The sequence below is a fragment of the Gardnerella rara genome (genome assembly GCF_055452355.1).
In genome coordinates this window covers 57,672-115,342 of sequence record NZ_JBVBJP010000004.1, presented here as the reverse complement: position 1 = coordinate 115,342, position 57,671 = coordinate 57,672, and the positions used below count along the sequence as shown (strand labels likewise).

The following is a 57,671-nucleotide window of genomic DNA, read 5'->3' as shown; positions in this document are numbered from 1 at the left end:
GTTGCTTTTACTTGGCACAATATTGAATCCGAAGACGGAGCTGCTCAAAAGGCTGTTGAAATTAGCGGCCAGAAGCATATTCCAGTTGTAACTTTTAGCGACGGCAGCTTTATGGTGGAGCCATCCGCAAGTCAAATAAAAAATAAGCTTATTCAATTAGGTCAGCTTGCAGATTAACACGCCAATATTCAACGTGTTGGATTAGTCTCCAAAATGTAGTACACTAGGCATTTGTTGCCCCTTTAGCTCAATTGGCAGAGCAGAGTCCTTTTAAGTCTTGGGTTGTGGGTTCGAGTCCCACAGGGGGCACAAAATAAGCACTGCACGTAGCAGATGGTTCTTAAATTCCAAATCATCTTGTTACATGCAGTGCTTTTATGCTATAACACTTAAATTTCTATATCTCTACAAACAGATAACAAGCAAATAACAGATAAATAGCATATAAATATAAACTTATTTACCTATTTACGCTACTCTCCAGCAAACACCACGCCCTTACGCAGCATAATGTTAGCGTATTGAGCACGTTCGCCCGTGGCAACAACACAATACGCCTTCTTTGCCTCATCGTAGAACGCAAATCTTTCAAGAGTGCCTAAAGTGCTGGCTCCACGCTTATCGTATTTAGCAATAATATCTTCATATTCTTTCCAGATTGGAGTTTCGCAAGGGTCTCCTGGAACAACTTCCATAAGTGTAGCTGGCTTATCGGTGTATTGATCGAGTGGCATCAACTTTAAGATTGCAGTTAGCAATTCCGAAGTTCCATGACCATCGCAGCGTACAACTATAGCGTCTTTTCCTACAGATTCAGTTGGAAAATTTCCATCGGCCAATACTAAAACATCTCCATGGCCCATTTCGCAAAGAACCTTCAGCAATGCTGGAGGAATTATAGAATCTACACCTTTTAACATAATAATCTCCCTTGATTAATTGATAAATAACTATGATTAGTTGGCAATCATTGACAACTAACAAGAAAATTCTATCACCATTCACAAAAGAAATTAACAAAATTCCTAAAATAAATACGAATTATTCCACATTTCAAAGAGAATAATTCCACACTTCACTAAACAAAAGTAAAGCAGATGCAAAAATACTCAGCTTGCCCAAACGCTTGCGTCTTGATCGTACTCGTCGTCGCTTGCGGCAAAAGCAGGAGCAGGAGTCGAATATGTGTATTCGTCGTCTACAACGCCAGAATCCGCATCTGCATTAATCGCAGCCAAAACGCGCTTATCCATCTTGTATTGTGGCAAAACGTTTTTAATGTAGCTTGTTACTGCATCTTGCATAGAAACATCATGACCAACGCGCTCTGCCATAAACCAACGATGATCCAAAACTTCGTGGAAGAACTGTGCTGGCTGAATCTGCGACCTAAACTCGGTTGGAATCATGCGAACAGTAGGTTCAAACACTTCTCGCATCCAGTCTGTAGCAACAATCTCCAGCTCCTCGCCTTGGCGCCATGTAGATGTACGATAAGCGTCTAAATCATTAAGCAACCTACGAGCCTGATTTTCTTGCACATCTAAACCAGTTAGTCGAAGAAGCTTGCGCGAAGCATATCCAGCATCCACCACGCGTGGGCGAACCAAAACTCTTCGCCCATCTTCGGAAGTCTTCATCTCAAGCTCATCTACATCAAAGCCAAGCTCATTAAGGCGATTCACGCGGCGCTCAATACGCCACATTTCGTCTGGACTAAACTTATCTACGTCTGTAAGCGTGCTCCAAAGAGAATGATATCTGTCTACAAGCCTGTTTCCAATGCTAATTTCGTCAACTTCTCCAGGCAAAAGCTGACCAGAACTTAAGTCCATTAGCTCGCCGATTATATTTGTGCGCGCTAAATCAATATCATATTCGCGCTGGCCTTCGGTAAGGCTTCCGTGCAAATCACCAGTTTCCGCATCTACCAAAAACGCCGTAAATGCGTCGGCATCTCGCAAGAACAAAACGTTGGAAAGCGAAACATCTCCCCAATAGAATCCCGAAAGATGCAAGCGAACCATAAGAACTGCAAGAGCATCAATTAAACGCTCAGCTGTGTCTGGACGCAGAGTTCTAGCAAATAGCGCACGGTACGGCAGTGAGAATTTAAGATGGCGAGTAACAAGCATTGCTTCAAGCGGCTCACCATTTTTATCTTTTCTACCAGCCACAACCGCTATAGGCTTAACTGTTGGAAGTTCCAACTTGCGCAAACGCCTTAAAAGCTCATATTCGCGCTCTGCTACTTGACGAGTGATTTCCTTCATTGCGTACACTTCGTCGCCTACGTGTACAAATCGCACAACGTGCCTAGATATGCCTCGTGGAAGATTAACAAAAAGATTTGTAGGCCATTGAGAAAGTGGCAGCTCCCAAGGAAGCATAAACATTTGAGGATTAGAGCTTGCAGCAGTAATCTTCAACGCTTGCGGCTCTGCAGAAGATATGGTCTCGTCTTGTGCAGATACCGATGTTGCTTTTACAGCACGCGGATCCATTGAAGGAGTATCGTTCCATTCCATAAAATCTAGTCTACCCGTAAAGCTGAACGCAAATAATCAAATATAAATATAAATTAAATATAAATATAAATATAAATTAAAAATGGCTAAATCATGCAAAAACGGGGCTCGCCTAGCGAACCCCGCCATACCCTTATACAGAAATCTTGAGCGCTTAAAGCAATAATCAAGCGCTCAAGAAAACGCATTAGTTCAAACGCAGCTCTGTAGAAGGTGCAAACAGGTGCATCTTGGATGGATCAATCTTAATCTTTACGGTATCTCCAACCTTTGGAAGCGCACGAGGATTCACACGAATCGTTGTGAGCTTGTTCTGGTCGCTCATCATTGTAGATGCCTCTTCTGGAGAGCCATCAGTAATAATGTTGCCATAGATGTAGCCGTCGGAGCCAAGATCTTCCACATTTACAACCTTTAAGGAGAAGGCGTTTGGATCGTCGGAAGTTGCCAAGCTTGCATCTTCTGGACGGAAGCCAACAATAATCTGACCCTTATCTTCCTCGGTAAGCTTATCAACAGCTTCTGCTGGAAGAGTGATAGAATCCTCGCCAATCTGAGCCTTGCCGTCAACCACTGGATGCTGGTTAATGTTCATAGATGGGGAGCCAATAAAGCCTGCCACAAACACGTTTGCTGGGCGGTCATAAAGCTCGGTTGGAGCACCAACCTGCTGCAAAACGCCAAGCTTAATAACGGCAATGCGATCGCCCATGGTCAAAGCCTCGGTCTGATCGTGGGTAACGTACAGAGTAGTTACACCAAGCTGACGCTGCAATGCTGCAATCTGCGTACGAGTCTGTACGCGGAGCTTTGCGTCGAGGTTGGAAAGAGGCTCATCCATAAGGAAGACCTTTGGTTCACGAACAATTGCGCGACCCATTGCAACACGCTGACGCTGACCACCAGACAAAGCCTTTGGCTTACGATCCAAGTACTCGGTCAAATCCAAAACCTCAGCAGCTTTTTCAACGCGCTTGCGGATTTCTTCCTTGTTTACGCCTGCAATCTTAAGAGCAAAGCCCATGTTGTCTGCAACAGTCATATGTGGATACAGTGCGTAGTTCTGGAACACCATTGCAATATCGCGATCTTTTGGCTGCATTGTAGTAACATCTTGACCACCAATAAGAATGCGACCTTTGTTAACCTCTTCCAAACCAGCCAACATTCGTAGAGTTGTGGACTTACCGCAACCAGATGGACCAACGAGTACAAGGAACTCGCCATCCTTAATAGTCATGTTCAAATCATCAACCGATGGCTTATCGTTGCCTGGGTAGATTCGAGTAACATGATCAAATACAACTTCTGCCATGATATTTTCCTTTCATCGGCAGGTACGTGCCGAACGATCCGTTGTGAAGGGTGTGCACTCAAGACCCCAAGTCCTACATCGGCGGCGTCAATCGTCCACATTTACTTACATGGTTCATTGAAGGTTCTCTTCGTTGAGCCATGATTCAATATATCATGTTTATCCTGTAAAAACAGCAAAATCACAGTATTTTCTAACATCTCGGCGTGTCGGGTATAAAAATCGCGCATAAACAAAGGTCAATAAATGCGATTGATTTAATCCAAATATCTAAACATTTGTTTATAAAATCGCGTGTTTACTGTCAAAAGATAAATTGGCATAGCCGCCCACTAACATAATGCATTATGGAAGATGTGAGCATGTTTGACTTGCGCTCTGGCCAAAACATTGGCGGATACACGCTAATAGAACGATTAGGCGGCGGCGCTATGGGCTCAGTTTGGCGCGTTCGCGACGACGGAGGCCATTTTTATGCAATGAAGATTTTGCGCGCATCGATGCTAGAAAACGAAGACAATAATTTAGATTCCACACAAATTAGCAATCCGCAAGAACAGGCAAGACTTAGGCTTAAGCGAGAAGCGCTTGCTTTAAAAAAGATTCACCACGAAGGCGTGTGCTCGATAGTAGACATGGAGCTTGATGCTTCAATCGCATTTATAGTTACCGAACTTATTGATGGGCACAATCTTAAAGAAGATGTTGAGCTTAACGGCCCATACGTTGCAGGTGATTTAGAGCGGCTTGCACACAAGCTAATCGACGCTGTTAAGGCAGTTCATAGCGCAGGCATAATTCATCGAGATATTAAGCCAACAAATATTATGGTTTCCACTACTGGCCCCGTTTTGGTTGATTTTGGAATATCTATGGGCCAGGGGGAGTCGCATGTTACGCGAACTGGCCTTGTAATGGGAACTCCTGGTTTTATTGCTCCAGAAATTATTGAAGGCGGCGAGTCTAGTGAAGCTACTGATTGGTGGAGCGTTGCAGCCGTTCTTGCTTTTGCAGCCACAGGAAAGCCCGTTTTTGGAACTAAACCAATAATGGCAGTTCTAGAAAGAGCCGCTTCGGGAAACGCAAATCTTAATGGACTTCCTATAAAAACAATGCAAGCGTTTAAATCCGCATTAAATCCTAAAAAAAGCGAGCGCTGCACTCCAGAACAACTAGAGCAAGCTATTTACCAAGATGCTTTGAATCCTCTGGCTTTACAGGAATCTGACTACCCTTTTGATTATAAAGACGATGGCACAACTGTACCCAATCAGCTTTTACACACTAGGATTATGCCAGAAAATCCTAGAAAAATGTGGCTTCCTAGCGATTCTAGTATTAACACAACTCAGTTTGAACCAGATTCTGTTAGCTCAACAAAGGTTATTAATCAACTTAATCAGCAAGATGTAGATTTGCAGAATCAAGATGATTTACAGAATCAAAATGATTTGCAAAATCAGGATTATCAAGAAGAATCAGTCCAAGAGAATAATCCGCATCCAACAACAAAAAAATATCTGTTCCGCGGAACAATCGCATTTGTAATATTTGCAGTGCTTTCTTCTCTAGTTGCAGCACTCTCCGTTGTAGACGCAATTGCTATAAACCTTGTTTTTATGCTTTTAACTGCAACGATTGGGTATAACGTTTGCGCAAATCTGCGGCGAAAATCCGCAAACGATTCAATCGGCGGAAAAGACTTGTTAATAAGAATCGCAAGCATTCCATGGCATTTTATACGCGCAATTTTATACTCAATACCAAGATTGCTTACAATTTTAATAACAGGCGTTATTGGGGCATACGTATATCCAATTTTGATTAACGCTTCAAACCAATTAATTGCATTTAAAATATTAAACTTTAAACTATTTTTGCCAACTTATGCTCCAGACGTTTGTTCTCCAACTTCGATTGGATACATTATTGGAATTATTCTTGGGTGGATTATTTCTTTTGCATTAGGACGAACGAAAATCTTTAGAGTAGGTTTAGGGGCCATTTGCGGCGCGGGAAAATCGCAAGTTTCTAGCATCGATTAATCCCGTTGATACCGTAAACTAGACTATTCTTTTAGAAATTTACTTATATCTGTTATTTATAAAAGCAGGGGAAAGGATTAGCATGCCTAACACCAGCGCAAGCGGGCACAATCAACAAAATCAGGAGCTGCGCGCAAGCAAAGCCAAGGAGCTAAGGCAGCAGGCCATTGTTGGAATAGTTGTTGTTGCTATTTTGATTGGCATGATTGCAGCAATCGGAATTACGGCTCTTAACGCCACTAATGCGGAAAATCAAAAGAAGGCCGAACAAGCTCAGCAGTCAAGAAGAGCTGTTCAAAGGCTTACGGCTAATCAAAAACCTAAGTACGCAAACGAGATGGGCGGAATTTTAATCAGCAAAAATGGCTACAACACAACGGCTCCAAATGCCCCAACAATAGCTGTTTATGCGGATCCACTGTGCCCTGGTTGCGGCAATTTTAATCGCGACGCCGATCAAATGCTTATTGCAATGATGAAGGCAGGTCAGATTAACCTTGAGCTTCACCCAATGTCGTTCTTAGATGAGGTTTCTAGCGACCACTACTCAACTCGCGTAACTGGCGCAATCGCGTACATTTCGTCTAACGACGACAATCCTTTGCACTTGCTTCAGTTTATTAACAACATTTTTGCCGAAACCTTCCAGCCAGAAGAAGGCCAGGATTACAAGCCAGTTAGTAACGAAAAGCTTATTGAGCAAGCTGTAAACGCTGGTGTAAGCACGGAAGTGGCAAGCAAGGCGTTCGATAGGAATTATCTTGCTTGGCAAAAGGCGATTAACGCCGATACTCCAAATCGCGAAGCTTTGTGGAATGTTAGCGGCAAAAACAAGGGTGCTATGACAACTCCTACAACAACGATTAATGGCAAGTTGCTAGACATGAACGCTGTAAGCGATAGGAATCTTAGCACTCCAGACGCAATCCTTAAATCTATTGGATTAGACAAATCTAAGGTTGGCGTTGAAGGTGTTATGCCAACGGTAACCGATAAAGATCAGCCAAATCCTATTAACTAGGTATTTTGACTAGAAATTTTGACTAGAAATTTTATTGGTTGAACATCAATTAAAACTATGATTAGTGTGTTGGCGCCAAAAAGTTGCACTTGGCAGCGGGTGCTGATACACTAATCAATGTTTTGCGCGCAAGTTATTTAATTACGCACAAGAACTCGCCTCCTTAGCTCAGATGGCCAGAGCGGCCGCCTTGTAAGCGGCAGGTCGCCGGTTCGATCCCGGCAGGAGGCTCCATTTATGTTTATGGCCTAGAAACGGTCTGGATTATAAAAATCCGCTTGTATGAATATTATGAGTTATAGGCATGTAAAGAAGTTTTTAGTAAATTTACAATAACAACAATAAGATAGTAGTTTATAAGTAGATTTATTGTATGATGAACCGTAAAGCTTACAAAAACACTTTATGCTGATTACTTTGCTTGAGTAAGTTCTCGGGAGCCTTCCCCCAACTCAGGGTTCCCGAGTGAGAGGATGGAGCGTCCCCCAACCAGCTCCTCCTCAATGGGGGCAGGAAAAATCCCCTTCTTCCCTGCCCCCACTTTTTAACTTATATTTTGACTTATCGCTTAGAGTTGCTGTAAAACTTGCACAAGTCTTAACTTAATTAGCAAAATTTGGCAAAATACAGTCTTCTTTTGGCTAATTACAATCATTGCTATAATTAAAACTTGGTTTTGCATTGAAAGTGAGGGTGAATGACTCGCAGATGGACGCCTCAGCGATTTGTAGTAATGAGACGAATACGTATCTTTATATGCGTTTTAGCTCTTGTTATTTCTAGCGTTGGGATTTTTGCATTTTCTGCGCGCAAATCTGTAGCCCTAATTGTAAATGGTAAAACAAGAATTGTTACAACTTATGCATCTACCACTCAAAAACTTCTACAAGAGCAAAAAATACCAGTTAAAACTCACGACCAAGTAATTAGTACTTCTGGTGAAATTCTTGCAAATCACTCAACAATTACAGTTAGAAGCGCATATCAAACTTCTATTACAGTAGACGGTGTAACAATACCATTTTGGACTGTTGCAACAAGCGTTGACCAATTAATCGGATTCTTCCAAGCAAACGCGGATCACGCTGCAAAAATCACCGTTAATCTACAAAACATTTACAACAAGCTTACGGGTGGATTGTCTATAAATAAAAAAGGGCCAGTCACCGTTATTTGCGATAACAAATCTAGAGTAGTTCCAGACGGAACTCTGCCAGCAAGCTCTATTCTTGATTCTCTAGGAATAGTTTTAGGCAAAGAAGACAAGGTTACGGTTAGCGAAGAAGATGGAAAAACCTTGCTTCGCATTCTTAGAGTAACGCACGGAAAAGAATCTAGAAACGTTGTTATTCCATTTAGCACTAGAACCATAAACGACCCAAATCTTGCAGCGGGAGCAAGTGCCATTAGGCAAGAGGGCGTAAATGGCGAGCGCGTAGATTTATATAACGTAACTTATGTAGATGGCAAAGCTACAAGCGCAACTATAATAAAGCAGTCAATTGTTAAGCCGTCGATTGATAAAATCGTTGCAATTGGGGCAAAATCTGCACCTAAAACGCAAAATGCGCCTAAAGCAAACAAGAGCATAAAAAAGGCAGAAGAAAACAAAAAACCAAATAATCAAAATCAATCGCAGAAAAACAATCCTCAACAAAATGGCTCAAATCAGCCAAACCAGCAGCCAAACGCGCAAAATAAAAACACACAACAAGATAAAAACGCTAATCAGCAAAATTCTTCGAAAGATGCAAAACCTGCGCAAGGTGCAGATAAAGCACAAGCTCCAGCACCTGCTCCTGCTCCAGCCCCTCCAGCCCCAGCTCCAGCTCCAGCAGATAACGCAAACAGCATGGTTCACGCAACTCCAGAACAAGCAAAACTCTATGCTCAAGCAGCATGCGCTCAACTTAAATGGACAGGTGAAATGTGGGAAGATCTTGTTAAATTGTGGAACAGAGAATCAAATTGGCGTTGGAATGCGGAAAATAAAAGCTCTGGCGCATACGGAATACCACAATCACTTCCAGCAAATAAAATGGCAAGCGCAGGAGCAAATTGGCACGAAGACGCATCAATACAAATAACTTGGGGTCTTAGTTACATTAAAAGCAAATATGGCAACCCTAGCGAAGCTTGGAAGCATTCAGAAAAGTTTAGATGGTATTAAAGTTTGGATGGTATTAAATTGACTAAAGAAAATATTGCCAATCAAGAAGGATGCCTTCTTGGAGCGGCCGATATTCGCGCGATTGCAGCACAAGAGGGGATTAAGCCTACCAAAAAATTTGGTCAAAATTTTGTTATTGACCCAGGAACAGTTAAAAAAATCGTTGCTGCATCAAAGATTAATTCAGGCGATTTTGTTATGGAAGTAGGCCCTGGCCTTGGCTCGCTTACACTTGCGATTTTGCAAACTGGCGCAAATCTTACATCTGTAGAAATAGATCCTCCGCTTGCTAAGCGTTTACCAATTACCATTAAAGAATTTATGCCTAATGCCTTAGAGCGCTTTAATGTGATTCTTAAAGACGCACTAGAAGTAAACGCTCAAGACGTCCCAGATTTAGCAAAATCTCCACATTTTACTCTTGTTGCAAATCTTCCATACAATGTTGCAACTCCGATTATTCTTACTCTTTTAGAAAAATTCAGCAATCTTACAAGTTTTCTTGTAATGGTTCAAAAAGAGGTAGCCGATCGCCTATGCGCACAGCCTGGCAGTAAAACATACGGCACTCCAAGCGTAAAGTTGGCTTGGTACGGTACTGCTCAAAAAGCTGGATTGATTGGGCGTAATGTATTTTGGCCTGCTCCAAACGTTGATTCTGCACTCGTGTATTTTAAAAGAAACGATAATCCAAAAGGTAGTGAGCAAGAAAAAGAAAAAGTGTTTAAGATTATTGACGCAGCATTTCAGCAGCGAAGAAAAACTCTAAATGCAGCGCTAAAGGGCATTGTTCCTAAAGAAGCTTACGAACTTTCTAAGATTGATTCAACTAGGCGAGGCGAAACTCTAACATGCAACGAGTTTTTAGCTCTTTCTAAAGCTTTTGAAAATTAAAGCGCACTGCTGCAAACCGTCATGCATAGTAAGTAAAATGGCTAACACTTATGCATACGCATATATGCGCACAAGGCGCACAATACAAGCACACGGAACAGATCGGAAGTTAGCATGACGCAGTTTTACGACGAGCGACTAGCTCGAAGAGAGTTCATGTATCAAAGAAAACGATTTGTACTTTCGTCTGTTGCTATAGGCGTTGGAATCGCATTTGTTCTTGCTCTTATTGTGCAATGTCATCTTTTTGGTATTGCTGCACCAAAAACTCCAGAGGTAGATCCAAATTACGGCATACAAGCACCGTGCCCTGTAAAAAATAAAGATGAAAATAAGGCGCCATATATAGACAATCGCGCTGTTTCAATACGCGTTCTAAACGGAACAAAATTCCGTGGATTTGCGCGCGCTGTTGGAGAAGGCCTTAGAAATCGCGGTTTTAACTTAATCGAAGTTGGAAACAGCGAAACAAGCGTTAAAAGAACAACAATCTATTTTGGCAAAAAGTCAATTAATGAAGCCTATACGCTAGTAACCAATTTTAAAGACGCTATTTTGCGAATGGACGATCGTCAAGACAAGCTTATTGACGTTGTTTTAGGAGCCACATTTAGCAATCTTCGCCCTAAAACCGATGTTCCAGCCGCAGGCGCTGCAATTACGGAAATAAACGGCTGCCTAGCTAGTAAAGATATGAAAGATCTTCCAAAAGCTGCAAATCACAAGCCTATTAATTAAAATTTTAGCGTTTTAGCTTTTAACTAAGCTGATTAGCGTACCAGTTTTTAAGCTCTTCAACAGCAACACTGTGCTCTACAGGGCCATTATCCAGGCGGTATTCCAGCATATGCTTATACGCTTTACCAACAATAGGACCAGGCTCTAATCCAAGCAATTGCATTATTTCATTGCCATCCAAGTCTGGGCGAATTGCGTTAAAATCTTCCTGCTTTTTTAATTCGCGTACGCGATCTTCCATCTCGTCCATAGCATGCTCAAACATAAGCGACTTGCGTTTGTTTTGAGTAGTGGCATCTGCGCGAGTAAGGCGATTTAGCCGCTCGTATAAATGGCCAGAATCCTTAACGTATCTTCTAACTGCAGAATCCGTCCAAGGCTCGTCAACGTAACCGTGGAATCGCAAATGCAAATTCACAAGCTCGCTAACATCATCAATAATGTGATGATCAAAATGCAAAGCCTTCATGCGTTTGCGAGTCATCTTAGCTCCAACAACATCGTGATGGTGGAAGCTAACTTTTCCACCTTCTTCAAACTTTCTAGTACGCGGCTTGCCAATATCATGCAAAAGAGCTGCAAGTCGCAAAGTTAGATCAGGCCCAGGAACCGCTCCAAGCTCATCCGTCTCCAAGGCTATAGCTCGCTCAAGAACCATCATTGTATGTTCAAAAACGTCCTTATGCCTGTGATGCTCGTCAATCTCTAAGCGCAAAGCGGGGATTTCTGGCAAAACCCTATCCGCAATACCAGACTCAACCATAGCCTCAATTCCAGCACGCGGATTCGCCGAAAGAAGCATCTTTGTTATTTCGTCTCGAACGCGCTCCGCCGAAACAATATCTAGCCTAGAAACCATGTTCAAAATAGCCTCGGCCGTGTTTGCTTCAATGCTAAATCCAAGTTGAGCTACAAAGCGAACAGCACGCATCATTCTTAAAGGATCGTCGTCAAAAGATTGACGTGGATCTACTGGAGTTCGCAAAATACCTTTAGATAAGTCGCCTGCGCCGCCAAAAGGATCCACAAATTCTAGACTTGGCACGCGCAAAGCCATTGCATTTACGGTAAAATCGCGCCTAGATAAGTCACCTTCCAAAGTATCGCCATATTTTACTTCTGGCTTTCTAGAATCTGGATTGTAAGCATCGCACCTGTATGTTGTTATTTCAACTTTTACTTCGGTTCCGTCTTTTCTGCGCTTCAACGCGCCAAGAGTGCCAAATTTTCGGCCCATATCCCAAAATCCGTCATGACTCCAAGATCTAAGAATTGGCTCAAACTCTTCTGGCTTAGCAGATGTGCAAAAGTCAAGATCGTGCGAAACTCTATGCAAAAGCATGTCTCGCACAGGCCCGCCAACAAGAGCCAGCTCGTAATTGTGTTCAGCAAATAATTTACCCAGCTCTATGGCTTCTGGCCAAACTTCAAAATTCACAGACACGCTTAGAAACACCCTTTCAGCAAAAATCAAACTATATTCCAGCATACCGTTACCCCAATGCACAGCGGATTGAGTAAGGTGGAGTGTATGGTTACTCCAGAAGACTTAAGACGCATGCTCGCCAGAGCCTCGGATAGCCATACCCAAAACGCTCCAAGCATTCAAGTTACTCCACTTGATGTTGCTAGAATGAAAAGCAAAATACAGCCTCAACAAACTGAAGAAGACGAGTCTATTTTTGTTGATATTTCGGGGTTTTCTGGCGACTACACTGTTGAAAATATTCATGTTGACATAACTGAATCCAGGCAGCAAATATCTTCAATCGACACCCCATCTCCAGCCTTAATGCCTCAGCGAAGAGCTAACGATGGACCTAAAACTTTTGCTTCTTTAGACGCTCAGGATTTGCCTATTGTTCGAGAATATTCTGCTGGCGGATTAGTTTTTGACTCCCTTGGGCGTGTCGCGGTTATAGCTCGACATTCACGAAGTGGCCACATGGAATGGTGCTTGCCTAAAGGCCATATTGAAAAAGGCGAAACTCCGCAGCAAACAGCCGTTAGGGAAATTCACGAAGAAACGGGCATTCTTGGCGAAGTTGTTGACTCAATTGCAACCATCGACTACTGGTTTACTGGAACAAGCCAGCGAGTTCATAAACTTGTTCACCATTTTGCACTTAGATATGTTAGCGGCGAATTGTCTGTTCTTGGAGACCCAGACCACGAGGCAGAAGACGCAATTTGGGTTGATTTTAAAGAACTTAACGACATTTTGAGTTACCCAAACGAGCGAAAAATAGCATGGATGTATGCTAAAAAGGCGAATAGGCGGCAAAACCGTGAATAATGTGATTAATGTGATTGATTTTTCAAAAAACCAGTTGCGTAAGTCGCAAAAAAATGCTTGTTTTAGGCTCTGCGTAACAATCGTTTTAATGTCACTTTTACTTGCGACTTTTCCGTTTTTATTTGCCCCAAAAATGGCGGCCGCTAACCAAAGCGATTCAAATACGCTCAACAATCCTATTGAGGCTAAATATTCATTTAACACATACAATTCTTATAATTCAAAATCCAAAGGAATTTCGCTAAAAATCGTAAAGTCAACTTCGATTCTTACCGATAAAAGCGGATACCACATTAGTCTTCTGCTTAAAAACAGCGGTTCTAAAGATTTTCCCGAAGGCAAAATTCAGGTTACTTTTAACCCTTGGTACACCTTTATGTCTAGAACCGACCTGCAAAAATGGAGCCAAGCTGAATCTAGAATTCCAACCCCTCAACTAATCGGCGAAGTTAGCGTTCCAGCTCTTGCACGCGGCAAATCTTATAACGCACAAATCGATGTTGATGCCAATAATCCAAATCTTTCCAACATTCTTTATTGGGGCCCAAAGCCCGTTTCAATAACGTATTCTTCTTTAGATTTTAAACACTATTATTCTGTTAAATCGTTTGTAACTAGAGCCAATATTGGCGTTAAAAACGTTCAAACTCCGCCAATTAATGTGACTTTGCTAATGCCAATAATCGCTAAATCTTCCGATTGGCGTTACACAATTAACAAGCAGAATATTTCACCTTCTGTTAACGCCATTAATGCCCCTTTGGAAGATTTATACAATACTGCAACAAACGCTGCAAGCGGCACATCAAACTTAGCAAACAGCACATCAAATAAAAAAATTAGACTTAGCAAAGATAGCATAAAGCGCTTTAATGCTTTAACAAGTCTTGTTCAAAAACATCCAAGTTTGCAAACAATAGCAGACTCAAACACTCTTAAGTTTGCTAATCCAACTTTTGCACCTTCTGTTTTTATGCAGAATAATGGTTTTGATATAAGTCATTATGCAGAATCCAATAATCATGTTTACTACAAATTGGCTGGAATTGGCTTGGATTCTTGGAGTAAAAAATCGTCCATATTAGAAAATTCCACAACCAAACCGCTAAATCTAGATACCTATGCTCTACAAACGGGCGGAAAATGGACTCTACGCGCCCTAGAACAGGCTGCAACAAACGGATACAAAACAGTAGTGGCCACTAGCGGATTTGACGCTCTAGCCAACCGTTTTGCAATAAAAAACGGCGTTTACGAAGTTCAAACGTCTTTGGGAAGCGTAAAAGTTCTTTCTTGCCAAGAAATACTTAGCGATTTGGCAAATGGACGTTCTACAAGCAGTCAATCTGTTGCAGAGTACACAAGTGCAGGTCTTCTTAACAGACTTGCAGCTCAAAGCGCTTTCTATCAAATGGAGCAACCGTACACTCCAAGGCATTTGCTAATAATGTTTAACCAAGATTCTCCAATTTCATTAATTGAATCCGTTGTAAGCATGCTAGAAAAATCGCCTTGGATTTCTCTTTTAGACTTAAAGTCTTTAACGCAATCAAAGCCAATTTCTAAGGAATACCTTGGGTACAATCCTGTTCCTAAAGAAAGCGGAATCGAAGGAAAAGCCGCAATCGCCAGCAAAGAAAAGATTGGCAAACTTGTGGCCGATAGAATGCTTGTAAATCAATTTATAAATAGCATTCTTGATCAAAATGAACTTAATAACCATAAAACTAACGAATCAGACGCTCAATCTCTTGCTAAGCAAAATGCAAAATTAAAGATTAATCAAAATAGCAAAATTTGGAGCGAAAATCTTCTTAAACTCTTTGATGCTATGGCCCAAAGAGAGCTAAGCAATGCTACAAGCGCTGCAGGCACAACAAACACTACAAGCGCAACAAACACAAGCACTTTGCGCGAATCGAGCAGCGAAGTTAAAGATCAGTCGCAATATAAAGACGGCACTCACGTTTTGGCTAAAATGCTTATTTCTGGAATCCACATTATTCCTCCAAAAAACGTTACTCTTGTAAGCGAAACGGCAACCATGCCTATTACAATTAGCAACACTAACCCATACCCAGTGAGTGTATATTTAACCGCATATACCAACTCAATGGAAATAGTAGCTCGCAGAAAAACACCTGTTAAAATCGCAGCAAATAGCGAATCTCAGGTGATTTTACCGCTTAGATCTACAACATCTAGCAAAGTTAAAGCTACCTTTGCTTTAGAAGATAGAAACCGTAATGTTTTTGGCAGCACTAAAGAAACAACAATTACAAGCACACTGCAAATCAGCGATAAAAGCGGTACGATTATTATAATATTTGCTTTTGCACTTGGAGCCTTGGGGCTTTTTAGGCAGTTTAATCGTAAAAAGGATCCAGACGAATGAATTCAGTAGGCCGCAACTCAATCATAATGGCAAGCGGCACGGCTGCTTCTAGAATAACTGGCCAAATTAGAACCATTCTGCTAGCCGCAGCCCTTGGTACAACTGGTCTGGCAGCAAATGCCTACCAGGCTGGATCCATGATTCCACAGCTTATTTACACTCTTGTTTCTGGCGGCATTTTTAACGCTGTTCTGGTTCCACAAATTGTTAAAACATTAGAAAAACAAGATGCAAAAAATAGACTAAATAAGCTAATAACATTTGCCATTATTCTGCTTTTAGGCGTAACTGTTTTAATGGCAATTGCCACACCTGTTTTAACATGGCTCTATGTTGGAACAAATCCAGCCATGATTGCCCTTACAAACGCTTTTACGCTGTGGTGTATGCCTCAAATATTCTTCTATGGACTTTATACAGTACTTGGGCAGGTTCTAGCCGCTAAAGGCAAATTTGCAATGTATGCTTGGAGTTCGGTTGCTGCAAACATTGTTAGCTGCACTGGATTTGGTGTTTTTATTGCGATTTTTGGAAGAGCAAGCAGGCAGCCAGCACATTTTTGGAACAACACTACAATGCTTTTAACTGCGGGCTTTTGGACTTTAGGCGTTGCAGCTCAAGCGCTTGTTTTGTTTATTCCTCTTAAAAAAATCGGATTAAAATACAGGCCAAGCTTTGGCATTAGCGGTATTGGCCTGCGCTCAATGGGCCCTGTTGCGGGCTGGAGTTTTGCAATAGTGGCTGTTAGCCAGCTTTCTACAATGGCAACCACTCACATAACTACAAGCGCACCTTCTATAGCCGAAGAAACGTTGGGATTGAGTCAGTTTGACGTTGCTGGAAACGCCACTTTTCAAAACGCGTACACAATGTTTATTCTTCCCTACTCACTTATAGCTGTATCAGTTGCAACCGCCGTTTTCCCTAAGATTTCTAGAGCCATAACAAATCACGATTTAGCAACAGTGCGTGCCGACCTAAGCTCTTGTCTTAGAAGCGTTAGCATTTTAATGTGCTTTTTTAGCGTTGCTTTTATTGTTATTCCAATGCCTATCTCTTTGGCTCTGCTGCCTTCAATCAGCATAAAAGAGGCATATCTTATGGCAGATCCACTTATGATGCTTTCGCTTGGACTGCCATTATCTAGCGCATACTTGATTATTCAACGCACTTTCTACGCTTTTGAAGACGGAAAGCATCCGTTTATGTTTTGTGCAGCGCAACTACTTGTGGAACTTTTTATTGTATTCTCTTGCATACAGTTCCTCCCTGCAAATTATTGGGTTGGCGCTCTTGCTGCAGCTGCGTCGGTTAGCTATATTCTTACCTTCCCTGCACTTGTTAAAATGATTCGATCTCGATTTAACAACAATTTAGACGATAAGCAACTTGTTGTTACACACTTAAAAGTGCTTGTAGCTTCCGTTGTTTCGATTGTTGTTGGAATTTTGGCTAGAGAATTTATTTACAAATGGATTTCTTTAGATTCACCAAGCCTTCGTGGTGTTAACAGATGGCTGCTTGCGATTTTTGTCTGCGCAGTTATAACCATTGTTTTGGCGGTTGTTTACATATCTACTTTGTTGCTTTTAAAAACAGGCGAATTGGCAAGCATTATTAATCCAGTTCTTAAAAAAATCGGTATAAAATGGCCATTTTTGCTAAATATTGAACGCGCGAATAGTGCCAACAACAGCAGCAATATCGGCAGCAACAATAGCAGCAGCAAAACTGCCAACAAAAACAAATCATCTCGAATTGTTCGCTCAAAATAATTTTAAAACGATTTTAAATAAGCAAAATACGCATCAAAATTAAATCAAAATAAATCAATACAGTGAGTGATAATTAAATCGAAATAACTAAACAACAATAAATGCAAAATGCAGAGCGTTTACTAAATTCTGCGATTACAATAATTGGTGGAATTTATTATTTACGCATATTCATTGCTCATTAGGAAGATGGGGAGTAGATGAAACCTCAGTTGGGAGACATTATACTTGATCGCTACGCTCTAGTATCGCCTTTACGAGAAGAAGCGGGAATTCAAGCTTGGAAAGCTAGCGACCGCATACTTGCTAGAGATTGTCAGCTTTTTATTGTGCGCGATCGCAGATTCCTTCCCGAAGTAAACACTATATCTTCCACTCTTGCACTATCTAGAATCCGCAAATTTACGCCAGTTTTAAAGATTCACAATGTAGACGACATTGCAGTTATTATAACCGAATTGGATTCTGGAGTAACGCTAAACGACTACATAAAATCACATAGCTCTACATTGAGTTACGAAGCTATACGCTCTATTGTTGCCGAATCCGCAAATGCGCTTAACAAGCTGCTTTCTTCTGGCGTAACACATTACGCTATTTCCACCAACACGGTAAGAATCGCCAAAAATGGCGTAGAACTAGCTTGCGCACCAATAAGTCCTCTGCTAAAAGACGTTACAGCTAAAAACACTTCGCAAAATCAAGCTAAAGAACAAGCTCAAAATTTGCCTAAAAGCATAGAAAATATTGCAACTCATCAGCTTTCTGCACTTCTATATGCTCTTCTTACACGCACCAGCTACACGCAAAATAATGCCGTTTTTAACATTTCAAGACTTACAGATGGCGTTCCTAGTGAATTCGTTATGATTTGCAAAAGAGGGCTTTCTTGCGCAAACAATTCAGATAATTCAGATATTATTCCAATGGCATCTATTGGAGAACTTTTAGCGCTTTTAGGAACATATACTCCTGTTAAAAATCTTGGCGAAAAAGATATTATTTTCGATGCAAAATCAAGCGAAGCTTCTATTCAAAAAGCATTACTTTTACCTTGCAAAGACGAGGATCTTGTTGATTTTCCAGAAGGATTATCTAAAAACGAAGATTTGCTTGAGAATCAATTATCTAGTCAAGAAGTTAGTGGAGTTTTAGATTCGATTGACTTAACTGCTAAAGATGAAGAAGTAAACTCCAAAAAGTCAGGTAAAAACGGTAAAAATACTGGACTTAAAAATGCCAGTAAAACCATTGGTGCTTTAAGTGCTTTACTAAAAAGAAATGGCAATAATTCTGCAAAAAATCTTGATTCCACGCCAGAATCTGACTCAACTGGAACAGACTACGACTTCCACGATATTGCGGCAGCAGAAATGGCAAATATCTTAGCTCCAACCGAGTTAGACGCCGATGATTCTATTTTCCACAATTTGTCTTCAACGTATACAAGTTTCCCTAGCTACACAACTGGTAAATCTTCTGGTGGGGAAGCTTACCAAACCAAGGAATCAGACAAGTCTGATGAGTCTAAAAAATCAGGCAAATCGAGTGAGGCGGATGAATCTAGTAAGAATGGTGAGTCTAAAGAGGCTGGCGAATCTTCTGCTAACACTCACACAAACGAAAACAGTAGCAAAAATGCTCTAAATTCGTTAGATTCATTAAAGTCAAGCGACGATTATTCACAAAAAAACGACTTATCTTCTCCATTAATGCCTAGAAGATTTGACTTTGAAGACCTTCTAAGCGACAACACAAAGCATACCGAACTGCTTTCTAGACCACAAAACTTTCCGTTGGAAGCAGAGTCAACAGGAAGAGTTCCAGTTGTAGACAGCAATGGGCGTTTTGTTGCTCCTGGCGAAGAATCCGCTAGAGCGTTGCGCCAAGAAGAGCTTGAAAATGAGGCATATGGCGAATATGGCAGCGAAACTTCTGTATTATCGTCTTATTCATCCATGCCTCCTAGCTTCCAACCGCATGAGCATAAAGAAGAATTGAAAGCAAATAAGGGTTCTGGGCAAAACGTTACAGACATTGCAGACGCTAAGATTTTTGGCGGAATTTCAACAAAAGTTCTGGCAATCGGCGTTGTTGCAATATTGATGATTGTTGTTTTTGCTATATCTTTGCACAGTCTTTTTAACTCTCACGAAGCACCATCTAACTTTGCAAAATCTAATACTTGGGATTCGCAAAGCGTTGAAAACGTACCATTTGGAAGTCAAGGTGTTCTTCCAGAAGATAAAAGCGATTCTGCTAAAAAGAAGCAGTCCGCCAAAACGGATGCAAATAAAACAGGCGAAAACAACAAAAACAATAAAAGTAACAAAAACCTTAAAAACAAGCATCAAAAGCTTAATAAACACAAAAAGGTAAAGCAGGTTCCAAAGCCTAAAATGCCTACTAACAACACGCCTTACCCTATAGATATTCAGCAATTCTTGGAAAATACAGGCAATCAGCGCGGGTACGGTTACTACATGCACTTAACACAACCGCAAGAAGTGTACCGATTTGTTGTTTCAATTCGATCTTCGGGCGGCCATGGATATGTGATTGCAAACTCCAAGAATGACCCAAGCGCTGGAGATAAGGTTGCGGACTTTACTTTTGATGCAAGCGGCGTAACTGACGTAAAGTTTAAGAAGCCTATAACCGCACAAGATTTTATCTTGTGGGTGCCAGAAGGGTCTATACCTCAAAACGGGCTATACATAAACTATGTTAAAATTTATTAACTTTTATTGAGATTATTGAAATTACTAGGAATATTTATTAAAGATATTAGGATTATTAGGAATATTTTATGGAAGCAATGCAAAAGAACGTAATTATTATTGGTTCGGGACCTGCTGGATATACTTCTGCTTTATATTTGGCACGAGCAGGCTATAATCCTCTGGTTATTGCTGGCGCCTTAACTCCAGGCGGCCAACTTATGAACACTACAGAAGTGGAAAATTATCCAGGATTTGTGGACGGCATTTTAGGCCCAGACTTAATGGAAGCAATGCAAAAGCAAGCTGAAAAATTTGGCGCTCAAATTTTGCTTAACGATGTTGTTTCCGTAGACTTTAATGGCGATTTAAAAGCGGTTACAACAGACGACGGCGTAACTTACACATCTAAAGCTGTAATCGTTTCTACGGGCTCACAAGTGCGTAAATTGGGTGTTCCAGGTGAGCAGGAGTACTCGGGCCGTGGAGTTTCTTATTGTGCAACTTGCGATGGATTCTTCTTTAGAGAAAAACCTATTGTTGTTGTAGGTGGAGGAGATTCTGCTTTCGAAGAGGCACTTTTCTTAACACGTTTTGGTTCTTCTGTAACACTTATTCATAGGCGTGATTCATTCCGCGCATCCAAAATTATGGTTGACCGTGCGCGCGAAAACAGCAAAATCAATTTTGTTTTAGATTCTGTTGTGTGCTCTGTAAACGGATCAGAAGAAGATGCGCAATCCGTAACTGTTAAAAATGTTAAAACGGGCGAAGTTAAAACTATTGACGCATCGGGCATTTTTGTTGCAATTGGCCACTCCCCATCTACTGGCTTCTTAAATGGCGCTTTAAAGCTTAACGAAGATGGCACTATTGCTGTTCAAGGTGCGTCTACCAAAACGTCGGTTCCTGGAGTGTTTGCAGCTGGAGACGTTGTAGATAGCGTGTATCGCCAGGCAATATCTGCCGCTGGAATGGGCTGCCGAGCCGCTCTTGATGCACAGGCATATCTAAATGATTTGAACGAATAATAGTTTTGTTCCACGTGAAACAAACCCCAATGGTTGATTTAACAACTCATTGGGGTTTTATTTTAGATATATTTCCGTATCAGATGTATCAGATGTATCAGCTGTTTTTATTTACTAAAATGCCGATTATTCTCTGCATTTCTTCTGGCGACGAAAACACAATCTCAATTCTTCCGTGATTTTCCGTACCCTTAATGGCAACTTTTGTGGCAAATCGCTCTTCTAGCTGCTTTCTAACAAGAGAAGATGCCCACTTGTTGTTTCTTTTAACCCTATTTCTCTTAGAAGAATTATCGCCATTATCTACTTTAATAGAAACAATCTCTTCCGTGCTGCGAACCGATAATCCTTCTGCAATAATACGCTTTGCAAGAGCTTCCATTTCTTCTGGGGAAGCTAATGCAAGAAGAGCGCGAGCATGACCTGCAGAAAGAACTCCAGAAGCAATATGCTTTTGAACGCTGGCTGGCAAGTTCAAAAGTCGCAAGGTGTTTGCGATTTGAGGGCGAGACTTAGAAACAGATTTAGAAAGCTGGATTTGCGTTAGTCCAAAATCATCAATCATTTGGGCATATGCTGCAGCTTCTTCAAGCGGATTTAATGCAACTCTGTGCAAATTCTCCAAAAGCGCATCTCGAAGCATATTTTCGTCGGAAGTGGTTCTAACAATCGCTGGAATCTTCTTAAGACCCGCTAGCTGAGTTGCTCTCCACCTTCGCTCACCCATTATTAATTCATAATGAGCCTTTTGTAGATCACCTTGACTGGCATCCTTGATTTTTCGCACAACAATAGGCTGCAAAACGCCAACTTCCTTGATTGAAGCAGACAATTCTTGAAGCTCTTCTTCATCAAAAATGGTACGTGGCTGATGAGCATTTGGAACAATATCACTTGGATCCAAGTATTCTAAATAACCGCCTTCAATAGGCTTAAGCTCTTGCGTTTGACCTGATTTTTTATCTTTTACATCATTTTCTACAGCGCTGTTTTTGCTGTTCTCTTCGTCTATTTGCTTTGAAGAGACAAATGACTTAGATGCAGAATCACCAAAGAAAAAGTCAATTGGCCTTGTAACGTCATCAATTGATGGCATAGAAGTTCGCTTTGATGAATGCTTGTTTTTGCTTGCGATTGATGGCACTGTTTCACGTGAAACACCAGCATTTTTGCCCTGTTTTTGGCTTAAATGCGGGGAAATTGCATTATCTATGCTAGGCACTTTAGCTGGTGATTTAGTTTCACGTGGAACACTTTCTTTGATATCTTTCTTTACATTTTCACCATTAGTTTCACGTGAAACAGCGTTTAAAGGTTCATTTTTCTTTTCATTTGTTTCATGTGAAACACTTTCAATCTTTTTTGTTGCCGAACCATTAAAATCATCTTCCCCAGGAAGAGTAGGGAATAAAGCTCCTAATCCTTTTCCCAAACGAGATTTACTTGCGCTCATTATGCGTTACCCTCTCTTTTTGAATCAATAACAGACAAAATTGCATCAGACCTATTAGCTATTTCAAGCGCAGCTTCTCTATAAGATACCGCACCAGTTCCATGAGGATCATATGTTATAACACTTTGATTAAAGCTTGGCGCTTCAGGAATCTTAACAGTTCGCGGAATAGTGGTATTAAGAACAATATTTGGATAATGTTTTTTAACTTCTTGAAAAACTTCTCTTCCCAAAAGAGTTCGCTTATCAAACATTGTTACAAGCATTGTAGAAACAAAAAGCGAAGGATTATAGTGTTTTTGAACTAAGCCAATAGTTCTAATTAGCTGACCTAATCCTTCTAGCGCATAGTATTCTGCTTGAATTGGTATAAGCATTTCGTGCACTGCACACATTGCATTAATTACTAAAAGACCAAGCGAAGGTGGGCAGTCAATAAACACATAATCGTAATGTTCTTCGCTAGAACGCAAGAAATCATCAATAGCATTTTTAAGAAGATTATTTCTGTCGTCCATTTGAGCAACTTCAAGTTCTGCGCCGCTTAACTCAATTGAGGCAGGAACAACATCTAATCCTGCAATATCTGGACAGCTTTGTTTAACTTCTGCAATAGTTTTTCTTCCTTCTATAACATCATAAATAGAAAGATCTGCAGAAGAATGGGGAATATTCATTGCTGTAGAAGCATTGCCTTGCGGATCCATATCAATAAGTAAAACTTTCGATCCGCCAACAGCCATTGCAGCTGATAAATTTACGGCAGAACTTGTTTTTCCAACTCCACCTTTTTGATTTGCAACCGCAATAAAACGCGTTTCTTTTGGCTTAGGGAAAATCACGCCATCAATGGCATGAAAGCGACTGGTTATATTTGCCAACTCGCTTCCTAACGAAGATCCAGAGTCACCAAAAATACGCCTAATCGTATCTTCTGCTGATTCCACCATTACATACCACCCCTGCCCACCTATGGGAAATTACCATAACTTTAACCAATTTAACCGTAGTATTTTCAAGTTTCCTTTCTTCTATGGACATAAAACACCATAATAAGGCCCGCAAAAACACTACAAAAACAACTCGCCATTTCACGTGAAACACTATATTTTACGACGTTTATGACGCTTTTTACTGCATATTTTATGACACTTTTTATAACGTTTTACGATGTTTCACATGAAACACTTTTCAAGATTCACGACCAATAATAAATAATTGATTTTAAAAAAGACATAGTCAAGTAGTCAAATAGTCAAAATCAACCTTTATCAACTATAACAACGCTTGTTGATTGAAGTCCTTTTGCAACAGGAGCATCAACAACTCGGGGATTTAATCCTTTTACTTTTTTAATCATCTTTGCGGCTTTATCAATCTCCGCTTGTGCAGACTTTCCCTTTAAAGCAATTAACTTGCCATTCTTGTTTAGTAGTGGAATAGTCCATCCAGCTAATTTTGTCATAGGGGCAACAGCTCTACAAGTAACTACATCAAAAGCTGGAATTTCGTGAGACTTAACTTTAGCAATAACTTCGTCTGATCTTCCGTGAAAAACTGTAACATTTTTTAAGCCCATAAGCTCTACACATTCGTTTAACCAAAGAACTCGTCTTTCCATTGGCTCAATTAATGTTACTTTACAATCTGGCAAACAAGCAGCCACAACAATACCAGGGAAGCCACCGCCGCTTCCAACATCTGCAATCGACTTTTTATTTGACTTTTCAACGGCTTCTTTAACAAATGGAACAACAGCAGCAGAATTTAGAATATGTCTTTCCCAAAGAATACTCATATCTCTAGGGCCAACAAGACCTCGAATAAGCCCTTCTTGCTCAAGTTTCACGTGAAACATCTTGCATTTATCAAGAGCTTCGCCCAAAACTTCACCAAGCAAAGGGGATTCATCTAATTCATCCACTATATTTTGTGAATTATCAGCCTGTTCCATACCTAAAATCTCTTCCATACAACTAAGATCATCAAATAAAAAGTAACACAACAAAACATTTTTGTTCCGTTGTGTTACTTTTGTTCAAGCTAATTACTATTCAGCGTATTCTTCGTCTACGTCTACGTCAACGTCATCATCAAGATCTTCATCTTCTACAGCGCTTGCTGGCATATAAACGCTAACATAGCGATGTGGTTCTTCTCCGTGAGATCTAGACCTTAAGCCTTCTTCTCTAACAGTATCGTGAACAACCTTGCGCTCAAACGAATTCATTGGCTTCAAATCAACAGGATCGCCAGTTTCACGAACCTCATCAACCGCGTCCAACGCAAGATCACGCAAATATTGGCGCTTACGCTTAAGGAATCCATCAACATCTACAATTAAGTGAGATCTTTCGCCAGTTTTTTGCTGAACCGCAAGACGGCTCAACTGTTGCAAAGCATCAACAACCTCTCCATCTCGGCCAATCAAATGCTTAATATCGGAATCATCATCCGCAACAATCTGAATCATTGGCCTATTGTTGCGAACACCCATCTCAATATCACCTTCGTAATCGGCAATATCTAGAAGTCCTTCTAAATAGTCGGCAGCTATATCAGCTTCCTCATTGAGCTGGTCAATGCTTCTGGTCTCGTCTTGTGCCATTTACATACTCCTTAATTTCAATAAATGTCAAGAATCACAATCTGTGTACAGTTTAACTGAAGATAAATCCAAATTTATAAATTATTTTAATAAATCTAATAAATAAATTCATATTTACTTCGTATTAACGTTATTTACTTGTTTTTCGCTTACGATTAGGCTGCTTACGCTGGAATCCTTCGGATTCTCTACGCTTAGCAACTTCTCGAGCCTGCTGAAGCTTTTCTTCTTCAATAGAAGGCAAACCTTCACGCTGGCGACGCTCAGATTCTTTCTTATAATCTCGCTTTTCTTTTTCTTCCGCAGCTGGAGAACCAGGAGTTGGGAAGGCATAAACCTGCCAAATAGAGCGAAGCATATTAATAATGTTGTTTACAAGCCAGTAAACAAGCATTGCAAATGGAAGAGCAAATGCAGAGAAAACGTAAATAAGCGGGAACCCCCACATCATAAGCTTCTGCATAGTGTACTGGCTGCCTTGCTTAGATTCTGGTGGAAGATTCTTACGAATATTGTTAAATTGCATGTACCACATTGCAGCACACATCAAAATAACAAAGATTACAATAACAACTTTTCCGCCTGCTTGAACCGTCATAAATGTGTCGGAAACACCAACGCCAAATACGTGCGTTTTAACGAATTGCTGCGCTGTAGCAATATCAAAAGCACCCAAAGAAGCATGCTTTCCTCTAGCAATAAATGGAATAACGGAAAGCGTATACCAAATACTCATAAATGCTGGGCCTTGAATCATCATTGGCAAGCAGCTTCCAGCAGGATTTGCGTTATTCTCCTGATACAGCTTCATCATTTCTCGCTGCATGGCTTCTTTGCTAGCAGAATCGTTTTTGCCCTTGTACTTTTGCTGAATTTTCTTCATTTTAGGAGCGATTGCTTGCATATTGCGCATGCCCTTAATGCTTTTAAGGAAGGCAGGGAATATGCACGCGTGCACAACAAGCACAAGAAAGACAATTGAAAGAACCCAGGAGAACCCAATTTCATTCATTCCAATAAGAACAAATAGCTTGTGGAAAAACGCCATTACTTGAGTCATAAGCCACTCAACTGGCGTGAGGATCTTATAGAACCATCCCCAGAATCCGCTATCAAGTAAGAAATGATCTTGATTAAACATTAGTTTTCCTTGTCTTGTTCAGCCAAGGGAGTTAACCGAGGCTCTTCATGCGCTTTAGACCAAGCGCAACGATAAAAAATTGAATATTTGCGTGGTACATCGTCAATACTGCAGCTAGTCCATGGTCTACAGCGCAACAGCCGTAAAACGGCCAGAATACCACCTTTAAACGCCCCATAGCGGCTAACGGCTTCTATAGCGTATCTTGAGCACGTTGGATAGTATCTGCAGCAGGCTGGTCTATTGGCAGAAATTGCGCGCTGATACCAACGAATGGATTTTATAATCCAATTCGCTACAACACTTTTTCTACCACTCATAGCCGTATCACTATTCCTTAAATCAACTTATTAAATCAACTTATTGTTGTTTTCGCTGATTAAAAGCGGTTCTGCTGCTTGATTTAATTTGTGATTTATTTCTGCGGATTCTTGATTTTTATCTTGATTTCTTGCTATTTTTCCAAAAATCTTTTTAATCTGCTCATTCAACGATTCAAACGAAGCACTAGCTGCAGTAGGTTTGGCTCTTAGAACTACGTCACAACCATTTGGAAGTAACGATTGATGTTCTTTTGCTATTGCTCTAAAGCGTCTTTTTACTTTATTTCTAACAACAGCTTTACCTACATTTTTAGATACAGCAAGCCCGAGCCTTAAAGCAACGCCATTTTTTTGATGCTGCTTTAAGGTATCACAAAATGCCGCGAGTGTATCATCTTTACAACCCGTGGCAATCTTATTCAGACTTGTTTCTTCGCCTTCGTTAAGCGCGTTTAACACGGCTATATCGCCACGCATACTGTAATGCGCGACGATATCCCGTGAACACACTTTGCGTCGTTTTTTGAGTACCGCAACAAAATCACGATGGCTTTTCAGCCTATCCATGCTTTACGACGCGCCCCATCTCAGGCAGATAGTGTCTTACGGCCCTTGGCACGACGACGATTAATCACGGCGCGGCCAGCACGCGTACGCATGCGAACGCGGAAGCCGTGCTTCATGTGACGACGACGGTTGTTAGGCTGGAATGTCCTCTTCATAACTAACGCTCCTGTATTTGGCCATGCAAAAGCACGGCTCCGTATGAGTCAAGCTATACTAAATTACTATTACCCCTCACCAATAGTCAAAAAATCTTTTTACAAACGTGTTTAAAAGCATGTTTTAAAAAGTCAAAATTTATTGTACTTTAAAATTTTCTGTGTTGTTTTTGCCATATAAGCCTCTTATAAAAGCCTTGGAAAATGTGGATTAACAGCTTTTATCTTATCCACAAATTACACACATGTTATTCACAATTGAGTATTTTCAACACGCGAGGCTGTGGATAACTTCTTAGGGTCGGAGTAAACATATTCTACTAGCACTCTTTACGCGCGCGTGTGAATATATATTTTTCACTCAGCAAGATGTAAAGAAGCTCATAAAATGTTTCTGCCAGATTTTAGGGGGTGTAACATGACAGATTCCTTTAGTGACCCAAATGCACAGGCCACTATTGTATGGTCAAATACTCTTGCCGTGTTACGTCATAATGCTCTTCTAAGCAACCGTGATAAAAGCTGGTTTGAAAGCGTAAAACCTGAATCTATTTTTGGAACAACAATCGTTCTTTGCGTTTCTAACATAGAAACACAGCAGGCTTTGCAAAATGAGCTTAGTTCTGCTTTGCTTACATCATTAAAAATTTGCACTGGAAAAGACATGTTTCCAGCCTTCAAGATTGTTCCTACAACAGAAACTAGCAGTGAAAGCTCTTCTAGCGAATCTAATTTAAGTAATTTTAATAAAAATACACAAGATTCATCTAATACTTTTTCATCTTCTCTAGAAGAATCTAATCAATCTTCTGATTCTTCATCTGATTTTTCAAATAATATAAAATCTGATTTTGATGAGGAAAATAGCATTTCTAACATTTCTAACAATGTTGAAAACTTATCATCTTCTAGCTCATCTCCTATTCAAAAAGATTTTGACTACGCAACTGGCCTAAATACCATGCAAAACACTGGTTTGGCGGCTTCGGATATTAATGGGCAACAAGCAAAAATCCCTTCTTCAATAAAAAGGGACCCTGTTACTCACTTAAACACTTGCGCAACTTTTGACACTTTTGTTCCTGGAGATTCTAATCGTTTTGCACGCACAGTTGCTTTAGCTGTTGCAGAAGGATCTGGAAAAGACTTTAATCCTTTATGTATTTACGGCGGATCTGGCTTAGGCAAAACACATTTGCTTAATGCTATTGGCAACTATGCTCTTGTTAAAGATTCATCTCTTAAGGTTCGTTATATTACCAGTGAGGAATTTACTAACGAATTTATTGAAGCTTTACAAAATACGAGTCAAAATCAGGGTCAAATCGCTAACTTTAACAGAAAATTCCGCGAAGTTGATGTTCTTTTAATTGACGACATTCAGTTTTTGGGTGGAAAAGAAGCAACACTGGAACAGTTCTTCCACACATTTAATGCTCTTTACCAAGCAAGTAAAAGAATTGTTATTGCTTCGGATGTTGCTCCTAAAAATCTTAGAGGATTTGAAGCAAGACTTATTTCTAGATTTGAATCTGGTTTAACTGTTGATATTAAGCCACCTGATTTAGAAACGCGAATCGCAATTCTAAGAATGATGGCATCGATGAACAATTCTAACGTTCCTAGCGATGTTTTAGATCTTATTGCGGAGCGTTTTACAGAAAATATTCGCGAACTCGAAGGTGCTTTAACTAGAGTTACTGCTGTTGCATCTTTAAGTAATCAACCTGTTAGCAAAGCATTGGCTGAGCAGGCTTTACAAGATTTCTTTGCTTCCGATATTGAAATTCGCCCAACGGATATTATTGGCCAAGTTGCTAAATATTTCCATATGACATTTGACGAGATTGTTGGCAGATCTAGAACTAAGAATGTTGCTTTGGCCCGTCAAATTGCAATGTATTTAGCTCGAGAAATGACGAGTATGAGTCTTGTTGATATTGGTGAAGTTTTTGGAGGCCGTGATCACACAACGGTTATGCATGCTTATACGCGAATCAGCGGCGAGATGCAAGAAAAGCAGGAAATCTATAACTACGTTATGGAGTTGACTGTTAGATTAAAGCAAAATCCATCAAATAAAAAGTAGTTTTACACAAATCTATACAACTCTGTGAATTAATTTAAAAAAAGTTATCCACACAGTTAGTCACAAATGTGGTCAAATCCTGCGAATAAGCGGTGGAAAACGCCGAAAAAATCGTGAATAAGTTGTTTATAAAAGCTTTAAAAATGTGGATATTCAAAAAAATAGCTTTTATTGTGGATAACTTACTTAGTTTTGCACATAAATATGCATATTTTATCCACATTTTTCTTATGTTAATAGTGGCTCTAATTAAACGCTTCTAAGCACATATCAACATTTACACAAGCTTTATTATTACTATTACTTTTATTTTTTAAATAACAATAATAATTTCTCTTAAAATACGCCTTTTAAACAAATTAGATTTTCATTAGACCATGAGATAGAATAAACACAGTTTTACAAGAAATGAGGAAATATGAAAGTTGAAGTTAATTCCGCTTCTTTTGCAGACGCACTATCTTGGACTACTCGAGTTATAGATAATCGTCCGTCTAATCCTATTCTTGCAGGATTAAAACTAGAAGCAAAAGATGGAACTCTACAACTTTGTGCTTTTAACTATCATCTTTCTAGTCGTCATCATATTGAAGCTGGTGTAGATGAAGCAGGTAGTGTACTTGTTTTAGGTAGATTACTTGCAGATATAACAAAATCTTTGCCAGCAGAAAAAACTTATTTATCTTCTAACGAAACAACTCTTACAATTACTTCTGGAAAATCAACCTTTACCTTGCAATTAATGCCAGAGGGCGAATATCCAGATTTACCAGAAATTCCTTCAAAACTAGGTCAAGTTGATGCACCTACTTTTGTTCAAGCAGTAAATCAAGCTTCTGTAGCAGTTTCTAGAGAAGAAGATAGACCTGTTTTAACGGGGATTCATGCACACTTTGAAGATGATACTGTTACTTTCACAGCTACAGATAGATATCGCCTTGCTCGATCAACTTTTAAGTGGACTCCAGATCACAGTGATATAAACGTTTCTACCCTTATTAAGGGAAACATTCTTAAAGATATTTCTCGCTCAGTTGATGAACATCAAAATATTATTATTAATTTAAACAGTGATGAACCTTCTATTCTAGGATTTGAAAATTCTGGAAGAGTTAGTACTTCTCAACTTATTGATGGAGAATTTCCTTCTGTAGACCGCTTATTTGTTGATGAATATCCTATTCATGCAATTATTAATCGACAAATGCTAATTAATGCAATAAAGCGTGTATCTATTGTTGCAGAAAAAGATGCTCCAATTTACATGTCTTTTACTTCAGATGAACTTACTTTAAGTGCTGGAAACGATTCTGAATCTAAAGCAAAAGAAACTATTGATATAGACATGGATGGGCAAGATATTATTGTTGCATTTAATCCTAATTATCTGATTGAAGGATTAAGTGCTATTAGTGAGCCTTTTATTCATGCAAAAATCACTTCTGCTATTAAGCCTGTTGAATTTAATGGTCAACAAGAAGCAGATGGTGATGAATCTATGAATTATAGGTATCTTGTTGTTCCAATGCATCCTTAAGCTGAATAAATGTATGTTTCAAAACTTGCATTAGATAATTTTCGCTCTTGGAATAGTTGTGTACTCAACTTTTCCCCAAAAATTAATATTCTAATTGGTTCAAATGGCTTAGGTAAAACTAATATTGTTGAATCTTTAGAAGTTATTTCAACGGGAACAAGTCACAGAGTATCTTCTTTAATACCACTAATAGAGCGTAGCTATAATTGTGCTACTATACGAGCAAATGTTAAGGATTTTAATAATAATTCAATAAATAATAGTGAAAATAATTTAGATGAAACAACTTTTGAATTAAGTCTTAATTTAAAAGGTGCTAATAGAGCAAGAATTAACAGTAAAAAATCTTTATATATGAAAGATATAGTCGGTTTAATTCCTTGTGTTTCTTTTACTCCAAGAGATCAAAATTTGATTGTTTCAGATCCTACTGTTAGAAGAACATTTTTAGATCAAGCTGGAGCATTATTAATACCAAACTATTTGCCTGTTTTACAAGAATATAATCACATTGCAAAGCAAAGATCTGCACTTTTAAAAAATTTATCTAATAATTATTCATTAAATTCAATGGATAATTACAATGAAGGTAATTACAATAAAATTTCTGATTTAGAAGTATGGACTGCTAAGTTTATAGAAGCTGGAATAATACTTACAAAATTACGCAAGCAAATAATAGAATTAATTAACGAAGTTTTTTCAAATATTGTTGAACAACTCTCTAACTCATCTAATTTTGCGTTAATAGAATACAATCCTTCCTTTAAAGAGGTTGATTCTAACGAAAATAATGATGATTCTATTCGACTTTCAATTAGTGAACATTTTCAAAGAATCTACACTGGAGAAGTTGCAAGAGGATATAACCTAATAGGACCTCACAGAGATGATTTTAATATATTAATTAATAATTATCCTGCAAAAGAGTTTGCTTCCAATGGTGAATCTTGGACTCTTGCATTAGCTTTAAAAATGGCTTTATTTAAGTCATTAGAAAAAAAGAATGGTAAAAAACCTATTGTTATTTTAGATGATGTTTTTGCACAACTAGATGAGTTTAGAAGAAAGCAAATTTTAGAGTTTGCAAAAAATCAGGATCAAGTTTTTATTACTGCTGCTTCTTTAAGTGATATACCACAAGATAAAAGTGTGCTAGAAAACTCTATTATTGATGTTTCTAAAATAGCAAAAGATCAAAAGTTAAATGAAAATAAATCGTTAGAAAATAATATTGATATTAATCATAAAAATTTGTTGGAAAATATTATTAATAGTCGTAAAGATAGCGTTGATTATGTTGATGATTCTAAAAATGAATCCAATAATTTGGGGGATATTAAATGAAAATTCCCGTAAATAAAATATTAAAATTAGACACAAGAAAGCTTCCAGAACTTATTTTTATACCTATTAAAAAGAAGGCAATAAAAAAAGTAGTTAATGAACAAAATGCTTATAAAGCTTGGGAAAGTTTTGGAAAACCAGGTAGAGATCCTCAAAATATTTATTCTTTATTGGGTAATTATGCCAATCAAAATAACTGGAATGAACCACTTGCTATAGCAAAAATGAGAGAAGATTGGTGGAAAATAGTTGGAAAAAGTGCATCTTTAAATTGTTATATTGACACAATAAAAGATGGCATTTTAATAGTTAGAACAAAATCAAATGTTTGGTATACGCAACTTACTTATTGCAAACCTATGCTTGAGAAAAAAATATTTGAATATTCAAAAGATATAAAAATTAAAGAAGTTAAAATAGTTGGACCTTCTTTGCAAAAAATGGGCAAAAAATCAATTAATAGAAGGTTTAATATTAAGAATTACTAATAAAGGCTCTTAATAAAGAGCGGTCATTATGTGTGTGTAGAATGTCATGTAATGTAGTTAAATCGCTAGAAACCCCGTTTTTGTGCTTTCTAGCGTGTATCGACCTCGTAAATGCCTCTCGGCATGAGGTAATACGGGAAGGGATCTAAAGTGTTAAACACTGAAGATAATTCAATGGAAAATTCTGTTGAAGAACATAAGCTCGATGATGCTCAGCTCGACGATTCACTTTCTCCTGAACATTATGATGCTAGCGATCTTCGAGTTCTTGAAGGTTTGGAAGCAGTTCGAATTAGACCAGGTATGTATATTGGTTCAACTGGACCTAGAGGCTTGCATCACCTTGTATATGAGATTGTAGATAATTCGGTTGATGAGGCTTTGGCTGGTTATGCTTCTCACATTGAAGTGACGATTTTGCCAGACAATGCTATAAAAGTTGTTGATGATGGTAGAGGTATTCCAGTTGATGAAGTGCCAGGCGAAGGTGTTTCTGGTGTTGAAACAGTTATGACAAAGCTTCACGCTGGTGGAAAGTTTGGCGGCGGTGGATACGCTGTTTCTGGTGGTTTGCACGGCGTTGGTATATCTGTTGTAAATGCACTTTCTACGCGTGTAGAAATTGAGGTTCGTCGCCAGGGATTCCACTGGACTCAAACGTATGTAAATCAGCATCCAACGGCTCCATTGGCAAAAGGTAAGCCAATGGAAGATGGTGAATCTACTGGTACTTCTGTAACATTCTGGCCAGATGGTGCAATTTTTGAAACAACTGTTTATGATTTTGAAACTTTGCGCTCTAGATTCCAGCAGATGGCTTTTCTAAATAAGGGATTAAAGATTTCTCTAACAGATTTGCGTAAGCCTGATGAGGCAGGAGATGAAGTTACTGGAGAATCTGAATTAGCTAGCGAAGAAAAGCATCAGAGTGTTAGCTACAAATATGATCACGGAATTAAAGATTACGTTGATTATTTGGTTAAATCACGTAAATCTGTTCCAGTAGAGCCAGATGTTATTGATTTTGAAGCAGAAGATCTTGAAATTGGTATATCTGCAGAAATTGCTATGCAGTGGACTGTTGCTTATTCGGAAGCTGTTCACACTTTTGCAAACACGATTTCTACAACCGAAGGCGGTACTCACGAAGAAGGATTCCGTGCTGCATTAACATCTTTGGTAAATCGTTATGCTCGAGAAAAGAACATATTAAAAGAAAAAGATACTAATCTTTCTGGTGATGATGTTCGCGAAGGTTTAACTGCAGTTGTTTCCGTAAAGCTTACAACTCCTCAGTTTGAAGGTCAGACTAAAACAAAGCTTGGAAATTCCGAAGCTAAGACCTTCGTTCAGCGAGTTATGACCGAAAAGCTTGGAGATTGGTTTGATGCTCATCCAAGTGAAGCAAAGAATATTATTCAAAAAGCTATTGAAGCATCGCGTGCGCGTCTTGCAGCTAAGAAAGCTCGCGAAAACACGCGTAGAAAGTCAATATTTGAAACAGCTGGAATGCCAGATAAATTGAAGGATTGCCAGTCTAATAATCCAGAAGAGTGCGAGCTGTTTATAGTGGAGGGTGATTCTGCAGGCGGCTCCGCAATTCAAGGACGAGATCCTATTACGCAGGCAATTTTGCCATTGCGCGGTAAGATTTTGAATACTGAGCGTGCTTCAATCGATAGAATGATGAAGTCGGAAACTATTGAATCCTTAATTACTGCTGTTGGCGGCGGTTATGGCGAAGACTTCGATTTAAGCAAAGTTCGTTATCACAAAGTCATTATTATGGCAGATGCTGATGTTGATGGTGCTCATATTGCAACATTGAACTTAACACTGTTCTTCCGCTATATGCGTCCTATGATTACCGCTGGATATGTTTACGTTGCTATGCCACCTTTGTACCGTTTAAAGTGGAGCAAGGGTGCGCATGACTTTGTGTATACAGATGCTGAGCGAGATAGAGTTTTGGCAGAAGGTAAAGCCGCAGGTAGGCAACTTCCTAAGGGCGAAGGCATTCAGCGATACAAGGGCTTGGGTGAGATGAGCTATCAGGAGTTGTGGGAAACAACAATGGATCCTGAGCATAGAATCTTAAAGCAAATTCATATTGAAGATGCTGCTCGAGCAGATGAAACATTCTCAATGCTTATGGGAGACGAAGTGGAACCTCGTAGGCTATTTATTCAGCGTAATGCTCACGATGCAAGATTTATTGACGCTTAAAAATATTAATCGTTAGTAGATTAAACAGATTAAGGTAATAAACTTTAAAAGCTAAATAAGAAGGAATTGCAGTGGTAGACGAAATAAATGCCGCTAATAATAGCGAAGAGCCAGATCAGCTGCCTGACGGTTCAATGGAACCACAAAGTCCGCAAGAATCAGATAGCACCGATTATGGATTAATGAAGGGTGCGCGCGTAAAGCACATGGATTTGCAGCAAGAAATGCGTGAATCTTACCTTGCTTATGCACTTTCTGTTATTGTTGAGCGCGCTTTGCCAGATGTTAGAGATGGTTTAAAGCCAGTACATCGCCGCGTTATTTATGCAATGTACGATGGCGGTTATAGGCCTGATCGTGGTTATAACAAGTGCTCTCGCGTTGTTGGCGATGTTATGGGTAAATATCACCCACACGGTGATTCTGCTATTTACGACACTTTGGTTCGTATGGCTCAATCTTGGTCAATGAGATATTTGCTTGTAGATGGTCAAGGAAACTTTGGTTCCCCAGGTGATGATCCTGCAGCAGCAATGCGTTATACAGAATGCCGTATGGCACCTCTTGCTATGGAAATGGTTCGAGATATTGACAAAGATACTGTTGATTTCTTGCCAAACTACGATGGAAAAACACAAGAGCCAACGGTTTTGCCATCTCGTTTTCCAAATCTTTTAGTTAATGGTTCTGCAGGTATTGCTGTTGGTATGGCAACCAATATTCCACCTCACAATATGCGTGAGGTTGCAGATGGTGTTCACTGGGCTTTGGATCACCCAGATGCCAGCAATTCCGAGCTTCTTGAAGCATTAATTCAGCGAATTAAAGGTCCAGATTTTCCTACTGGTGCAACAATCTTAGGTCATAAGGGAATTGAGCAAGCGTACCGTACTGGCCGTGGCTTAATTACAATGCGCGCTGTTGTTAATACCGAGGAAATTAAGGGTCGTATGTGCTTGGTTGTTACCGAGCTTCCATACCAGGTAAATCCTGATCGCTTGGCTGCTTCTATTAGAGAAGCTGTGCGAGATGGTAAGATTCAGGGCATTGCAGATATGCGCGATGAAACGTCTGGTCGTACTGGTCAGCGTTTAGTGCTTGTTCTTAAGCGAGATGCTGTTCCAAAAGTTGTTCTTAACAATCTTTATAAGCATTCGCAATTGCAGCAAACATTTGGTGCAAATATGCTTGCGCTGGTTGATGGTGTTCCTAGAACTTTGAGTTTGGATGCTTTTATTCGTCATTGGGTAAGTCACCAGCTTGAAGTTATTGATAGGCGTACACGCTACTTAAAGCGAGAAGCCGAAGAGCGAGATCATATTTTGCAAGGCTACTTAAAAGCTTTGGATATGATTGACGAAGTTGTGGCATTAATTAGGTCTTCTAAAGATGTTGATTCTGCCCGTTCGGGATTGATGAATTTGTTAGATGTTGACGAAGTTCAAGCAGATGCCATTCTTGCAATGCAGCTTCGTAGACTTGCAGCTTTGGAGCGACAGAAGATTCTTGATGAACACGAAGAATTGATGCGCAAGATTGAAGATTATAATGATATTCTTGCAAGCCCAGAACGTCAGCGCAAGATTGTTGGCGATGAGCTTGATGAAATCGTAGCCAAATATGGCGATGATCGCAGAACTAAGATTCTTCCATTCTCGGGAGAAATGAATGTTGAAGATCTTATTGCCGAAGAAAACGTTGTTGTAACAGTTACTCGCGCAGGCTACATTAAGCGTACGAAGGCAGATGAATATCGAGCACAACACCGCGGTGGTAAAGGTATTAAGGGAGCAAAGCTTCGTGAAGATGATGTTGTAGATCACTTCTTCTTAACGTCTACTCACAATTGGCTTTTGTTCTTTACTAATCGCGGACGCGTTTACAGAATTAAAGCATATGAGCTTCCAGAAGGATCAAGAGATTCTAAGGGTCAGCATGTTGCAAATCTTCTTCAATTTACTCCTGGAGAAACAATTCAGGCGGTATTGTCAATTCAAAACTATGATGTAGCAAAGTATTTGGTGTTGGCAACTCGTTCTGGAAAAGTTAAGAAAACTGCTTTGCAAGAGTATGATTCTCCACGTCAAGGTGGTTTGATTGCTGTACGACTAATGGCAAATGAAGAAACTGGAGAGCCAATAGACGAGCTGATTGGTGCAGCTTTGTGCAACCCAGAAGATGACATTATTCTTGTTTCTAAGCTTGGTATGAGCCTTAAGTTTAGGGCAGATGATGAGCAGCTTCGACCAATGGGTCGCCAGACTGCAGGCGTTCAAGGCATGCGATTTAGAGATGGCGATGAATTGCTGGATATGGATGTTGTATCTGTAGACACAAGCAAAGATCTTCTTGTTGTTACAAACGAAGGATTTGCCAAGCGTACCGCTATTGAAGAATATCGCTTGCAAGGCAGAAATGGCTACGGTGTTAAGGCAGTACAGCTTGCAGAAGGACGCGGTTCTTTGGTTGGTGCCTTGATTGTAGAAGAAACCGATCAAGTAATGGCCATTATGAAGTCTGGTAAAGTGATTCGTTCCGATGTTAACGAGGTTAAGCGCACTGGTAGAACCACTCAAGGTGTAACTCTTGCTAAGCCAGACAAGGGTGATGAAATCATCTCTATTGCTCGAAATGAAGAAAGAGATGATGAAGATGAATCTCAAAATGAACAGTCAGCAGAAAATACTAGTGAAAGGAACTTAGATGAGTGAGGATTTTGAAACATCCAATAACAAAGTTAATGGTGAATCTAGCACTAGTTCTCCAAGAACAGTAGGTGCAACAGCCTCATCTTCTTCTAATGGATATTCTTTTAGAAAGCCAGCTCAGCCTAGAGCTAGAAGAATGAGTCTTTCGCTAGTTAGAGTGGACGCATGGTCTGTTGCAAAAGTAACATTTTTACTCAGTGTTGCTGGAGGAATAATACAGGTTATTGCAGCTGGATTAGTGTGGCTATTCTTAAACATGGTTGGTGTATTTGATCAGGTAACTCAGATTGTTTCATCAACAGGTTTAGATAGCAACGGTTTTAATCTTGCAGACGTGTTTTCTTTGCCAACTGTTTTAAGTGCTGTAATAATACTTTCGGTTGTAGAAATAGTGATAATAACACTGCTATCTGCGATTGGATCTTTACTTTATAACGTTGTTGGATCCTTAGTTGGAGGAATTCACTTAACTCTTGGTGATGACTAGAATTAAGCGATAACTAGAATTAAGTAAATAAGATTAAACATAATTAATCCCCACTAAACTCATAAAGTGAATTAGTGGGGATTATTATTTATGGGGATTGATATTTAAAAAATGATTTATAAGTTAAAAACTATTTTTTAGAAGATAAATCTCGAATATCTTCCAAGATTTTAATCATTTTTTCTTCGCGATCTTTTCGTTTTTCTTCCTCGGTCTTTTCTTTTTCAACCTGCAAGAAAGGAAGACCAATCTCCCTTAATTTGTTAATAGGAAGAACAATGCAAAAATAAACGGCTGCGGCAACAATAAGGAAGTTTAAGACTGCTCCAAGAACAGCTCCAAACGAAATTGTTGCACCGTTTATGGTTATTGTTAAGACGCCATCAAGATCTGGCTTTCCGCAAATTATTGCTATAAGCGGATTAATAATATTTTTAACAATCGAAGTAACAACAGAAGTTACGGCGCTGCCCATAACAACACCAACTGCCATGTCGATTACACTGCCTCGTGCAATAAATTTTTTGAAACCGTTAAGCATTTTATTTCAATCTACCTTTTTAGTATTTTATTATTAATAAAACTATTGTTTTTAAAGAAATCAAGAATATACATAACTAATATTGGATACATTATTGCAGAGGTTAAAACATCGGTAGGGAAGTGTGCTGCAACAATAAGTCTAGAAAGTGCAACAACAATAACAACAATAATGCTAATGATTAATCCAAGTCTTAAGAAGGCTTTATTGGCTGTATAAATAATCATAAGAGCCATTGCACAAATAGCTACAGCTGCTGCAGTGTGACCACTTGGAAAACTTGGGTCTGGTGGAACTTTAATTTTTATTCCAATAAACGGTCTAGGACGATGAACTATAAATTTAACTGCAAAAATATAAATCATTGGCAGAAGGCAAGTTACCAGTTGTACTAGAGTTATGCGCCAATCGCGTTTAATAAAATAAGAAACAATTGCCAAAATGCAAAGTATAACAATGCAAGATTTTGTAGAAAAAACTATTGCAAGAAGTTTAGAAATAGCCATTATAAAAGATGGAGAATAGTTATGGAAAAATGCCACTATTCCTGCTTCAAAAAATCTTTCTGCCTTATTAACAAGCAAAACTTTACCTATTAGCGGAATTAAAATCGCAAGAAGTATAACAATAGAAGACTTTTTATTATTTGTTATTTGGAATTTTATTTTTTCCAAAAAGTCGTAGAATTTATTTTTTTGATCCATATGTTAAAGATTACACGTAGAAATATATAATAAAAGTGTATTATAAATGAATGTTTATAAGTGCTTATTTGTTTATTTTGCGTAATTTTGTAAAAATGTAGTATATAAATGAATTTAGATAAACACGTATTTAGATAAACACGTATTTGGTATTTAGTTGTAAGTTGTACACCGTACGAGGTGACGAGTAGTATGAGGAAAAGATAGAAAGGGTTTACAATGAGCGTGCTTGATCGACTTGAGAAGAGCGTTGAAGGTGCAATGAACGGGGTCTTCGCAAAATTCGGATCTAAAGACTTGCAACCTGTTGATCTTTCCAGCGCATTAGAGCGAGAGATTGATAACCAATCTATGCCAATTGATCGAGATCGTACAGTTGCCCCAAACGAGTATCACTTTAAACTAAGTACTCCAGATTTTGATCAGCTTGGTAGTGAAGCGTTAGCTAATGAGCTTGCGGATAATCTTACACAATATGCAAAAAGTCAGCATTATGCGTTTGTTGGACCTGTTGCTGTTATTTTTGAAGAAGATACCGAACTTACAAAAGGTAACTTTAATTTGACTTCTGATTCTGTTCCAGGGAATGCTGTTCCTGTAACAACTCAAGAGCAGTCAGAAAATCATCCAATGCTTGAGATTAATGGAAATAGGTATTTGTTAACAAAGGATCGCACAATATTGGGCAGAGGTTCTGGCTGCGATATTGTTATTGATGATCCAGGTATTTCCCGTAGGCATCTTGGTATAGACGTTACGCCAGATGGTGTTATTGCTCGAGATTTAGGTTCTACTAACGGAACTTATGTTGAGGGTCATCAAACTCCAGCAGCAACGCTCTTAGATGGAAACACTATTACTATTGGACGCACCCGTATTCTTTACTGGGCTTCGGATCAAGATCAGGAGTAGTAGACGAATACGTAAAGAGATACGAGTACGCGCATGATATTAACCGAGTTAACTTTTACTATACTTAAGTACAGTTTTTTAGTACTTTTGTGGGTATTCGTATGGCTTGCTGTTAGTTCTCTACGCAAAGATATTGAGATTTTTAGTCCTAAAAAGTCCAGATCTTGGAAAAACAAATCTCATCGCAAAAGTAATGCCTCTAATAGTGAAGATTTAAAAAATAATAAGATTGTTTCTCCAAGCGTAGAGTCAAAGAATCAGTCTGAAACACCAACTTTGCTTGTTATTATTGACGGTCCTTTAGCTGGATCATCTTTCCCTTTGGATCCTTCTGGAGTTACTTTGGGAAGGTCTGCAAACAATACTGTTGTTTTAAACGATGAGTTTGTTTCTTCTCATCACGCTCGCGTGTATTTTAATCAGTCGGTAAAATCTTGGGTTCTTGAAGATTTAGGTTCTACTAACGGAACTATGATAGGTCATAGTCGTGTTAATGAGCCTGTTGTTTTGTCTCCGCGTACGTCTGTGCGAATTGGAGCAACAATGTTTGAATTGAGGTGAGTTATGGAGCAATTCGATTCAAACATTGAAGATGAAAGAAATAGTAAAAAAGAGCAAAATCAAGATAAATCTGTAGATAATGCTGTAGATAATGCTGCAAATAGTAAAGAAAATAGTTTAAATAAGGCTTCGTTTATAGATAAAGCATTATTTATGTACTCCACGGCTGTTAGCGACGTTGGTACAGTTAGGAGCAATAATCAGGATTCTGCCTTTGCAGGAGAACGATTAGCTGCTATTTGCGATGGAATGGGCGGCCACGCTGGTGGAGATACTGCATCCACGATTGCCATTAGGTCTTTAGCTCATATTGAGCAGGATTCAAGACCAAACGATGTAAAAGCTGTTTCTTCAATGCTGGAAACTTCAATTATGGCAGCTCACGATGCAATAGTTGGAAAAGCAAAAAGAGAACGCAGGCTTGCTGGCATGGGAACAACAGTAACAGCCGTCTCTCTTGTAAGCGGTTACTGGGTTCTTGCACATTTAGGTGATTCTAGAGCATACTTGTTGCGCGATAATCGTCTTATAAGAATGACTTGTGATCACAGTTACGTTCAGCATTTAATAGATACTGGTCATATCACTCCAGAAGAAGCAAGGAATCATCCGCAGCGTAATGTTGTTATGCGCGTTTTAGGTGATTTTGATATTGACCCAAGGCCAGATATTGCCATTAGGCAGGCTCACCCTTCGGATCGTTGGCTTCTTTGCTCAGATGGTGTTTGTGGAGTGTTAGAAGATTCCACAATTCAAGAAATAATGAGCACAATATCCAACCAAGAAGAGTGCGCTCAAAAACTTGTTTCAATGGCACTTAAAGCGGGAAGCACAGATAATGCTACTGCTGTTATAGCAGACGCCACATTAGCTTTGGATGCGGATGCTTTTGATTTACCACATCAAACGCCATTAATCGGCGGTGCCGCAAGCAAAGATTTAGAGTCTATAGCAGATATTGTTAATAAAGCTGTTTCTTCTACACCAGTCTTAAGAGAAGGCAAGGATTCGCCTGCGCAAAGGGCTGCTGCTCTTATGCAAACGGATTCAAAATCAACAGAAAAATCTGAGAAAATTGCAGAAACCACTCGATTAGTGCAGCCTTCTCATTTAAGAAATGAAGAGGAACTTAGATCTACCGACACAAATGAGATTCCGATTGTAAAAAAGAAGAACGGTAGAGTATCAACAGATCCTAGAGATCCAGACGTTCAGCGCGCTGTAAAAAGAGAGCAAGCCGAAGCTCATAAGGCAAATAGGATTAGAAAAAGGTGGATGAGAATAGGTGTTGCGTTTGCAATACTTGTGGTTTGCTCTATTGTTGCTTCTGGAGCGTATCTTGTTTACTCTTGGACTCAAAAGCAGTACTACATTGGTAAAGGAAATGATCGAGTAGTTATTTACCAAGGCGTTCCTACTAACATATTTGGTTTAGAGCTTTCTCACCAGATTGAAGAAACAGATATTAAAGTAAAAAATCTTGATAAGTCTTGGCAAGATCAGCTTGACGAAGGTATTAGTTTTAGCAGTCTTAAAGAAGCAAGAGGGCATGCAAGGCTGATTGGTAGAGAAGTTCGTGCTCGAGAGAGTGAAAAGCGCGGAAATAAGCAAAAAAGCGTTGTTTCTAATTCAGATAATAAGGATGGAAACAATAGTGGAGTTGTAGACTCTAGCAGTGATTCAGGAGGTAAAACCTCGTGAACATGTTTAGTATGAGAATTAAGCAAATCTCCTTGTTGCTGTTTTCTGTGATTATATCTTCAGTGGCATTTTTGCAAATGTTTCTAAGAGTTAATGGCTTTATTCCAGCAGACTATGTTGGTATGTTTGCTCTAACAACAGCATTGTATCTGGTTTTGTGGGGCGTTTTGATTGTAAAAAAGCCTTATTCTAGCCAGGTAATATTACCTTGCATTCTTCTTCTTACAGCTATTGGAACTGTTATGATTGCAAGAATAGACAAGCAGCACAACACTAATGTTGCTATGAAGCAACTTATTTGGGTTTGTGTTGCTCTTGTGCTATCCATAATTTTTGTAATGGTTCTGGAAGACTATAGGATTCTTAGAAGATTCTCGTACGTTAGCATGGTGATTGGTCTTGTTCTTCTTTTATCTCCAATGCTTCCAATAGTAGGCAAAGAGATTGGCGGAGCTAGAATTTGGATTGGGTTTGGAAATCACACTATTCAGCCTGGAGAATTTGCAAAACTATTCTTAGCCTTCTTCTTTGCAGCATATTTGTTTGATCATAGAGACAGGCTTGCGGTTGGTGGAACTAAGATTTTGGGGATTCATCTTCCGCGGTTTAAAGACATGGCTCCTATTGCTATTGTTTGGGTTGCATCAATGTGTGTTCTTGTTGTACAACACGACTTAGGAACATCATTAATGTTCTTTGCAATGTTTGTTTCTATGCTCTACGTTTCAACTGGAAGAAAAGGTTGGCTTGCAATAGGCTTTATAGCATTTATGATTGGATGCCTGGTTGCGGTTAAGCTTTTTGCACACGTTCAGTACAGAGTTGACGCTTGGCTTAATCCGTACGACCCCGTTATTTACAACAGATTCCCAGGTGGTTCTGCTCAAATTGTTACTGGATTATTTGGCCTTGCAGCAGGAGGCATAACAGGAACTGGATTGGGGCAGGGGCATCCGTCTTTAACACCTCTTGCTAATTCTGATTTTATTTACGCATCGGTGGGAGAAGAACTAGGATTAACTGGATTATTTATAGTCTTAATGCTTTACATGATTATTATTGCGTCTGGCATGATTACGGCTATGAAGATTAAAGACGGTTTTGGAAAGCTTCTTGCATCTGGATTAGTTTTTACAATGGCATTCCAAGTGTTTACTGTTGTTGGTGGTATTACTCTTGTTATTCCTCTTACTGGCTTAACAATGCCATATATGGCTGCTGGAGGGTCGTCTTTGGTTGCAAACTATTTGCTTGCAGCTATTTTGATTGTTATTTCTAATGCTGCCAATAAGCCTGAGGCTGTTGTAACATCCGATACTTTCCAATACGAAGCCTTAGCTGCTCTTAGAGAAAGGGAGCTTAAGGAAAGGGAAAATAACTCCTCTAATCTTAAAGAAGATGGGGGTGAATTTAATGAATAAATGCTTAAAACAGCTTTTTACTGCTGTAGTCGTACTGTTTGTGATTTTGTGTATTTCTAGTACCTACATAACTTCTATAAAAGCAAACGAATTAAATTCTGATCCTAGAAACAGGCGCGCGCTATATCATGAATTTGGATCTCCAAGAGGGGCGATTCTTGCTTCTGATGGAACTGTTTTAGCAAAGTCGGATCCTTCTAAAGACGCGTTTGTATACCAAAGATCATATTCTAATGGAGCTGTTTATGCTCCAATAACGGGGTATTATTCAATAAGTCAGAGAGCAGATAGAGGCATAGAAGCTTCTAGAAATCAGCTTTTAAGCGGTGAATCTGATGCGTTATTCCTTCAAAAGTTTAAGTCGCTATTTACAGGTGTAGAAAATAGGGGCGCTTCTATAGAAACATCTATTAACACTAAGCTTCAAACTCTTGCATACAATCTTTTAAAAGACAAGAATGGCGCTTTAGTTGCAATAGAGCCAAAAACGGGAAGAATACTTGCAATGGTTAGCACTCCTAGCTATGATCCTTCTTCTCTTGCATCTCACAATGCCGCGAACGCCAACAGGGCTTATAAAGATCTTGTGTCTAACATATATAATCCAATGCTAAATCGTTCAATATCTGAACTTTATGCTCCTGGATCTACCTTTAAGACTGTTGTTGCGGCAACCGCTCTAGAAACTGGAAAATATGATTTAAACACTTCGATTCCAGCTGGATCGGTTTACACTCTTCCGGGAACTCAAACTCATCTTACAAACGTTGTTCCAAGCGCAAGTGGAACAAATGGGCAAATATCGTTTGAAGACGCATTAGCGTATTCTTCAAATACGGCGTTTGCTCAACTAGGAGTGTCTTTAGGATCCGATGCAATTGTAAAGCAGGCTAAAAAGTTTGGATTATTTAGCTCGTTTACTTTAGATGGTTCTGATTCAACTGGCTTCCCAATGAGAGTTGTTGCGTCTTTGCTTAATCAAAAGCCTACGCAAGATAAGCTTGCTCTTCAGTCGATTGGTCAGGGAGATGCCAGGGTTACACCTCTTCAAAACGCTATGATTGCGGCTGCTATTGCAAATAATGGCACTCTTATGAAGCCAACTCTTGTTGACTGTGTAAGATCTAGCGATTTGTCTGTTATATCTCAAACAACCCCTACTGTTATGAGTCAAGCTTTAAGTGCGCAAAGTGCTGCAAAACTTAATGCTATGATGCAAAGTGTGGTTGTAAAAAGTAACCCAAATCTTTCTTTGCCAAATGTTCATGTTGCTGCAAAATCAGGAACAGCACAAATTGGGTTTAGAAATCAGGCTATTAATGGTTGGGTTATTGGATTTGCACCAGCAGAAGACCCTAAAATAGCTGTAGCAGTTGTTATTCACAATGCAAGTACATACGGAACACTTACGGCAGGACCTATTATGCGACAGGTGATGAAGGAGGCGCTTAAGCAATGAAACTTGTTGAAGGACAGTTAGTTCATCATCGATACAGGCTAGATAGAAGGCTTGCACAAGGCGGTATGGGAGAAGTCTGGAAGGGCTTCGATATACAGCTGGGCAGAATAGTGGCCATTAAAGCGCTTAGAACAGACACTAATAATGTTGAAGCTAAATTGCGCAGACTTAGAGCAGAAGCACATAATTCGGCTAATCTTGCTCACCCAAACATTGCAGCGCTATTTGACTACTACGAGCATGATGGCATTGGCTTTTTGATTATGGAATATGTTCCTAGCAAGTCTTTGGCAGATTTGTATCATAAAGAAAAAACTGTAGAGCCAACGCGCTTGCTGCCTATTCTTATTCAAACCGCTAGAGGTCTTTTTGTTGCTCATTCGCATGGAGTAATTCATAGGGACGTTAAGCCAGCAAATATTATGGTTTCCGAAACGGGAAACGTAAAGATTACAGATTTTGGCGTTTCGTACTCTAACGACCAAGAGCAGATTACTCAAGATGGAATGGTTGTTGGAACGGCTCAATACATTTCCCCAGAGCAGGCTCAAGGAGAGCAGGCAACAGCACAGTCCGATATTTATTCTCTCGGCGTTGTTGCATACGAAGGGCTTTGTGGCCATAGGCCATTTACTGGTGCCACGCCTGTAGATATTGCGGCAGCACACGTTAATGACCCTGTTCCGCCTCTTCCAGATAGTGTTGATGTTCAGCTAAGACAGTTTGTAATGTCAATGCTTTCTAAGAATCCAAAAGACAGACCTAAAGATGCTCTTGTTGTTTCGAAAGTGCTTGCAAAAATCGAAAGAAGACTTTTGGATCAGCAAACAGCATTCAACAATAAAAATCCAATAGATTCTTCCAGCGCAAATCGCATTAGGCGCAGCGTTAGAAGTGTTCCAAAAACTCAAGTGAATATTATTAACATTTTGAATAATAACGACCGCAAGGAGCAGCAATGAGTAACACAATGCCTACCTCATTAGCGAATGGACGGTACCAATTAGGTGAATTGATTGGCCGCGGTGGAATGGCCGAAGTGCGAGTCGCAGAAGATAAGCGCTTGGGTCGTACCGTTGCTGTTAAAATCATGCGTTCTGATTTGGCAAATGACGAGATCTTTTTGTCTCGCTTCCGCCGAGAAGCACATTCAATCGCGCAGATGAACAATCCAAACATAGTAAATATCTATGATTCTGGAGAAGAATCTGTTGTAGACGACAATGGCGTAGAAGAGCATTTGCCGTATCTTGTTATGGAATATGTTAAAGGCAAAACGCTTCGCGACATTCTTAAGATGAACGGTGCTTTAAGCCAGCGTGATTCTGAGCAGGTTATGCTTGGCGTTTTAAACGCATTGGAATATTCGCATAGAATGGGCGTAATTCACCGAGACATTAAGCCTGGAAACATTATGATTTCCGAGCAGGGCATTGTTAAGGTTATGGATTTTGGAATTGCCAGGGCGCTAGACGATTCTGCAACAACAATGACGCAATCGCAGGGTGTTGTTGGAACCGCGCAATACTTGTCTCCAGAGCAGGCTCGCGGCGAGCAGGTTGACATGCGATCCGACTTGTATTCTGCAGGATGCGTTTTATACGAGATGCTAACTGGAAGGCCGCCTTTTACTGGCGATTCCGCTGTTGCAATCGCATATCAGCACGTTTCGGAAGTGGCCACGCCTCTAAGCACACTTGTTCCAGGCTTGCCTGCAATGTGGGATAAGATTTGCGCTAAAGCAATGGCAAAAGATAGGCAGAACAGGTACGCAACGGCTGCAGAGTTTAAAAACGACATATTGGCGTTTATGAATGGCGGTGTTCCTGTTGCAGCAGCCTTTAATCCTTTAACCGATTTGGCTAATATGCGTGCAAGAAAGCAGGCGGAGCAGAACGCTGCAACGCAGGCTATGGGTGCTGCAGACACCGCCTCCACGCAGAGCTTTGGTGCCATTACAGGGCAGTTTGATGCGTACCAAAATTCGGGATACAACACTAGAGCAGCTCAGCGTGCTGCAAGCCAGGCAAAAAGAAGTAAGCGTATTGTTATTGCTTCTGTTATATCTGCGATTGTTTGCGCGATTGTTGTTGGCGGAATCTTGTTTATGTTAAATCGCAGTAAGATTGCTGGAGATATTGTTGTTCCAACGTTTACAGAAACAACTACTCAAGATGCTGCTAAAGAAAAGCTTCGTGCTCTTGGTCTCATTCCAGATATTTTGGAAGACGATAAGTCTACTAAGCCAGAAGGTACTTTTACCAGGCAGTCTCCTAAAGGTGGGGATAAAGTTGCATCTGGTTCTAGAGTTAGTGTTTGGTTCTCTGTTGGCCCTCAGTCAACTAAGATTCCAGATGTTACTGGAAAATCGCAAGAAGCTGCTAGAAAGGCTCTTGAAAGGGCAGGATTTAAGATTTCTAACGTTAGAGTGGAAGACAGTACAGACGTTAAAAAGAATCATGTTACACGAACGGACCCAGTTGCAGATTCGTTTGCAGATAAAGGTTCAATGGTTACTTTGTACATCTCTTCTGGTTTAACAAAGATTCCTGATGGAATGGTTGGCCAATCTAAAGATGTTGTTACTAGCGAATTGCAAAATCTTGGTTTTACCGTTAACACTGTAGAAGAAGAATCTGAAACAGCTGCGGAAGGAACTGTTACTAAGATGAATCCGTCTGCTGGGGCTGCTGTAAAGCCGCATAGCGCTATAACGCTCTATGTTTCTAAAGGCAAGCCTAAGGTAGAGGTTCCACATGTTGCTCTTGGCGTAACAACGTTAAAGCAGGCCAAGCAAATATTGGAAGCAAAGGGCTTTAAGGTTGTTGCCGACGCTTCTGCTAAAGACGATGATCTTGTTGAAAGCATGTCGGAAAAAGAAGGATCTAAGATAGATAAAGGCTCTACAATAACGCTTACTGTAAGGACTTTGCAATCTTCCTTAGATAGCAATTTAAGATATGGAAGAAGAACAGATCCTGGAAGAACTTCTAGCTCCGACTCTTCGTCTACTTCTACAACAACAAGCGATAGTGGATTCTAACGATAGTGGATTCAAGCGATAGTGGATTCTAAGTAGTCTAAACTATTTAAGCACTATCTAAGCTATCTAAATAACTAAAACGCCGCCTAGTTTTGCACGTTGTTTTAACGGCATCTAGGCGGCGTTTTGTATTTAGTTGTTTTTGTATTTAGCTACTAAATAGTCTTATCAAACGGCTTATCAAATATGTATAGCAAATCAGCAAATTGTTTGCTAGTAAACCGTTGCTGTATACGCAGACATCTCTCTTAAGAACGGAATCGTTGCAGACGCAAACGGATATACCCATTGCATAAGAATTGAAATTAAAATTACGTATATGAGCGCAGAAAGAACTATTCGTACAGGTAGGATTCCAGGCTGTAGCCTCATAAGTCCACCGAAAATACTGAACTCTGGCTTTGGCTTTAATCCAGCGCGGATTTGACGCCTTAAAGGCCATTGCCAAGCAATGCCAGCAGCGGCGAAGATAATTATGTACGAAACTAGAGCAATAAGCATGATTGGCACAAGAGAATCAAGGCGAGAAGCCAAAGATTGCTGCTCGTTGTTTACAAACTTAACTTGGCCATTTGCATCTACGGTAGAAAGTTCTTTAGGAATACCGTCAGAAACTTTAGCCCAATACTCTAGCTCGCCGAAGCTAACAAAACGGAACTTAGGCGTAGAATACTTTGGTTCGCAAGTAACAAGCGTAATCATGCGCTTTTTAGGATTTTTGCTGTGGTTTAATGGGTCTTTGTCAAGAACTTCACTCTGTTCTGGCTTAACAATCTTGTGAGTAACGTACTTGTAAACAAACCAGTAATCTTTTGTGCGAACAATAATAGGATCACCTTTTTGGAATCGGTCAACATCTGCTAAAGGCTGACCGTAGCCGTTGCGGTGTCCACTAATACCAAAGTTTCCAACTTCTCCTGGCATTTCTGTTTTAGGGAAGCGTGCAAGGCCTCGTCTATTTAATATTTCTAGGCTAACACCTTCAACAAGATTGCGTTCCCATTGATCTCCAAACCTAGGAATATAGACTCTAGCAACAAGATCTCCGTACTTTACTTTTTGTAATTTAGGAGGATCGTCTACCTGCGGAAGAGCAATCTTTGTTTTCTTTCCAGCAGCAGGATTCTTCCAGGAGACAGCTTCGCGAGTTTCAAACTGTACGTGTTCAGATTGCGCACCAGTCCACCACATTTGCCAGACAATGTACAATGCACAAACAATTGCGAAAGCTATAAGAACTTCTCCAATAACACCAGCTATTGTCCAAATTAAGCTGGTTCCCGAGCTTTTGGTTTCGTTACGTTCGTGCATGTAGTTAGAACGCTTCATTTTACTCCTTTATTGCCTGGTGGAATGGTGTTGAGGAATATTGCCAATAAAATCGGCATCTTTTGGAACAGAGGCAAATCTTAGAGGTTGCAGTAATGCAGACGATTCTAAGAACTTTAAGTTTCCCCGCTTTTCCACTTTCCATCCCAGCCCAAAAGTGCTGACATAGTCTTTATATGTTTGAATTGCTGGAGAATCATCCAGCGCTTCTAGCATGTTTTCAACTGAGCCAATAGCAGATATTCTATACGGTGGCGAGTACTGATGGCCCTGCAACATAAGCACGTTTCCAATGCAAACAACAGCGGAATTAAACAACACTCGTTGACCCTGAATCGTCATTGCCTCTGCTCCGCCCCTCCAGAGGGCATTTACAACAGCTTCTATGTCTTGTTGGTGAATTACATAGTCATTTATATTTGAGGAGCTTCCAGACCCGTTTACGGCCGTTTTCCAAAGTGGTGAATCGTTTAGCGTAACCGTAATGCCTGGACCCTGTATTGCTGGGAGCATTGTGCTTGTTCCAGTATCGTCTGAAGATTCAGAACCATTTGACGTGCTTGTTAATGTTTTGTTTAAAAGATTAACCTTAGAATCTAGCTCTTTAACATCTTCTCGTAAATCTTTTGCTCTTTGAGAATTTCTTTCCACCATCTGGCCAGTATCGGAAGTAACAAATGCCGTACGATTTATGCGCAGATTAGTGATGAATAAGTACCCTGTAAAACAAATTGCTAATGCTACGGCAACGCTACCTAATAGCGATTTTTTAGCGCCGTGCTTACCTGTTTGTTTTGCCATAATGCTCATTCTTCTTCTTGCGTTCGAGTGTAACTATTATTATAGCGTGTAGCCGATTGATTGGAGTGTTACTGTTATGGCTGACGAAGAATTGAATAAATTGAACACCACTTCATCTGCCGATGTGGATGAGGCTCAAAACTCTTCTAAAGAAGACGTGTATGGCGTTCCTATGGAGCAGGTTGAAGCTGTTTTGAACGCAACTGCAGATAAAGAGTCTTTATCTCCGCAAATACAGCGCATGATGAAGCGTCAAGAAGAAAATACTCGCAGGGTTGAAGAGGCCATTAAGGGCACTAAAGCTAATGCTGGATGGTTTGTTCCACTCTTCTGCACGCTTATGATCGTTGGATTGTTCTGGGCTGTTGTTTATTACTTGAATCCTTCGCTCCCAATTCCTGGAATTGGAGCATTTAATCTTTTAATCGCAGCATGCTTGGTTATGGCTGGATTCTTAATGACAATGTGCTGGAGATAGTTGTTATACAACTTAGTTAATTCCTGATGGCTGCATGTAAAGCGTGCAGCCATTTTTTGTTATTTTGATTGCGTGCTGCTTGCGCGAATAATTACGTGGTTATTTTTAGAATCGGTAGTTGCAATAATCCTAGTTTTTCCGCCGTCTTTTAGCTTAAGTCTTTTCTTTAGATCATTTACGCTTAGTGGAAAATTATATGTTGCAATATTTGCGTAAGTCACATTTAAAAGTGCTTTGCTAATTTCTTTTTTGTTTAAACTAAAAATATTATCTATTTTCCAAATGTTTCCAGGGAAGTTAGATTCATATTCGCAAGATATAAAAACGTGGCTGTTGCTTGCGATTTGCAAGACGTTGTATTTGGAGCTTAAAAGCCTAAAACAGCCCGACTTCATAATTGAAGCGTTTGGTTCATAAACATATTTAGCCCAATTAGCCCAATTATTTATACTTAAGACGTTTGAGCTTTGTTGGTTTTTTGTATCTGGTTCTTGCGATTCGTGTAGTTCTTGCGATTCTTCTTCTACTTTATTTAAGTCTGGATTGTATTTTGCGTTAAAAACGGTTACTGAATCGTTATTTACGCAGTAAACATCAACGTTTGAATGCATGTTTGAGTCCAACACTAAAAGCAGCTCTTTGCACTCGTTATTGTGCGAAACAATGTGTATCTGGCTAACGCTTCCACTAAAGTCGCAAACGGCTTTTTTCCAATCAAGCATAGGCGATAGTTTTATAAGCAAAAATTGCGCAACGCGTAGTATATGCGATTTTAGTTCAAGAACATTAGGCGTGCAGTCTTCGATTGCGTACGTTCTAGCTCCGCTCTTATCTCGTCTTGCGGGGTCAATGTAAATAAGCGTTGCTTGGTCTATTTTTTCTAGAGCTTCTACGCTTGTTGAATTTATGCATTGAACATTATTTAGGCCCATAGCAATCATGTTGTGTTGGCTTATGGCCGATAATTCTTCTTGTTTTTCTACGCAAATGGCCTTGTTGAATTCTTGGCTCATAATTGCGCAGTCCACTCCAAATCCACCTGTTAAATCGATTAGAGTTGTTTTGCATTTATCAATATTGTTGTTTTTTATAAGACGATTTGCAAGGCGTGCTTTATACTGTGCGGTTGCTTGCGATGAGCACTGTTCCATAGAAATATGAGCTGGATATATTACGCGCTCGTTTTTATACCATATTGGCAACTTTGTTTTTGCAATCTGCTTGCCGCTTATTTGATTAACAGCAAAAGCAACATTAACGTTTGGGTTATTAGACGCTTTTAGAGCAGCATCTTTTGGGTTAGTGTTTTGATTTTGATTAATAAAATCAATCGTCTGCTGGTTTTGCTTTTGTAATTGGCTTGGACAAGTGTTGTTAGATTGCATAATTCTATTTTTGATTAAGGTTTAGAGAAAGTCACAATTTTCCAAAAATGTGGATAACTGTTATGCACTTATCAACAGGGCTAAAAAAGTAGAGTTATCAACGATTGTGCATAACAATGTGGATAACTTATTGAGATATACCCACGTTATACCCAGGTTATCCACTTTTATGTCCACAATTGTGGAGAACTACACGCGTGTAATTTAGATGCATATCAATTAGTTTTAAATCAAGCAAAATGCGCATATTGCCAAAAGAGCTATAAGAGTTAGCAAAGAATAAACAGCAAAACGCTCATTAAAAGATGCTTTTTTAAGAAGCGGATTATTAACACCAAGCAAAGTAGACAGCACTATTCCCGTAACAAGGCCGCCAATATGTGCTTGCCAGGCAATATTTGGAACCAATAAAGGCATAGCAATAGTTAAACCAATCCAAATTAAAGTTCCATTAACGCTTTCGCCAAGTCGCCATTGTGCAACCAAAAGAGCGCCAATAAGTCCCATAATGGCTCCAGATGCTCCATAGGCGGCGAGTATCCAGTTTTCTGTAAGTTTGCAGTAAAGCAAAGTGGCAACGCATCCACCGAGTCCGCTAATAGCGTATAAGAAGAAGAATTTCCATCTTCCAAAGAATCTTTCAAGTTCTATTCCAAGCGAATATAGGCATAACATATTAAAAAGTATGTGCGTAAATCCTGGAGAATGCACAAACATAGATGTAAACCAAGTCCAACTTGCTTTTGTGATTAAAAATGGCGCAAAAGCTGTGTTTTCAATAAACAATTGATACGCGTTTGGCAAAAAAGTGTGAAGAATAATCTCAATAATCCATACAAACACGCAAATGTAGATAATTGAATACGTTGCGCTTTTGCAATTAGTCTTAAAGCGTTTAACAATATTATTTACATCAAAATTGTTCATAAAATAACATTATCTAATCGCATACACAAATAATCACAGTCTAATAATCACAATCTAAAATAAGGTAAAAAATTTTATACGACTTAATAGTAAAAATGTAGTAAAAAAATAGCAAAAAGATGCAAGTATTAAAAAAAATCACTATTATAGTGAATACACGAGTAAACTCGGTATAAAACGTTGACTTGGACGAGCAGGTCAGCTTAACGAAAGGAGCCATCATGGAGAACAGGTCCTCTGGCGGTTGGAAGTTCTTTGCACTGCTCTTTGGAGCACTGCTCGCAGGTATTGCAGCATTGTATGTGTACAAGCAGCATAATCCTGATTACGATCCATGGGAGCAGCCATGGGAGAACAGCTCTTCGCCAATTAATTTGGGTGTAGAAAAGGAAAATAAAGAAGAAGCTGAAGAAGCTAAACCAGTTGAAGCTTAGATAAAATAAACTTTTCTGCATTAAAACTTAAACATTATTAGGCAGCGTTTTGTGATTTTTGCAAGACGCTGCTTTTTATAATGCAAAACAAAATCGTAGATAGATAAGTATATAAACAAGTAGATAAACATGTAGATAAACAAAAGGCGATAATCAGCAAATGCCAATTATCGCCTTTTATTAAATCAAGCGTTAAACGCTTTTAAATACTCACTCGGCAGTTGGAAGAGCACCAGTGTGCCAAATGCGATCGAGGTAATCTTCGATAGAGCGATCAGAAGAGAAGTAACCAGAGTTGGCTACGTTCAAAACCGCCATGCGAGCCCACTTCATTGGGTCGCGGTAAGTTTCCTCAATCTGAGCCTGAATGTCCATGTAAGAGCTGAAGTCAGCCATTGCCATGAAGTAATCGTGGGTAAGCCAATCGTTAACGAGTGGCTCGTACACGCTCTTGTCGCCGTTAGAGAAGGTGCCATCGGCAACCATGTCTACAGCGGTCTTCAAACGAGGATCAGACTCGTAGTACTTGCGGGAGCCGCCGTGATCGTAGCCTTCAGCGTAGAGCTTCTCAACCTCATCAACGGTCATGCCGAAGAGGAAGAAGTTCTCAGCGCCAACGCGCTCGCGAATCTCAACGTTTGCGCCGTCGAGAGTACCAACGGTCAAAGCGCCGTTCAAAGCGAACTTCATGTTGCCAGTACCAGAGGCTTCCTTACCAGCCTGAGAAATCTGCTCGTCCAAATCGGTGGCAGGAATCAAGTTCATAGCAAGTTCAATGTTGTAGTTTGCTGGGAAGAACACAGCGAGCTTGCCCTTGCATGCTGGGTCGTTATTCACCACGCGAGCAACATTGTTGATGAGCTGAATGGTGAGCTTTGCCATTGCGTAACCTGGAGCGGACTTAGCGCCAAAGAACACGGTACGTGGGAGCATCTTGTCGACGTCGATTGTGCCGTTCTTAATTCCAGCGTACATGGAGATAACCTGGAGGATCTTCATGGACTGGCGCTTGTACTCGTGCAAACGCTTAACAATGGTGTTAAACATAGTGTCTGGGTTGATTTCAAAGCCATACTTGTGCTTTGCAAAATCGACGAAGGCAAGCTTGTTCTGCTTCTTAACTTCGGCGAACTTCTTAACGAATGCCTTGTCGTCAGCCAATGGCTTTAAGCCTTCAAGAAGCTCCAAATCACCCTGCCATGCGTCGGTGCCCAAGCCCTCAGTAATAAGAGCAGACATACGTGGGTTGCTCAAACGCACAAAGCGACGAGGAGTTACGCCGTTAGTAACGTTCTTGAACTTATCTGGGTAAACGCTGGAGAAGTCCTTTAAGGTAACATCCTTCAACAACTCAGAGTGAAGCTCGGCAACGCCGTTAACGTAAGAACCGCCGTAGGTAGCCAAGTAGGCCATACGAACTACAGCACCTTCGCCATTTTCGTCGGCGTCGGTAGCAATGCGCATGCGCTCAACCTGATCTTCGGAAACACCCTTGCTGCGAAGCTCGTTGCGGAACTGCTCGCTAATGCCCTGAATAATCTCAAGGTGGCGTGGCAAAAGTTCGCCAATAAGCTTGGCTGGCCAAACTTCCAAAGCTTCTGGAAGAAGCGTGTGGCAAGTGTAGTTAAAGGTCTTAGTTGTAATACCCCAAGCGGTGTTCCAATCGTAGCCGTACTCGTCCATAAGAACGCGCATAAGCTCTGGAATACCAATAACTGGGTGAGTATCGTTCAACTGGAAGTTGATCTTGCTTGGGAAGGTTGTAAGGTCTGGCTTATCTTGGCCTGGGTAGAACACGCGAATAGCGTCGTGAATAGAAGCAGCAACAAAGAAGTACTGCTGCTCAAGACGCAAAGCCTTGCCCTGTGGAGTGGAATCTTCTGGATAAAGAATCTTGGAGATATTTTCTGCTTCAACCTGTGGCTTAACAGCGTCCAAGTACTCGGACTTGTTAAAGGTGAGCAAATCGAATTCGTCGTAAGACTTAGCAGTCCACAAGCGAAGAGTGTTTACGCGACCAGAATTGTAGCCTGGGACCATGTAGTCAACTGGTACTGCACGAACAGCCCAATCTGGCTTCCATACGCGCTTGCCGTTTTCTTCAACAACCTTGCCGCCAAAGTTGACGCGCTGATCGCGACCATAGTCGATATGTCCCCATGGCTCTTCGTTGCTAAGCCAGTAATCAGGAGTTTCTACCTGCTTACCCTGCTCATCAAAGCGCTGCTTAAAAATACCATAACGATATTGGATGCCGTAGCCAAATGCTGGCACGCCAATAGAGGCGAGCGAGTCGATAAAGCAGGCTGCGAGACGACCCAAACCGCCGTTACCTAAACCTGGCTCATACTCAGCGTCGATAACATCTTTTGGCTCAAAACCAAGATTTGTAACAGCCTTGTTGAACTGATCGGTAAGACCAGCGTTAAGCAAAGCGTTTTCAAGCTGCTTGCCCATTAAGAACTCTGCGCTCAAATAGCCAACAGCCTTGGTTTTTCCGTTAATCATGTCATGCTGGGTCTGCATCCAAGAATCCATCAAATGGCGACGGACCGCGGTAGCAGCGGCAACATACACATCAGCCGTAGTGGCCTGTTCTGGGGTGACACCCTGGGTGTACTTCAGATGTTCTTGAAGTTCTTTGGCAAATGCCGCCGCAGTAGTCTTGGCTTTCGGCGCGACGTGTTTAGTCATATTTGACTCCTTGTGCCGTGAATAATATATTTACCTAAAATGTGCGAATAGCAACCCTTGATTATGTTGGTTGTAGCCGCGCCAAATTGCACTTAACAAGACGGTACGCGGCAATGCACACGTTTTCATTGTTGATGATAGCACAACCCCAAACCCTTATTAAGAATTATTCACAATATAACTTTTGTAAAACACTGTTAAAATCGCAGATAATAGTTAGATAATTCATGAGATAATTTAAGTATGTCTGTTATACGAGAAGCTGATATAAGTGGTGCTAAAAAATCGTTTGAAACGTGGGCAAATAGTGCAAAAGCTTATATAAAATCTGTAAAAGATAAAAAAGATTTATGCTGCGTAAATTCCAATGAGATTGGCGTTAGTTTAAACGATGAAGCAATGGCTGTTAGATATTCGCTTTATGTATTAGAGCAGATAGCGCCTGGTTGTGCTGTGGAAGTGAGAGTGGCTCCTTGGGGAGCTGTGAAAATTTTGGAAGGTCCGCATTCGGATCCGCATAATTTAACGCCACCAGACGTTATAGAACTTGACCCAGATGTTTGGCTGCGACTTTCTTGCGCAATAACAAAATGGGATTACGAGCAGCAAATTGGAAATATAAGCGCAGTTGGAGAGCGAGATAATTTAAGCAATCTGCTGCCCGAACTTACAAAAGTTCTTTTAGATAATTAAGTTAGATAATCAAGTTAAATAACAAGCTAAATAATCAAAACTACTTATCTTTATGCATAAAATTAGGCATAGGCATAGGAATGTGATGATGAATAGCGCCAGAATTACTAGACGATTTGTCTTTAGTGGCGGCCTGAGCGGCAGACTGAGCAGCCCACTCGGCGTAGTCGTCTAAATCGTCATCTCCACTCGAAACGGAATCATGCAAGCTGCCGGCATCATCATTACCAGCATTAGTGTTGATGTCTTTAGAATCATCTTCTACAGATAAACTTTCAGAATTATCTTGGTTATCTAGATAATCCTCGGTGTTATTGTAGTTATCAGATTCAAACGGATCGAAGGATCCTTGACCAGGCTCGTGAGTGTTAAGCTCTTTAGCAAGCTCGTCGTAATCCGTATCGGTCGTCAGGTATTTGAGCTTACGGGCAATTTTCTGTTGCTTTGCCTTCTGTCGTCCGCGGCCCATCTGACCCCCTCTAATTTACCAAAACAATCAATTCATCACACAAGAGCGTACCACTTTGCCGC

At 40.0% G+C, this 57,671-nt stretch carries 48 protein-coding genes and 2 tRNA genes (1 of these 50 only partly in view); 30 read left to right on the top strand and 20 right to left on the bottom strand.

All coding sequences use genetic code 11. From position 1 onward, the window contains the following. Both ACZ0NX_RS04860 and ACZ0NX_RS04855 read left to right on the top strand, forming a co-directional pair. A protein-coding gene (locus tag ACZ0NX_RS04860) for a mycoredoxin (protein ID WP_060787025.1) crosses the window boundary here: on the top strand, nucleotides 1-177 show its 3' portion. The gene continues 87 nt to the left of window position 1, outside the view; 177 of the gene's 264 nt are visible here — the last part of the coding sequence; its start codon lies beyond the left edge, outside the window; it ends in the stop codon at nucleotides 175-177. A gap of 59 nt (nucleotides 178-236) precedes the next feature. Further along, a tRNA-Lys gene (locus ACZ0NX_RS04855) sits at nucleotides 237-309 on the top strand. Between the two features lie 164 nt (nucleotides 310-473). On the opposite strand, the gene ACZ0NX_RS04850 is transcribed toward ACZ0NX_RS04855, so the two are convergent. The 3 genes from ACZ0NX_RS04850 to ACZ0NX_RS04840 form a co-directional block, all read right to left on the bottom strand. After that, nucleotides 474-920 carry an RbsD/FucU family protein gene (locus ACZ0NX_RS04850; protein ID WP_004131125.1) on the bottom strand — a complete coding sequence of 149 codons (447 nt, stop codon included), beginning with the start codon at nucleotides 918-920 and terminating at the stop codon, nucleotides 474-476. A 189-nt stretch (nucleotides 921-1,109) separates the two neighbouring features. Beyond that, nucleotides 1,110-2,528 (bottom strand): DUF4032 domain-containing protein, encoded by a 1,419-nt coding sequence (locus ACZ0NX_RS04845; RefSeq protein ID WP_464405859.1) that lies wholly within the window; start codon nucleotides 2,526-2,528, stop codon nucleotides 1,110-1,112. Between the two features lie 187 nt (nucleotides 2,529-2,715). Further along, on the bottom strand, nucleotides 2,716-3,843 hold the full coding sequence (locus ACZ0NX_RS04840) for an ABC transporter ATP-binding protein (RefSeq protein WP_060787023.1): 1,128 nt from the start codon (nucleotides 3,841-3,843) through the stop codon (nucleotides 2,716-2,718). A gap of 347 nt (nucleotides 3,844-4,190) precedes the next feature. Between ACZ0NX_RS04840 and ACZ0NX_RS04835 the strand changes: the two genes are divergently transcribed. The 6 genes from ACZ0NX_RS04835 to ACZ0NX_RS04810 all read left to right on the top strand — a co-directional run bounded on the left by ACZ0NX_RS04835 (nucleotide 4,191) and on the right by ACZ0NX_RS04810 (nucleotide 10,711). Then, entirely contained in the window at nucleotides 4,191-5,888 is a 1,698-nt protein-coding gene (locus tag ACZ0NX_RS04835) for a serine/threonine-protein kinase (RefSeq protein ID WP_464405857.1), read from the top strand. Nucleotides 5,889-5,970: 82 nt separating this feature from the next. Beyond that, nucleotides 5,971-6,909 (top strand): DsbA family protein, encoded by a 939-nt coding sequence (locus tag ACZ0NX_RS04830; protein ID WP_464405855.1) that lies wholly within the window; start codon nucleotides 5,971-5,973, stop codon nucleotides 6,907-6,909. Between the two features lie 157 nt (nucleotides 6,910-7,066). Beyond that, a tRNA-Thr gene (locus tag ACZ0NX_RS04825) sits at nucleotides 7,067-7,143 on the top strand. A gap of 463 nt (nucleotides 7,144-7,606) precedes the next feature. Continuing rightward, nucleotides 7,607-9,079, top strand: coding sequence for an aggregation-promoting factor C-terminal-like domain-containing protein (locus ACZ0NX_RS04820; protein WP_464405853.1), 1,473 nt, complete (start codon nucleotides 7,607-7,609; stop codon nucleotides 9,077-9,079). Nucleotides 9,080-9,082: 3 nt separating this feature from the next. Then, the gene (gene rsmA, locus ACZ0NX_RS04815) at nucleotides 9,083-9,973 is read left to right on the top strand and encodes a 16S rRNA (adenine(1518)-N(6)/adenine(1519)-N(6))-dimethyltransferase RsmA (RefSeq protein WP_464405851.1); all 891 of its coding nucleotides are present in this window, start codon (nucleotides 9,083-9,085) and stop codon (nucleotides 9,971-9,973) included. Nucleotides 9,974-10,087: 114 nt separating this feature from the next. After that, a complete protein-coding gene (locus ACZ0NX_RS04810) occupies nucleotides 10,088-10,711 on the top strand; it encodes a LytR C-terminal domain-containing protein (protein WP_464405849.1) in 624 nt (207 codons plus the stop codon). Nucleotides 10,712-10,730: 19 nt separating this feature from the next. Here the strand turns inward: ACZ0NX_RS04810 and ACZ0NX_RS04805 are convergent, their stop codons facing one another. Beyond that, the gene (locus ACZ0NX_RS04805; RefSeq protein WP_464405847.1) at nucleotides 10,731-12,200 is read right to left on the bottom strand and encodes a CCA tRNA nucleotidyltransferase; all 1,470 of its coding nucleotides are present in this window, start codon (nucleotides 12,198-12,200) and stop codon (nucleotides 10,731-10,733) included. 42 nt (nucleotides 12,201-12,242) lie between these two features. On the opposite strand from ACZ0NX_RS04805, the gene ACZ0NX_RS04800 reads away from it, so the two are divergent. From ACZ0NX_RS04800 to trxB, 5 genes are all read left to right on the top strand, one after another. Further along, entirely contained in the window at nucleotides 12,243-13,007 is a 765-nt protein-coding gene (locus tag ACZ0NX_RS04800; protein ID WP_060787016.1) for an NUDIX hydrolase, read from the top strand. Nucleotide 13,008: 1 nt separating this feature from the next. Beyond that, entirely contained in the window at nucleotides 13,009-15,402 is a 2,394-nt protein-coding gene (locus ACZ0NX_RS04795; protein ID WP_464405979.1) for a DUF6049 family protein, read from the top strand. Then, nucleotides 15,399-17,177: a murein biosynthesis integral membrane protein MurJ gene (murJ, locus tag ACZ0NX_RS04790; protein WP_464405845.1), complete on the top strand. Its 1,779-nt coding sequence runs from the start codon at nucleotides 15,399-15,401 to the stop codon at nucleotides 17,175-17,177. The genes ACZ0NX_RS04795 and murJ overlap by 4 nt, the downstream gene beginning before the upstream one ends. A 200-nt stretch (nucleotides 17,178-17,377) precedes the next feature. Then, nucleotides 17,378-19,918 (top strand): protein kinase family protein, encoded by a 2,541-nt coding sequence (locus tag ACZ0NX_RS04785; RefSeq protein WP_464405844.1) that lies wholly within the window; start codon nucleotides 17,378-17,380, stop codon nucleotides 19,916-19,918. A 68-nt stretch (nucleotides 19,919-19,986) separates the two neighbouring features. Next, complete coding sequence (trxB, locus tag ACZ0NX_RS04780; RefSeq protein ID WP_060787012.1) at nucleotides 19,987-20,928, top strand: thioredoxin-disulfide reductase; 942 nt, start codon at nucleotides 19,987-19,989, stop codon at nucleotides 20,926-20,928. Nucleotides 20,929-21,025: 97 nt separating this feature from the next. Here trxB and ACZ0NX_RS04775 read toward each other — a convergent pair whose 3' ends face one another. The 8 genes from ACZ0NX_RS04775 to rpmH form a co-directional block, all read right to left on the bottom strand. Continuing rightward, a complete protein-coding gene (locus tag ACZ0NX_RS04775) occupies nucleotides 21,026-22,381 on the bottom strand; it encodes a ParB/RepB/Spo0J family partition protein (protein ID WP_464405840.1) in 1,356 nt (451 codons plus the stop codon). Further along, entirely contained in the window at nucleotides 22,381-23,331 is a 951-nt protein-coding gene (locus ACZ0NX_RS04770) for a ParA family protein (protein ID WP_415688804.1), read from the bottom strand. The genes ACZ0NX_RS04775 and ACZ0NX_RS04770 overlap by 1 nt, the downstream gene beginning before the upstream one ends. A gap of 311 nt (nucleotides 23,332-23,642) precedes the next feature. Continuing rightward, nucleotides 23,643-24,353 carry a 16S rRNA (guanine(527)-N(7))-methyltransferase RsmG gene (gene rsmG / locus ACZ0NX_RS04765; RefSeq protein WP_464405839.1) on the bottom strand — a complete coding sequence of 237 codons (711 nt, stop codon included), beginning with the start codon at nucleotides 24,351-24,353 and terminating at the stop codon, nucleotides 23,643-23,645. A gap of 78 nt (nucleotides 24,354-24,431) precedes the next feature. Then, the gene (locus tag ACZ0NX_RS04760; protein ID WP_464405837.1) at nucleotides 24,432-24,989 is read right to left on the bottom strand and encodes a Jag family protein; all 558 of its coding nucleotides are present in this window, start codon (nucleotides 24,987-24,989) and stop codon (nucleotides 24,432-24,434) included. Between the two features lie 130 nt (nucleotides 24,990-25,119). Further along, on the bottom strand, nucleotides 25,120-26,130 hold the full coding sequence (gene yidC, locus ACZ0NX_RS04755; RefSeq protein WP_060787008.1) for a membrane protein insertase YidC: 1,011 nt from the start codon (nucleotides 26,128-26,130) through the stop codon (nucleotides 25,120-25,122). Continuing rightward, nucleotides 26,130-26,450 carry a membrane protein insertion efficiency factor YidD gene (gene yidD, locus ACZ0NX_RS04750; protein ID WP_081090953.1) on the bottom strand — a complete coding sequence of 107 codons (321 nt, stop codon included), beginning with the start codon at nucleotides 26,448-26,450 and terminating at the stop codon, nucleotides 26,130-26,132. The genes yidC and yidD overlap by 1 nt, the downstream gene beginning before the upstream one ends. 30 nt (nucleotides 26,451-26,480) lie before the next feature. Further along, the gene (gene rnpA / locus ACZ0NX_RS04745) at nucleotides 26,481-27,020 is read right to left on the bottom strand and encodes a ribonuclease P protein component (RefSeq protein WP_464405832.1); all 540 of its coding nucleotides are present in this window, start codon (nucleotides 27,018-27,020) and stop codon (nucleotides 26,481-26,483) included. A 20-nt stretch (nucleotides 27,021-27,040) separates the two neighbouring features. After that, nucleotides 27,041-27,175 carry a 50S ribosomal protein L34 gene (gene rpmH / locus ACZ0NX_RS04740; RefSeq protein WP_004114029.1) on the bottom strand — a complete coding sequence of 45 codons (135 nt, stop codon included), beginning with the start codon at nucleotides 27,173-27,175 and terminating at the stop codon, nucleotides 27,041-27,043. A 418-nt stretch (nucleotides 27,176-27,593) separates the two neighbouring features. Here rpmH and dnaA point away from each other — a divergent pair, with 418 nt between their 5' ends. From dnaA to ACZ0NX_RS04705, 7 genes are all read left to right on the top strand, one after another. Next, nucleotides 27,594-29,264, top strand: coding sequence for a chromosomal replication initiator protein DnaA (gene dnaA / locus ACZ0NX_RS04735; protein ID WP_415695426.1), 1,671 nt, complete (start codon nucleotides 27,594-27,596; stop codon nucleotides 29,262-29,264). 418 nt (nucleotides 29,265-29,682) lie between these two features. Further along, nucleotides 29,683-30,801 carry a DNA polymerase III subunit beta gene (gene dnaN / locus ACZ0NX_RS04730; RefSeq protein ID WP_464405828.1) on the top strand — a complete coding sequence of 373 codons (1,119 nt, stop codon included), beginning with the start codon at nucleotides 29,683-29,685 and terminating at the stop codon, nucleotides 30,799-30,801. Between the two features lie 9 nt (nucleotides 30,802-30,810). After that, a complete protein-coding gene (gene recF, locus ACZ0NX_RS04725; RefSeq protein ID WP_464405826.1) occupies nucleotides 30,811-32,148 on the top strand; it encodes a DNA replication/repair protein RecF in 1,338 nt (445 codons plus the stop codon). Next, nucleotides 32,145-32,636, top strand: a complete 492-nt coding sequence (locus ACZ0NX_RS04720) for a DciA family protein (protein ID WP_464405825.1) — start codon at nucleotides 32,145-32,147, stop codon at nucleotides 32,634-32,636. Before recF ends, ACZ0NX_RS04720 begins: the two co-directional genes overlap by 4 nt. A gap of 150 nt (nucleotides 32,637-32,786) precedes the next feature. After that, on the top strand, nucleotides 32,787-34,862 hold the full coding sequence (gene gyrB, locus ACZ0NX_RS04715; protein WP_415688626.1) for a DNA topoisomerase (ATP-hydrolyzing) subunit B: 2,076 nt from the start codon (nucleotides 32,787-32,789) through the stop codon (nucleotides 34,860-34,862). A gap of 71 nt (nucleotides 34,863-34,933) precedes the next feature. Next, nucleotides 34,934-37,573, top strand: a complete 2,640-nt coding sequence (gyrA, locus tag ACZ0NX_RS04710; RefSeq protein ID WP_464405823.1) for a DNA gyrase subunit A — start codon at nucleotides 34,934-34,936, stop codon at nucleotides 37,571-37,573. After that, a complete protein-coding gene (locus tag ACZ0NX_RS04705) occupies nucleotides 37,566-38,057 on the top strand; it encodes a DUF3566 domain-containing protein (protein WP_060787000.1) in 492 nt (163 codons plus the stop codon). Before gyrA ends, ACZ0NX_RS04705 begins: the two co-directional genes overlap by 8 nt. A 130-nt stretch (nucleotides 38,058-38,187) precedes the next feature. Here ACZ0NX_RS04705 and mscL read toward each other — a convergent pair whose 3' ends face one another. Both mscL and ACZ0NX_RS04695 read right to left on the bottom strand, forming a co-directional pair. Next, nucleotides 38,188-38,598: a large conductance mechanosensitive channel protein MscL gene (gene mscL / locus ACZ0NX_RS04700; protein ID WP_060786999.1), complete on the bottom strand. Its 411-nt coding sequence runs from the start codon at nucleotides 38,596-38,598 to the stop codon at nucleotides 38,188-38,190. Nucleotides 38,599-38,609: 11 nt separating this feature from the next. Next, complete coding sequence (locus tag ACZ0NX_RS04695; protein ID WP_464405819.1) at nucleotides 38,610-39,302, bottom strand: phosphatase PAP2 family protein; 693 nt, start codon at nucleotides 39,300-39,302, stop codon at nucleotides 38,610-38,612. A gap of 219 nt (nucleotides 39,303-39,521) precedes the next feature. Between ACZ0NX_RS04695 and ACZ0NX_RS04690 the strand changes: the two genes are divergently transcribed. The 7 genes from ACZ0NX_RS04690 to pknB are packed head-to-tail and all read left to right on the top strand — an operon-like array spanning nucleotide 39,522 to nucleotide 48,399. Beyond that, complete coding sequence (locus tag ACZ0NX_RS04690; RefSeq protein ID WP_060786997.1) at nucleotides 39,522-40,214, top strand: FhaA domain-containing protein; 693 nt, start codon at nucleotides 39,522-39,524, stop codon at nucleotides 40,212-40,214. 33 nt (nucleotides 40,215-40,247) lie between these two features. Continuing rightward, nucleotides 40,248-40,775: an FHA domain-containing protein FhaB/FipA gene (locus ACZ0NX_RS04685; protein WP_060786996.1), complete on the top strand. Its 528-nt coding sequence runs from the start codon at nucleotides 40,248-40,250 to the stop codon at nucleotides 40,773-40,775. A gap of 3 nt (nucleotides 40,776-40,778) precedes the next feature. Next, a complete protein-coding gene (locus tag ACZ0NX_RS04680) occupies nucleotides 40,779-42,476 on the top strand; it encodes a PP2C family protein-serine/threonine phosphatase (protein ID WP_464405817.1) in 1,698 nt (565 codons plus the stop codon). Then, nucleotides 42,473-43,897: an FtsW/RodA/SpoVE family cell cycle protein gene (locus tag ACZ0NX_RS04675; RefSeq protein WP_060786994.1), complete on the top strand. Its 1,425-nt coding sequence runs from the start codon at nucleotides 42,473-42,475 to the stop codon at nucleotides 43,895-43,897. Before ACZ0NX_RS04680 ends, ACZ0NX_RS04675 begins: the two co-directional genes overlap by 4 nt. After that, nucleotides 43,890-45,356 (top strand): peptidoglycan D,D-transpeptidase FtsI family protein, encoded by a 1,467-nt coding sequence (locus ACZ0NX_RS04670; RefSeq protein ID WP_060786993.1) that lies wholly within the window; start codon nucleotides 43,890-43,892, stop codon nucleotides 45,354-45,356. Before ACZ0NX_RS04675 ends, ACZ0NX_RS04670 begins: the two co-directional genes overlap by 8 nt. Continuing rightward, nucleotides 45,353-46,318, top strand: coding sequence for a serine/threonine-protein kinase (locus tag ACZ0NX_RS04665; protein ID WP_060786992.1), 966 nt, complete (start codon nucleotides 45,353-45,355; stop codon nucleotides 46,316-46,318). Before ACZ0NX_RS04670 ends, ACZ0NX_RS04665 begins: the two co-directional genes overlap by 4 nt. Further along, a complete protein-coding gene (pknB, locus tag ACZ0NX_RS04660; RefSeq protein ID WP_415688636.1) occupies nucleotides 46,315-48,399 on the top strand; it encodes a Stk1 family PASTA domain-containing Ser/Thr kinase in 2,085 nt (694 codons plus the stop codon). Before ACZ0NX_RS04665 ends, pknB begins: the two co-directional genes overlap by 4 nt. 213 nt (nucleotides 48,400-48,612) lie before the next feature. Here pknB and ACZ0NX_RS04655 read toward each other — a convergent pair whose 3' ends face one another. Beyond that, nucleotides 48,613-49,728, bottom strand: a complete 1,116-nt coding sequence (locus tag ACZ0NX_RS04655; RefSeq protein WP_464405815.1) for a class E sortase — start codon at nucleotides 49,726-49,728, stop codon at nucleotides 48,613-48,615. 9 nt (nucleotides 49,729-49,737) lie between these two features. Continuing rightward, the gene (locus ACZ0NX_RS04650) at nucleotides 49,738-50,529 is read right to left on the bottom strand and encodes a DUF881 domain-containing protein (RefSeq protein ID WP_060787128.1); all 792 of its coding nucleotides are present in this window, start codon (nucleotides 50,527-50,529) and stop codon (nucleotides 49,738-49,740) included. 76 nt (nucleotides 50,530-50,605) lie between these two features. Between ACZ0NX_RS04650 and crgA the strand changes: the two genes are divergently transcribed. After that, nucleotides 50,606-51,007, top strand: a complete 402-nt coding sequence (gene crgA, locus ACZ0NX_RS04645; protein WP_060786989.1) for a cell division protein CrgA — start codon at nucleotides 50,606-50,608, stop codon at nucleotides 51,005-51,007. 59 nt (nucleotides 51,008-51,066) lie between these two features. Here crgA and ACZ0NX_RS04640 read toward each other — a convergent pair whose 3' ends face one another. Beyond that, nucleotides 51,067-52,392: a THUMP-like domain-containing protein gene (locus ACZ0NX_RS04640; protein WP_464405813.1), complete on the bottom strand. Its 1,326-nt coding sequence runs from the start codon at nucleotides 52,390-52,392 to the stop codon at nucleotides 51,067-51,069. A 225-nt stretch (nucleotides 52,393-52,617) separates the two neighbouring features. Continuing rightward, nucleotides 52,618-53,319 carry a rhomboid family intramembrane serine protease gene (locus ACZ0NX_RS04635; RefSeq protein WP_060786987.1) on the bottom strand — a complete coding sequence of 234 codons (702 nt, stop codon included), beginning with the start codon at nucleotides 53,317-53,319 and terminating at the stop codon, nucleotides 52,618-52,620. Between the two features lie 221 nt (nucleotides 53,320-53,540). Between ACZ0NX_RS04635 and ACZ0NX_RS04630 the strand changes: the two genes are divergently transcribed. Beyond that, nucleotides 53,541-53,753, top strand: coding sequence for a hypothetical protein (locus ACZ0NX_RS04630; RefSeq protein WP_060786986.1), 213 nt, complete (start codon nucleotides 53,541-53,543; stop codon nucleotides 53,751-53,753). A gap of 210 nt (nucleotides 53,754-53,963) precedes the next feature. On the opposite strand, the gene ACZ0NX_RS04625 is transcribed toward ACZ0NX_RS04630, so the two are convergent. Next, a complete protein-coding gene (locus ACZ0NX_RS04625) occupies nucleotides 53,964-56,447 on the bottom strand; it encodes a glycogen/starch/alpha-glucan phosphorylase (RefSeq protein ID WP_415688640.1) in 2,484 nt (827 codons plus the stop codon). 243 nt (nucleotides 56,448-56,690) lie between these two features. Here ACZ0NX_RS04625 and ACZ0NX_RS04620 point away from each other — a divergent pair, with 243 nt between their 5' ends. Then, nucleotides 56,691-57,140 (top strand): sterol carrier family protein, encoded by a 450-nt coding sequence (locus ACZ0NX_RS04620; protein WP_060786984.1) that lies wholly within the window; start codon nucleotides 56,691-56,693, stop codon nucleotides 57,138-57,140. A 40-nt stretch (nucleotides 57,141-57,180) separates the two neighbouring features. Here ACZ0NX_RS04620 and ACZ0NX_RS04615 read toward each other — a convergent pair whose 3' ends face one another. Beyond that, nucleotides 57,181-57,609 carry a DUF3073 domain-containing protein gene (locus tag ACZ0NX_RS04615; RefSeq protein WP_060786983.1) on the bottom strand — a complete coding sequence of 143 codons (429 nt, stop codon included), beginning with the start codon at nucleotides 57,607-57,609 and terminating at the stop codon, nucleotides 57,181-57,183. Between the last annotated feature and the right edge of the window lie 62 nt (nucleotides 57,610-57,671).

Coding starts and splice junctions, on each gene's coding strand:
- ACZ0NX_RS04850 (WP_004131125.1), bottom strand. CDS start 920: ATGTTAAAAGGTGTAGATTCTATAATTCCTCCAGCATTGCTGAAGGTT.
- ACZ0NX_RS04845 (WP_464405859.1), bottom strand. CDS start 2,528: ATGGAATGGAACGATACTCCTTCAATGGATCCGCGTGCTGTAAAAGCA.
- ACZ0NX_RS04840 (WP_060787023.1), bottom strand. CDS start 3,843: ATGGCAGAAGTTGTATTTGATCATGTTACTCGAATCTACCCAGGCAAC.
- ACZ0NX_RS04835 (WP_464405857.1), top strand. CDS start 4,191: ATGGAAGATGTGAGCATGTTTGACTTGCGCTCTGGCCAAAACATTGGC.
- ACZ0NX_RS04830 (WP_464405855.1), top strand. CDS start 5,971: ATGCCTAACACCAGCGCAAGCGGGCACAATCAACAAAATCAGGAGCTG.
- ACZ0NX_RS04820 (WP_464405853.1), top strand. CDS start 7,607: ATGACTCGCAGATGGACGCCTCAGCGATTTGTAGTAATGAGACGAATA.
- ACZ0NX_RS04810 (WP_464405849.1), top strand. CDS start 10,088: ATGACGCAGTTTTACGACGAGCGACTAGCTCGAAGAGAGTTCATGTAT.
- ACZ0NX_RS04805 (WP_464405847.1), bottom strand. CDS start 12,200: ATGCTGGAATATAGTTTGATTTTTGCTGAAAGGGTGTTTCTAAGCGTG.
- ACZ0NX_RS04800 (WP_060787016.1), top strand. CDS start 12,243: ATGGTTACTCCAGAAGACTTAAGACGCATGCTCGCCAGAGCCTCGGAT.
- murJ (WP_464405845.1), top strand. CDS start 15,399: ATGAATTCAGTAGGCCGCAACTCAATCATAATGGCAAGCGGCACGGCT.
- ACZ0NX_RS04785 (WP_464405844.1), top strand. CDS start 17,378: ATGAAACCTCAGTTGGGAGACATTATACTTGATCGCTACGCTCTAGTA.
- trxB (WP_060787012.1), top strand. CDS start 19,987: ATGGAAGCAATGCAAAAGAACGTAATTATTATTGGTTCGGGACCTGCT.
- ACZ0NX_RS04775 (WP_464405840.1), bottom strand. CDS start 22,381: ATGAGCGCAAGTAAATCTCGTTTGGGAAAAGGATTAGGAGCTTTATTC.
- ACZ0NX_RS04770 (WP_415688804.1), bottom strand. CDS start 23,331: ATGGTGGAATCAGCAGAAGATACGATTAGGCGTATTTTTGGTGACTCT.
- rsmG (WP_464405839.1), bottom strand. CDS start 24,353: ATGGAAGAGATTTTAGGTATGGAACAGGCTGATAATTCACAAAATATA.
- ACZ0NX_RS04760 (WP_464405837.1), bottom strand. CDS start 24,989: ATGGCACAAGACGAGACCAGAAGCATTGACCAGCTCAATGAGGAAGCT.
- yidC (WP_060787008.1), bottom strand. CDS start 26,130: ATGTTTAATCAAGATCATTTCTTACTTGATAGCGGATTCTGGGGATGG.
- yidD (WP_081090953.1), bottom strand. CDS start 26,450: ATGAGTGGTAGAAAAAGTGTTGTAGCGAATTGGATTATAAAATCCATT.
- rnpA (WP_464405832.1), bottom strand. CDS start 27,020: ATGGATAGGCTGAAAAGCCATCGTGATTTTGTTGCGGTACTCAAAAAA.
- rpmH (WP_004114029.1), bottom strand. CDS start 27,175: ATGAAGAGGACATTCCAGCCTAACAACCGTCGTCGTCACATGAAGCAC.
- dnaA (WP_415695426.1), top strand. CDS start 27,594: ATGACAGATTCCTTTAGTGACCCAAATGCACAGGCCACTATTGTATGG.
- dnaN (WP_464405828.1), top strand. CDS start 29,683: ATGAAAGTTGAAGTTAATTCCGCTTCTTTTGCAGACGCACTATCTTGG.
- recF (WP_464405826.1), top strand. CDS start 30,811: ATGTATGTTTCAAAACTTGCATTAGATAATTTTCGCTCTTGGAATAGT.
- ACZ0NX_RS04720 (WP_464405825.1), top strand. CDS start 32,145: ATGAAAATTCCCGTAAATAAAATATTAAAATTAGACACAAGAAAGCTT.
- ACZ0NX_RS04705 (WP_060787000.1), top strand. CDS start 37,566: ATGAGTGAGGATTTTGAAACATCCAATAACAAAGTTAATGGTGAATCT.
- mscL (WP_060786999.1), bottom strand. CDS start 38,598: ATGCTTAACGGTTTCAAAAAATTTATTGCACGAGGCAGTGTAATCGAC.
- ACZ0NX_RS04695 (WP_464405819.1), bottom strand. CDS start 39,302: ATGGATCAAAAAAATAAATTCTACGACTTTTTGGAAAAAATAAAATTC.
- ACZ0NX_RS04690 (WP_060786997.1), top strand. CDS start 39,522: ATGAGCGTGCTTGATCGACTTGAGAAGAGCGTTGAAGGTGCAATGAAC.
- ACZ0NX_RS04685 (WP_060786996.1), top strand. CDS start 40,248: ATGATATTAACCGAGTTAACTTTTACTATACTTAAGTACAGTTTTTTA.
- ACZ0NX_RS04680 (WP_464405817.1), top strand. CDS start 40,779: ATGGAGCAATTCGATTCAAACATTGAAGATGAAAGAAATAGTAAAAAA.
- ACZ0NX_RS04670 (WP_060786993.1), top strand. CDS start 43,890: ATGAATAAATGCTTAAAACAGCTTTTTACTGCTGTAGTCGTACTGTTT.
- ACZ0NX_RS04665 (WP_060786992.1), top strand. CDS start 45,353: ATGAAACTTGTTGAAGGACAGTTAGTTCATCATCGATACAGGCTAGAT.
- pknB (WP_415688636.1), top strand. CDS start 46,315: ATGAGTAACACAATGCCTACCTCATTAGCGAATGGACGGTACCAATTA.
- ACZ0NX_RS04655 (WP_464405815.1), bottom strand. CDS start 49,728: ATGAAGCGTTCTAACTACATGCACGAACGTAACGAAACCAAAAGCTCG.
- ACZ0NX_RS04650 (WP_060787128.1), bottom strand. CDS start 50,529: ATGGCAAAACAAACAGGTAAGCACGGCGCTAAAAAATCGCTATTAGGT.
- crgA (WP_060786989.1), top strand. CDS start 50,606: ATGGCTGACGAAGAATTGAATAAATTGAACACCACTTCATCTGCCGAT.
- ACZ0NX_RS04640 (WP_464405813.1), bottom strand. CDS start 52,392: ATGCAATCTAACAACACTTGTCCAAGCCAATTACAAAAGCAAAACCAG.
- ACZ0NX_RS04635 (WP_060786987.1), bottom strand. CDS start 53,319: ATGAACAATTTTGATGTAAATAATATTGTTAAACGCTTTAAGACTAAT.
- ACZ0NX_RS04630 (WP_060786986.1), top strand. CDS start 53,541: ATGGAGAACAGGTCCTCTGGCGGTTGGAAGTTCTTTGCACTGCTCTTT.
- ACZ0NX_RS04625 (WP_415688640.1), bottom strand. CDS start 56,447: ATGACTAAACACGTCGCGCCGAAAGCCAAGACTACTGCGGCGGCATTT.
- ACZ0NX_RS04620 (WP_060786984.1), top strand. CDS start 56,691: ATGTCTGTTATACGAGAAGCTGATATAAGTGGTGCTAAAAAATCGTTT.
- ACZ0NX_RS04615 (WP_060786983.1), bottom strand. CDS start 57,609: ATGGGCCGCGGACGACAGAAGGCAAAGCAACAGAAAATTGCCCGTAAG.